Source organism: Paenibacillus sp. J5C2022, from assembly GCF_025567625.1.
GTDB lineage: Bacteria > Bacillota > Bacilli > Paenibacillales > Paenibacillaceae > Pristimantibacillus.
In genome coordinates, this window is the sequence record NZ_JAOQJC010000009.1 from 115,344 (window position 1) to 173,014 (window position 57,671).

A 57,671-nucleotide genomic window follows, 5' to 3' on the forward strand; every position below is an offset into this window, starting at 1 on the left:
AGACACGCCTCCTTCTGCCTGATGGACTGGAACTGCCGCATAAGAACCGGCAACCGACATGCATCCACCCTCTTTCCCTTTCTCGCTTCCTACCTATCATAACATAGTGATACGTCATAGCGATAGCGTTTATATACGCTTGCCTCCCCCTGGCAAGACAAGCTTCATACCGGACCATTGCTCCGGCTGCAGCGCCACCGGCTCCCGACTTCCGCTATCTCTCAGCACGCCTACGACCTGCCACCCTTCCCGCTTCTCCTCCAGACGATGCGGGATAAAGCTTCTGACTTGCTCGTCCACCTGAAGCTCCACCGACGTCTTCAGCTGAATGGCATGCTCCAGCATCTCCTTGCGTGTTGACAAGTGATAGGTGCGGAACTGCTGCCACCACATTACCGGCAGCCGCTCTGTCCCGGGCAGCAGCCGCGGTGCATGCTGGGCGGCGGACGGAGCTGCCAGCCGGAAGTGGCGGATGGGATCGCGCTCGTGAAGAAAGATCATCTCGGCGTTCTCCGCAGAAGTCCGTTCCTCTTGCTCCGAAGCGAGGTTGCTTATCCCCCGGCGCGCAGGATAGCCCAGCTTCTTCAGACTTTGCCGGATCACGGCGATATCGGCTGTGCGAACCAAGAAGTCGCAAGGTCCGATCCGCTGCAAGAGCAGCGGGGCAATATCGGGATGCGCAGCCGCAAGCTCCGCCCTGTCCTCCGACTGGCACCGCAGCAGCATCACCTCAGCGAACGAATACTGGCAGGCGCGGCCGCTCCACTCGTTCACCATCGCATGGACAGACTGGGGAAGGCTCTCTCCGCCGTTGGCCGCCGTAAGAGCGGCAATGATGGAATCGCAAGTCATCCCCCGCTCGACTGCTCCCGCAATGGAAGTCGAAGTCAACCGGTAGACGGCAACATCCCCGTCGCTGGTGCGCTCCGCTATGCGCTCAAGCTCCCATCTGGCCCTGAAGCTGCAATCGGGATAAGCGATCGCCTCGCCATCGGGCTGAATAATGACTTCCCCCTCTTCATCCAGATCATTCAGCCACCGGAACAACAAGCCCTTCTCTTCCGCTTCATGATGCTCCATAAGCGCTAGCTCCATCCAGCCCATCGCATGGAATATGCGGCACCAGGCCTCCTCGGCCTGGGGCAGGCCATCGTATGCTCCTTCCGGATTGACCGCCGTCTGCCCCATGACCGGACTATCGCAATCGCTGGAATACCATATGTCTCGCGACAAAGCCATCAGCGCGGCGGCGGTATGCCCGCCCGTTCCCGCAGCGCCGAGCAGCAGCGCGCACAGCCATGCTCGCAGTTGCCCTTCACGCTCGACCGCCGGAAGTGCGAGCCATCGTTCTAACGCTTCGCCATTCACCTCCAGAGATTGGCCTCGTCGGCCGATAAGCCCCAGATGACTGCCTGCCTCCAGCAGCAGTGCGACGCCAAGCGGATAACGGTCTCCGGCGATGCGTTGCAATCCGAATGGCAACAGCAGCCTCTCCTCTGTTATCGCAACGGGCTTGAGCTTATCAATAACCTTCTTGGACAAGGCGCCGTCCGCCACCAGCAGCGTATCGCTCTTGGTTAATATCGACAATGTGTACAGCAGCTTCCGTCCCAGGCTGGAGGTTCGCTCTGCGGCATGACAAGCATGCCGGTCAGCATCATCAATCGACCGCGCATTGCGCGGGAACAACAGAGGCGACCACAGAAGGAACAGCTCCGGAGGCATGAACCAGATGCGTTCCCCCCATACTTTGCTTACAGTATAGAGCAATCCGGCCCGCTGAAGACTGTTCAGCCCCTCCTCGCATTCCGAGCCTGTCAGAGCGGCTGTCGTGCATATCTCCTTCACGAGCTTCTCCTCCGGCACCGGCTGTGCACCGAACTGTTGAAGCATATAGCGCAGCGCTTGATCGGCCAGCGGAGGAAGAACGTCTCTCAGCCTGCACACCGTCACCGGATCAAGCAGAGCCTTCTCCCAGCCCTGCTCTTCCGAGAGAGACAGGGCGGCTTCCCATAGCGGGGAAGAAGCATATTCCCGCTTGTGTTCATCGTCAAGCCCCTTCAATATCTCTGCCAGCCTCATGTCTTGACCACCTCCTGAAATGTCCACTGCTCGCCGCTTCCTTCCGCAGCTCGCCATTGCGTATAATCATAACCTTGCTCCAGCATGAAGAGCTGGCGCTTCAATGCGAACTCCGTCTCCTTCGTCTCCTCCGTCACAAGAGAATAGAACCTTGCCGTATTGCCCGATTGCTTGGGCCGAAGCAAGCGCCCGATTCGCTGCGCCTCCTCTTGCCTGGAACCGAAGCTCCCCGACAATTGAATCGCTACGGTGGCGTCAGGCAAGTCGACGGCAAGATTGGCGATCTTGGATACAACGAGAAGCTTGATCTCTCCATTGCGGAATCGTTCATAGATGTCGGCACGCTCCGTGTGCGGAACTTCTCCCGTCAGCAATGGGGCGTTCAACTTGTCCGCCGCTTCGTGCAGCTGGCTTAAGTACTGGCCGATTACAAGCGTCGGTTCCCCTTCATGCTGCTTTGCCAGTTGTTCTGCGACGTCAAGCTTGCCCGGATTTTCGGCTGCGATCCGCAGCCGTTCGTGCCCGCTTGCCGCATGGTAGACCGTTCGCCCCGTATAGAGCGGCAGCCGTATCTCTGTGCAATGAACGGTTGAGATATGTCCCTTGCCCTCAGCCGCCTTCCAATGCATATCGTACAGCTTGGGCCCGATTAAGGAATACACATCCTCCGCGCAGCCGTCCTCCCTGACAAGCGTAGCTGTCAGCCCGAGCCTCCTCGTAGCCTGAATAGTCGCGGTCATCCGGAAGACGGGCGCCGGCAGCAGCTGTACCTCGTCGTATATAATGAGACCCCAATTGCGGTCGGAGAAGAGCTTCATATGGCTGTATGTATCCGCCTTCGCCTTGCGATGGGTCAAAATATTGTAAGTGGCGATCGTGACGGGACGAACCTCCCGGTGCGAGCCGCAATACAGGCCTACTTCCTCATCCCCCAGCGTTGTCCGCTCCAACAGCTCGACCTTCCATTGACTTGCCGAGGTAACGCTGGAGGTCAAGATAAGCGTGGCCGCGCTCATCGCGGCCAGCGCTGCGATCCCCACAATCGTCTTCCCCGTACCGCAAGGCAATACGACGATGCCGCTTCCCCCGCCGAAGCCTTCCGTTGCCGTGAATCGCTCCACTGCCTCGTGCTGATAGTCGCGAAGACGGAACGGGACGCCGCCGCGCGTCAGTTCGCGGCATTGTACAGCTAACTCTTCGCCCCGCTTATAACCTGCCGTATCCAGAACAGGGTAGCCAAGCCTTGTAAGTTCCTGCTTCAATACACCACGGCTGGCGGGATCGATGTGCCAGCCCTCATCGCTTCGCTGCAATATCCATTCCGACAGCGAAGTATACGACTGCAGTTGTCCCATAATCTCTTGGTCGCCGGTTAGAACAAGCCGCCCGTTCCGGCTGGCAAGCTTCAATCTGCCGAACCTGACCGCCCATAGCCGGATGGACGCCTCCGCTGCGGCGGGAACTCCGAAACGGGCATGCGTCCGCAGCCCTTCCGCCATCTCTTCGTAGCGCATGCCGGAGGTCATCGCATTCCAGACCGACATCGCCGTTATCCGGTACGTATGCAGCATGCCCGCCTTTTTGACAACGTCCGCGAAGCGAAGCAGAAGCTCTCGCGCCGCTTCCGCTTCACCGTACCTCTGATCCAGCAGCACAATCAGATCGGATTGCACAATTAGCGCGCCTCCGCTCTTCATTTCAATTCCACCTTTCCACACCATCCTGTCACTCAGTATGAAAAAAATGCGTATCATTTATGCTTCAAGGGGCTAGATTTCCCTATTCTCGGCTTTCTTCCCGGCCGTCTGAACCCGCTGGCAGCCCTTGTACGCAAAGCGATGGGCGATTTTCGGCAAACTATGTTATAGTAGTTATGAAAAGATGAACTAATTTTAATCCTTACAGCCGGAGGCACAACTAACGATGATGAAATATTTGCGCTTTGCTCTTCTTCTGCTTGCCTCTGCAGCTATTGCAGGAGGCTGCTCGCTGACGGGCGGCCAGTCAAGCCAGGAAGCGAAACCGAATACATGGTACGAGGTAGCGGATTATATAGACGGGGATACATTCAAAGTCAAAGTCGGGGACGAGATGGAAGCGATTCGTCTGCTATATATCGATACGCCCGAAATTAATAAGTCCAACACGCCTGCGGAGCCGTATGGGCCAGAAGCGGCTGCCTATACCCAGAAGCTGCTCGAGGAATCCGGCGAAGTCCGATTAACGTTCGACAAGGAGCTGAAGGACCGATACGATCGGACGCTTGCCGTAGTGGAGCTGAGGGACGGACAAATCCTGAACGAACAGCTGCTCAGACAAGGACTCGCCAAAGTGCTCATTATCGAGCCCAATGTGAAGATGGAGAATATCTACAAGCAGCTTGAGCAAGAAGCGAAAGGGAACAAAGCGGGGCTGTGGAACTCCGGGAAGGAAGCCAGCATTCCCGAAGTTCATGTGAAGAAAGCGGCCGATACCGGCTTGCGGTTGGAAGTGGACAAACCAGCGGAGGTTGTCACGATTGCGAATACGACGTCGTCGCCGATCGATCTGGAAGGGTGGAAGCTCGTTAGCGTCAGGGGCAACCAGACTTACACCTTCGACTCCTTCGAGCTTCCTGCTGGCGGAAAAGTCATGATCAAGTCCGGCAAAAACAAGGCAACCAGCAGCGAGACGGCACAAGACGAATTGACGCATGTGCTCATCTGGGAAGTGGATAACGTATGGAACAATTACGAGGAAGATCCCGCAGAGCTATATAACGAAAAAAACGAGCTTGCAGCGATATGGGAGGATAAGTAGCGCCTCCCCGCTGCTAGCTCTTCTTTATCGGCCGAATACCGCGAAATCCTCCGCCATGGCAATCAGCAGGCGGGCGGATCGGACCATGGCGCGTTCATCGATATCGAATCGAGGATGATGGTGAGCATAATTCGCTCCGGTATCCGGGTTGCCGGCGCCAACGAACATAAAGCAGCCCGGAAGACGCTGCAAATAATAAGCGAAGTCTTCCGCCACCGTTATCGGCTCCGATGCGATCGCGCGATCGCGTCCGAACAATTCTGCAGCAACCTTGAAGAACCGCGCCGCTTCTGCTTGCTCATTCACGACAGGCGGATAGCCCAGGCGAAGATCCAATTGACAGGTCGCTCCGTACATCTCGCAGGTATGCTCCAGCAGCTTCTCGAGAAGCTTATGAATCCGCCTTCTCTCCTCTTCATCGAAGGAGCGGATCGTCCCTTTCAGCTGACAGGACTCTGCGATAACATTATTGGCCGTGCCGGCGTGGAAGGAACCTACCGTGACGACGGCGGGCTGCACGGGATTCACGCTGCGGCTGACGATTGACTGCACAGCTTGCACGAAGGCCGAGCCGATGAAGATGGCGTCAACAGCTTCATGGGGAAGGCCGCCGTGCCCCCCCTTGCCCCATATATCGATTGTGAATTCATCCGCGGCGCTCATGAAGGCACCCGCTCTGGAGGCAGCTTGGCCATAGGGCAGCGGCGTCCACAGATGTACGCCGTAAATCGCCTCCGCGCCGCCCAGAGCGCCGTCTTCAATCATGCCTATGGCTCCCCCGGGCGTAACTTCTTCGGCGGGCTGGAACAGCAGCCTGCGCTCACCGCGGAAGGCGTGTCTGTGCCGCGAGTAATGATCCGCTACCGCAAGCAGCGTCGCGGTATGGGCATCATGCCCGCACGCATGCATCACCCCCGCCACTTTGGAGGTATACTCGCATGTCTTCTCATCCTGGATGGGCAGCGCGTCGATATCGGCTCGAAGCGCCACGACCGGCCCCGGCTCCGTTCCCCTGATGACGGCGACGACGCCGTTCCCACCTACGTCGCGCACAACCTCGCAGCCCATCGCAACCAACCGCTCCGCAATCCACGCGGCTGTTGCCGATTCGTGGAAGGATAGTTCCGGGAATTGATGCAGATGTCTCCGCCATTGAACCATTTTGGGATACAACTGCTCCAGCGAATGCGCAATCTGCCCGTTCTGCATAAGGCGTAGCCTCCTTGTTCCAAGTTTAATGACACCGGTCTATTAATAGTGTAACAAATCTCCCGGCCTCCCAGCTACGTGCTGTGTACATTTCACGAACTTTCTGGTCCTCTCCACGTTCGGTGGAGAGTAAGGCTTGCGCTGGCTGGGGAAACATACTATCATGGGTAAAGAATGTACAACTATGTCTATTGTAATTGGGAGGAAATAGAATGATCATTGAGAACAGTGGCCTGATCGGCCTTCAAAGCGAGCTTCATCACTTGGACGATGCTGCGGACAAAGTCGGCTTTGTCCGTTGGCAATGGGAATATTATCGCGCTACATACGATCTGAAGCTGACTGACCGCACGACCAGCTCGGATTATTTCCTGAGACTGAACACCCGCGCAGTGGAAGGAAAGCTGGAATCCGCACATGCGGTACTGAACATCGAAGCCGTCTACATCGGCAGAGCGACGTTCCCTCACGGCCTCGATTACGAGTCGCCCATTCCGAAGCATATACTGGAAGCAGCTGAGCAGAAATTACAGCAACTGAAATCTCTGCTTGCGTAGAGGCTGCCTATGAAAGCTGCTCAGAAAGGCAGTCGTGGCAGACCGGATTTCCTGCTTCTCATTATGACCTTGCTGCTTGTCGGATTTGGCATCGTCATGGTGTTCAGCGCCAGCTCCGGCGTAGCTGTCGTCAATCCGAATTTCAATGAAGACCCGCTCTACTTCACCAAGCGCCAGCTCGTATTCGCTGCGCTTGGTTTGTTTTCCATGTTGTTCCTGATGAACTTGCGCTATCAAGTGTTCAAGCGTGGTTTCATTCTTCTGTTCATCCCTGTCATCCTGATGCTATTGATCGTCCCTTTCACGGCTGATGAGATTAATGGCGCCAGAAGCTGGTTCGGAATAGGCTCCTTCGGCATTCAGCCGACGGAATTCGCCAAGCTGGCGCTAATCCTGTACATGGGCGCGCTCATCACCAAGAAAGGCGAGAAGTTCCGCGACTTCAAGCGCGGCTTGCTGCCTGTCATGATCGTCGTCGGATTTGTATGCGGACTGATTATGCTCCAGCCCGATCTGGGCTCGAGCCTGGTGCTTGCCGCCAGCGCCGGTATTATGATACTGGCAGGGGGAGCCAATCTGAAGCAAGTATTTGTAGCCGGTACGGCATGCTTGCTCGTCATTACATCGCTCTTCAGCATCTCCATGGCGATTAAGCCGGAAGCTTGGGAATATCGGCTCGACCGGTTTCGGGCATTCATGGACCCCATAGCCAACAAGCAGGACAGCGCCTTCCAGCTCGTCTCCTCCCTGCAGGCTCTCGGTCATGGAGGCGTGACCGGCGCAGGCTTTGGCGAAGGCGTGCAGAAGCTGCACTATTTGCAATATCCGTACAATGACTTTATCTTTTCGGTTATTGCGGAAGAGTTCGGTTTCATCGGGAGCACTTTGTTTATTCTGTTCTACCTGATGTTTTTGTGGCGGGGACTGATCATCGCCGTTCGCTGTCCGGATCAATACGGGACAGTCGTGGGGGTAGGCATAGTAGGCCTGCTTGCGATACAGACCTTCATCAATATCGGCGGTGTAACCGGAGCGATTCCCGTCACGGGCGTGACGCTGCCATTCATCAGCTACGGCGGCTCTTCTCTCATCGTCACGCTGATGTGCATAGGTATCCTGCTTAGCATATCCCGCGAGTACGATCGCAGCATTCGCAGCAAGTCGACTTGAACGAAAGGCCCCGCGCATAAAAATACGGCGCATTTGCGATGACAGCAAATGCGCCGTATTGTCGTTATGTCTACTTTAATCTTTGCTGCGGCTCCTCAGGCTCCTCTTCTTTGAAAGCGACGCCTTCCACTTTCACATTCACCTCAACGACTTGCAGACCGGTCATATTTGCAACCGCTTCTCTAACGTTCCGTTGAAGCTGATGGGATACCTCCTGAATCGGAATGCCGTAATGTACGATAATGCGTAAATCTATTGCAGCTTCCAGCTGACCGACTTCAACAGAGACGCCCTTCTGCACGTTCTTCCCGCTCAGACGCTTGGCCAAGCCTTCCGATATGCCTCCTGACATCGCCGCAATTCCTGGCGTCTCGAGTGCCGCAAGTCCCGCAATTGTAGCTACTACATCATCTGAAATGCGAATAATGCCTGTTTGATTATCTTCGGTCATGTCATCCACTCCTCACTTTGCCATATGTCTTATTGTAATAGATCACACGGCATGAAGCAAGACAACCGCACGGCATGACGGCGATATGTAAATTAACCCCGGAACTTATAAAATGCTAACATGTAAAAAAGGCAAGCTGCTGAGAGCTTACCTTTTGCGGTCCAACGCTTCGTACAATGTAGCCAGGTTGCGTTCAAGCCGGCTAAGAATTTCTTTGCCGTCCGTTTCCGAGATCAGTCCGGCGCGTATCGCAAAATCCACTTCGCGCGAGAAGCCGTACATTTGGGTGTCCAAAACCTCTTCGTACAGCGGGCAATGGCGTGTCGTCAAATTTTCCATTTGAACTTCGATTAACTTTTCTATTTTACCAGCGTCATCTTGTAGCAGACGAATCGCTCTCTCATGCATAAATTCGGTCATTTCCGGTGCAGACAAAAGTTTCCCCCCCTGTGCATCTATCAGCCGACTGCTATATCTTTTATATTAGACGAAATAGTCCCAATACACAAGGACAAAACGAAAAAGTGCGCACTCGGATGAACGAGCGCGCACCAATGAAGCCTTCGTATAGTTAGTCGGTAATCACATTGACGTTCAAATTGTGCTTGGCAAACACTTCGGCCATCGTTTTCTTCGCTTCCTCAGCGTCCGGGCCGTGTACATGCAGCTCGTATTGATGACCTCCCACCAACGTTGTGAACAGACCAAGAATACTCTTCACGTCGATGTATTTGCTGTCAGCCTGTAGCACGATGGATGAAGTAAATTTGCTGGCCGCTTGAGAAATTTCTACAATCGCTGCATTATTGGACATGGGAGATCCCTCCAGTTTATTTTGTAAAGCTTACCTTAGACACCATAATACCCCGAAAACCGGCATCCATCAAGTAGAATTGAGAAAAATGGCTTATTGCCGCGGTATATCCGGCTAATCGGACAGAGCAACGGCCATTATTTCAACTTATCCGGATTCAATGCTTCCAGCTCTGGGATCACGAACAAGCCATTCTTCCGGATAAGCACGTCATCGAAATAGATTTCTCCGCCGCCGTAATCCGGCCGCTGAATCAGCACCAGATCCCAATGGACGGAAGAGCGATTGCCATTGTCCGTCTCTTCATAAGCCTGCCCCGGAGTGAAATGCAGGCTGCCCGCAATTTTCTCGTCGAACAAAATATCGTTCATCGGATGCAGAATATGCGGATTGAAGCCGATCGCGAACTCTCCGATATGACGCGAGCCTTCGTCCATATCCAGTATTTCATTCAGCCTTGCCGTATTATTGCTTTCCGCTTGCACGATTTTGCCGTCCTGGAACGTGAAGGAGATGTCCTGGAAAGTGACTCCTGCATATACGCTAGGCGCATTGTATGTAATTTTGCCATTCACGGAATTCCGGACCGGCGCTGTGAACACTTCTCCATCCGGTATATTGCGGTGTCCCGCACATTTTTTGGCTCCGATTCCCTTGATGGAGAAGGTCAGATCCGTACCCGGCGACACGATGCGCACTTTGTCCGTCCGGTTCATCAGATCCTCCAGCGGCTGCATAGCCTTCTCCATCTTGGCATAATCCAGATTGCACACATCGAAGTAGAAGTTCTCGAACGCTTCCGTGCTCATGTTGGCGAGCTGCGCCATAGAGGCATTCGGATAGCGAAGGACGACCCACTTCGTCCCTTTTACCCGCTGTTCGGTATGTACGGGATTGCGGTACAGCTGCTCATACAGGCGCATATTCGGCTCAGGCACATCGGACAATGCGTTGACGTTCTCGCCGGAGCGGACCGCAATATATCCCTGCATCCGCTTCATCCGCTCCAGATCAAGCTCGGACCAGATTTCAATGCCTTCCTTCGTCGCATTTTGCAGCAGCGTGCGTAGCACGGAACGGTCGCTCGTTTCGACGAACGGTCTCCCACCACGTTTCGCCACTTCTTCAATCAGACATTTGGCCAGCTCGCGTTCTGAGCCGATCATATCGATTAATACATTTTCTCCTGGCTGCACATCAATGGAATATTGCACTAGATTTTGCGCCAGCTTTTGCAATCTCGGATCTCTCACTTGCCATTCACTCCTTCGATCTCATTCATTACCCATCCTACCACGAAAAGGCGTTCATTGCACCGTCTGCTGATACGTTCCATCGAATGCATCCAAGCGTACCGAAGTGTGCCGCGACTCGACAGCGGGCTTGCCTCTCATTACGTAATGGAACTTTGTTGTTTCCTCCATTTTTAACGGAAGCATGCTCCGCTTGTCGATGACGAGCATGTATTGCGCCTGCGCTTTAAGAGATGAGAGCATCGCCTCCAGCTCGTGCCGGGATCGTTCCAGCTCCTTCTCCAACAGCCGCTGCTGCTCCGCCGTTGCCCCCGCAGCATCGGTCCCTTTCAGCGCCAGCTGCTCCATCTCGCCTTTCAAGTGCTGCTCCCACCTTGCTTTCGTGGCTTCCGGCATTTCTTCCACCAACAGAGTAACCGTAGCGGTGTCTTCTGGCTGCCCTTCCCGCTCAGGAACGAATTGCACGGACGCATTGGATTCGTTCAACCGCTTCATCACCTGAAGCGGCTCCCAATCATAGGATACTCCCCCCTGCTGCTCGGATTGGATGGTCATATTCTGATGATTGACCACTTTCCCCTGGAACGTATGAGGTTCCAGCAAGACACCGCTTGCCACTTCCATACTCATGGAGCCGGTAAAATTATATTGATCGGTAGCTGCCAAGCCCGAATAAGCAAGCGACAGCCATTCATCCGCTGTACGCTTGCCGCCAAATGTCGAACAGCCGCTTGCGAAGATGATGAATGCCAAACCCACTACGGCCGTCGTTATTCTATGTAACCGCTTGTTCCTCAACAGGATGCCTCCCTTAATTATCTCAAGCTTATCATGGATAGTCTTGCCCGCACTTCCCTGCGGGATGCAAAAAACTGCAAAAAAAATAGGCGCCGCAAGGCGCCGCTCAGGTATGAACGAATAATCGTCGATTATGCCGTTCCTCCTACAATAATGCAATTTCTCCCCTTATTCTTCGCTTCATATAGCGCCATATCCGCACAGTAAAACAAAGACTCCACACTGATCTTTTCATTCTCGGTCGACCATTCCGCCACGCCGCACGATACGGTCACTTGAGGATCGGTCTCCAGCGCCACATGGGTCCGGATGCGCTCTGCAATGCGTAATGCCTGCTCCGCCCGCACACCTGGCAAGTATACGGCCAGTTCCTCCCCCCCCCACCTGGCTGCGATGTCGCCCGCCCGAATGGAGGAGTGAATAACATTGCTTACTTGAACAAGTATGCGGTCTCCGATCTGATGGCCGAACGTGTCGTTGACCTGCTTGAAGAAGTCAATATCGACCAGAACAAGCGACCCGAAGTCGTCCTTGCGCTGTCGACGCTGTATCTGTTCGTTCAGGTAGTGTCTGGCATGCAGGCCTGTCAAATTATCGGTTATGACCAGCCTCCGCATCTCGGCATGCAGTGAAGCGTTCGTAACGGCAAGTCCGATATGGGTACTCATTACCTGAAGCAGCTTGTAATTGTCGTATGAGAAAAAATTAGGAAGCTTGTGCGTCACCAGAATAACGCCGACGACTTCATTCTTGACGATGATAGGCGCAGCAATAAGCGAGCGTGAGCCGGTATTGTCCATCAGTCTGGAGGTAACGACGCGCGAATTCCAGTAATCCGATATGATAAGCGGCTCTCTTGTCCGGTATACGATGCCGCAGAACCCGTAATCCGGTGTGAACTTCTCGCTTGTCATGGTAGGAATATTGCTCGACTTCACGATAAATTCCTTACTGTCGTTCAATTGCAGCACACAGCAATAATCGGCTTCGAATATGCTGAGCAATTCTCCCGTGGCGAACTTGAATATCTCCGTAAGCTGCAGCGACTGGTTAAGCCTCTTGGTCATCTCGTTAATGAGCCGCAGCTCGTTAATGAGCAGATTGGACTGCTCGTACAGCTTGGCATTCTCGAAGGCGCTCCCCGCCGTGTCGGCCAGCAGCAGAAAAGCCGGCAACTCCGACTCGTCCCATTCCCCGCTCCTGACGCACATGCACAGCACACCGTAAGCCGCTTGCTTGCCCGCCAAGGGGACAGCCAGCCGGATCTTCCCGTCTCGTTCGGTCTCCTTCGTCAGCTTACCCTCCAGGAACGCCTGAGCGACAATATCATGAGCCGTATTCTTGAACAAGAGCGGACGCACGCGATCGTCGCCGTCCACATAGTCCTGGGAGAGATACAGATGAGCTTCCGACCCCGGATACAGCTTCTCGAGGCTGTGCAGCATCTCCGTCAATACGGATGTGGCCTCTATCTCGTTGTACAATCGCTTGACTGCCAAGAACAGCTTGTCCCGATGCTCAGCCTCCTTGCTCCTCATTCGCTGCTGGTACATCATATCCTTCACGAACATTCCTTCGAACGCTCGGTAGAAGCAACTTCTATAATGCAGCGCATAGGCTTGAAGCTCTGCTTCGCTGCGCGCTTCGGACAATTCCATTATGAATACAATATTGGCAAATACGGATCGCTCGCTTCTCCGCTTCAACGGAATGCCAATTGCCAGCAGAGAGCCGAATTCGCTACGGACCGGATTCACAGACTGCATGCCGGCTTGAGCTGCCAGCTCCGCCGCTTGCTCAGCATCGCGTTCCGTACCCGCAGGCGGAACCGCGCCCGCCTTGCATAACAGATCTCCTTCTTTGCCGTAAAAGCGAATTTGGGCCGATTGCAAGAAAGGGTGGATCTCCGCCTCATCAGACCACAGCTCGAGACTCTCGGTCAGTAGAGAAGCAAGATAGGGCTCATCCGCATCAGTGATATCCGCAGTGGAGAACCAGAGATCGCAATCCGCTATATGGTTTTCTCTTTCCATCATCTATCACTCATCCCTTTCCCTTCTCGCAGGAAAATGAGCTATCATCTATCAATCATACTTCATTTTTAAGAAATTTGCACTAGCATTGCTATTTTTTATAGGACTTTCGACTCTTTTTCCGCTAGTGCCTTTCTCAAATTTGATCAAGCTCGTTCTTGACTTCCAGAACGCATTTCATATAGAATATACTAATGAAAATATGGGCGTAGGGTTTTGTGTCACCCTCAGGATATGTTCCGGCTGTCGAACCAGCGGCTGAACTGTCCGGCAGAGCTGGCGAGTGTTGCCAGCAACAATCGGAATATATCCGCGAAACACAACCCCATTCACAAAATTTTATTTGATGAAGGAGTTAACTTGACACATGGCACGTTATACAGGACCTAAATTTAAACTGAGCCGCCGCCTCGGCATTTCCTTGAGCGGAACAGGCAAAGATCTGAAAAGACCATTCCCTCCGGGCCAGCATGGACCGAACCAACGCAGAAAAATCAGCGGATACGGCCTGCAATTGATGGAGAAGCAGAAGCTTCGCCACATGTACGGCTTGAACGAGAAGCAATTCCGCAACCTGTACAACAAAGCGACAAAAATGAAAGGTAAAGCCGGTGAAAACTTCATGGCTCTTCTGGAGAGCCGTCTGGACAACCTGGTTTACCGTCTGGCTTTCGCTAATTCCCGCGCAGGAGCGCGCCAGCTGGTTGCTCACGGTCATGTGACTGTGAACGGCAAGAAGGTTGACATTGCTTCCTACACGGTATCCATTGGCGACGTTATCGGTCTTCGTGAGCGCAGCCGCGGCATGAAATCCATTAAAGAGGCAGTGGAAGGCCGCAATCACCTGCCAAATTATCTCGAGTTCGATGAGCAAGGAATGGAAGGCAAGTATGTTCGCCTGCCTGACCGCTCCGAGCTGACACAAGAAATTGACGAGAAGCAAATCGTCGAATTCTACAGCCGTTAATAACTGGAACAGGGCTTTCCCATTGCAGCGCGCAGCTGCAGTCGAGAAAGCCCTGTTTTTTGTAAGTGCATTATTTAAATGAGCCTTGCTTGATACCTACTCCGGTTTCTTCACATCGATGATTTCCGGTGCCTCAGCTTCCGAATGCAATCCATCCACTTGCTTCAGCAATGCCTGAATCCCCTTGCCCGAACCTTCGCCCTTTTCCGCCGATCCGCCAACCGCCTTGGAAGTAAAGCCTTGAATCAGCTTGTTCACGTCTATGCCAGATACGCTCTTGAGCATCTCCGGAGCGGTGGACATCAGCTCTGTCACATAGTTGCTGACGCGAGCTGCGCCTTCTCCTTTGCCCGTATCGACAACTGTCAGCTTATCGATGGAACTGATCGGCTGAGCAACTTTGCCTGCCAGCTCAGGCAGCATTTTGACGATGATATCCAATACGGCCGCTTCTCCGAACTTCTCGAACGCCTCAGCCAGCTTCTCCTTCGCCTCCGCTTCCGCAAGACCCCGCAGCCGGATAACGTCCGCTTCCGCTGTACCTTTCGCTCTCTCCGCTTCCGCAACGGCAAGACCGTCAAGACGCTTCTTGTTCGCTTCCGCCTTCGCTTCCGCTTCTATCCGGTATTGATGCGCATCGGCTTCACGCATACGCTTCGCCTTATCCGCTTCTGCCGACTGCTCTACGGCATAACGATCGGCATCCGCTTTCTTCTTCACTTCCGCGTCATACTGCTTCTCGCGGCGCAGAATTTCCTTCGCTTCCAGATCGATCTCGCGTTCCTTGCGAACGAGCTCTACTTTCATCTGTTCCTCAACCACGCTTTGCTTGGCGCGCGCTTCCTGAATGGAGTAAGCCTGGTCGGCTTCCGCCTTCGCCGTATCCTGATCCCGCTTGAAGGAAGCGACCTTCATCTCCTTATCGCGCTCCGCCTCCGCAACATTCGTGTCACGCAGCAATTCCGCCTTCTGTCCAGTTTCCTCCGCATGCGCTTTCTGCACGCGTGCATCCCGTACCGCTTCCGCTTCGGCAATCTCCGCGTCGCGCTTCACTGCCGCGATGCGCGGCTTGCCGAGCGCATCCAGATAGCCGTGCTTGTCGCGCACATCCTTAATCGTGAAGGAGACGATCTGCAAGCCCATCTTCTTCAAGTCCTTCGCCGCCACACCTTGCACTTCCTGGGCGAATTTGTCTCTGTTGCGATAGACCTCTTCCACGGTCATTGTACCCAATATTGCCCTTAAATGACCTTCCAGCACTTCTTGCGCCTCGCCCTTCAACGCTTCTGTAGGTTTGCCCAGGAATTGCTCCGCAGCTGTAGCGACATCTTCCACCGATCCGCCGATTTTAATAATCGCCACGCCTTCCGCCAGTACGGGCACCCCTTGCTCCGTATACACCTCAGGCGTAGATACATCCAGCTTGTGCGAGAGCAGCGAGAGGAATTCAGCGTTCTGGAATATAGGGAGAATGAACGCTCCCCCGCCCCGTATTATCTTCACCTTCCGGCCGGATTCGTCGACAAGCGTATTGCGATTGCCGAGGAATGAACCGGTTACAAGCATGGCCTCGTCAGGGCTGACCGTCTTGTAACGCGCCCAGAATGCCAGACCGAGAACAACCAGCACACCTACAACGATAATGGGGATAAGTAATGCGTCTTGCACTTGAACATCTCCTCTCAGGAATTAAGATGCAGGTCCACTTCAGAAACATAGAGGGTGTCATCCTTCACCTCGACGACTACGACTGTCGCGCCCGATGCAATCGGTTTCCCTTCGAAGCTGGCAGCAATCTGGTTGGTTACGCCGGCTCCCACCTTCACCAGCACCTCGCCGTATCCCTTCTCCGGCACCGGCGTGATCACTTCGGCCAACGCTCCAGATAGCGACTTCACGGAGAACGCAATGGAATTCTCGCTGTTCTCCATCGGACGCACATAGAGGAAGAAGACGAGCGCTCCCGCCACAATCGCAATCAGCACAGCAAGAAGTGCGATCACGAATGCGCCAAGCGGGCTGTAGCGTTCCAGCAGAATGCCTGCGCCTCCGAATACGGTAATGCCTCCTATTAGCGTCATCGGCTGCAGGAAGGGCAGACCATCCGCGGACAGAAAGTCCAGCACGCCATCCAGCGCCTGACCGAGCCAATCTCCGAAAACAATGCTAACGAGCGCGAACAGAATTCCGCCAATCAGGCAAGCCATATACAAGGTTTCCAAACTCATCACCCTCTTTCTTCATCCATAACCTGTAATCATTGCCGTCTTTTAATACGCCGAAAACCGACATACGTTTCTCTTTTATCGGATATCGTATGGAATTGTTCGATTGCTGTCATGGTCAGTCGTGTACCTGGTGGAGATTATTTGCTATAATAGTAATGTTATTTTGGAGGAGGAAGGGAACTCATGCAGGAAGAGCAACAGCAATCACGTGGCAAACCAAGATACAGCAAATGGCGTTTGTTCGGTTTAGTAAGCTTTATGACAGTGAAGTGGCTTGTCTACTTCGGCATATTCATAGGTCTGCTTGCCGGCGGTGCGGTAACCGGCTACGTGGCCGCACTTGTTAAGAGTGATGAAGTTCGCCCAAGAACCGTTATCGAGAACAAAGTGGATGAATATGCCATGACGGGATACGTGTACTTCAACGACGCGACGCTGGTCGGTCAGCTGCGTACGGACGAGGACCGCATTGTAGTCAGCTATGAAGAGATTCCGGAAAGCGTGAAGGATGCCTTGCTGGCAACGGAAGACAACAACTTCATGGAGCATATCGGCATCGATATTACCGGTCTCGGCCGCGCTGTGAAGGAAAGGCTGTTCAACGAAGACGTTCAGACGGGAGGAAGCACCATTACCCAGCAGCTGGCCCGCCACGTCTTCCTGAGCTTGGACCAGACGGACGGCCGCAAGGCGAAGGAAATCTTCCTGTCCATGCGCATGGAGCGCTATCTGACCAAGGAAGAAATTCTGACCGCTTACTTGAACAAGATGCCGTTCGGCAACGGCTCCAACGGCTATCAGGTACACGGCATTAAAGCCGCCGCCAAAGGCATCTTCGGCGTGAAGGATCTGAACGATCTGCATATCGCCCAAGCCGCCTATCTGGCAGGCTTGCCGCAATTGCCTTCCCGCTACTCCGCTTTCACCGGCGCCGGCAAATTCAATGAAACCGGCTTCGAGAGAGCGATGAAGCGCCAGCAGTTCGTTCTGAAGCGAATGCTGGAGACGGGCCGAATTACACAGCAAGTATACGATGATGCCGTTAACTTCGACATTCGTGCAACGATCGCCCCGCCAAGCGAGAAGGGCTATACGACTTATCCGTACTTAATGCTGGAAGCAGAGCGCAAAGCGGCGGAAGTATTGCTGATGAAGGAAGATCCCAGCTTGACGACAGAGGACTTGCGCAAGCCGGAGAATGCGGAACGAATCGAAGAAGCCAGACAGCATCTGCTGCGGGCAGGCTATCATATCCATACGACGATTGATAAAGAGATTTACCAGATTATGAGGGAAATCGGCAGCGATGAGAACAACTTCACCCCTTACAGCGAGACGAAAGGTCTGGAGCAAATCGCAGGCATGATGATCGATCATCGCACCGGTGCGATTCTCGGTATGCTGGAGGGACGGGACTTCTATGAAGAGCAAATGAACTTTTCGACGCAAATGGTCCGTCAGCCGGGTTCAACCATGAAGACGATCGCAGCCTATCTTCCCGGTATTCACCTTGGCATCGTGCAGCCCGCCAGCATCATTGACGATGCTCCCATGGTCATGAAAGACGGCCAGAAGGGCTTTCATATTCCGATGAATGTGACGCGGAAGTTCAGAGGATTGGTTACGGCCAGAGATGCGCTCAACCGCTCGTTGAATTTGCCGGCACTCAAGATTTACAACGAGCAGGTTACGATTCCGGTGGCGCTGGAGTTCGTACGTGAGCTTGGGATCACCACGCTGGACCCTGCCGACGAGCATTCCCAGACGGGTGTAATCGGCGGCTTGCAGTACGGCACGACGGTAGAGGAATTGACGAACGCTTACGGCTCGATTCCGAACAATGGCGTATTCAACGACGCTTATCTGATTGAGAAGATAACGGATTCCAACGGCAAAACCGTCTACGAGCACGAAGCCAAGCCGAAAACCGTATTTTCGGAGCAAACGGCTTTTCTGATGAGAGATATGCTTAGAACGGTTATATCCAGCCCTTCAGGCAGCGGCTACAATCTCACAAGAGAATTTGACAAGTACGGGGACATTCCGATAGCCGGTAAGACTGGCTCGACGCAAGGGTACGGCGACGTATGGTTCATGGGCTTTACGCCGGATGTGACGCTGGGCGTATGGGCAGGCTACGAGAAGCAAGCCAACTCGCTTACGTATGAGGGCAGATGGCGCGCACGGAAAATTTGGGCCAAAATATTGAACGAAGTGTCGGACGCCAAGCCGGAGATGTTCAAAACGGAAGAGTTCGAAAGACCGGAAGGCGTTACAAAAGCAACGGTGTCCAGTGCAAGCGGACTGCTCCCAACCGCTCTAACCAGATCGGCGGGCATGCTGGTAACGGATTGGTTCGACAAGAAGCATATCCCGAAGAAGAAAGACGAATCTCTTGTAGAGATGGAGTATATCACCTATGAAGGCATCAACTATGTGCCGAATGAGAAGACGCCTTCGGAGTTCCTTAAGAAGAAGGTCGTCATTAAACGGAAGAAACCGCTGGATGAATTGATGGATGAGATCAAAGCGGCGCAAGCCAGACTCCCCGGAAGCAAAAGGCTGCCGCTTGAGAGGTACTTGCCTGCTGATGCGGAGAACAACGCTCCATCCAAGACGGACCCTCGCAATGACGACGGTGCACCGCCTACTCCGCCTCAAAATGTCAAGATGGAAGCATCTGATAGCGGCGAGGTGAAAATTACGTTCACAGACAGTCCGTCTAAGGATGTCGTGGGATATCGCGTGTACCGCTCCTTCAATGACGAGGAGTTCAAGAAACTGGGAGACTCCTTCCATCTCGGCGATAACTATATTATGCCGACAATGGCGAAGAAAGATGCCCTCACCAAATATTATGTAACTGCAGTCGATGTCGTCGGCAAGGAATCCGCACCAAGCGTCATTCTGCAGTTCGGCTCATTGCCTGTCGATCCGGAGAACCCGGATGGCAACGGAGAGGGCGGCGACAACGGCAACGGAGGCAGCAATTCCGGGGGCGACAACGGCAACGGAGGCAGCAATTCCGGCGGCAACAACGGCAACGGGGGCAGCAACTCCGGCGACAACAGCGGCAACGGAGGCAGCAATTCCGGCGACAACAACGGCAACGGAAGCAGTAATTCCGGCGACAACAGCGGCAATGGGGACAACCAGTCTGGAAGCACTCCTGTTCCTGCAGCCCCTACCGGCGTTAAAGCTGTACAATCGGATCTGAGCGTCACTATCAGCTGGTCGGCCAATTCCGTATCGGATCAGGTCGTCCAGTATAACGTCTACTATAAGGAAGACGGCGGAAGCAAGTATACACGTATCGCCGCAACCTCCCAGACCAGCTTTGAACATTTGGGCACGTTAACCGCTGGCACCTATTACATTACAGCAGAAAATGATGAGGGTGTCTCCGAACGTTCCGCTATAGTCAGCATCAAGTAAAACTAGGAATTACTGCATACGAAACGAATAACTAAAGCAAGCAAGGACACCCGGCATGGGTGTCCTTGCTTGCTTTAGCTATGGAACTTCATACGTCTCGGCCATGTCGTGAGGGGCACTACTCTCGGCTATTGAATCGATTATTAGCCTCCTGGTAAATACCTATGGCTTCATCAATATCCATGTTACGCATCGACAGACGGGAGTTCCATCGTTTTCGGCAGCTATAGACCAGAAATGGCGATGCGGGGATGAACTCCCTAAGCATCGCCATTTCATTATTTTCCATTTTTTCCTGGGTGGCGGGCTATCTCATCAAGCGAGCAAACCTGCTTATGAGTCAACCCTTCCGAATAACTGATTAATCTTCAATTGTAGACAAGTCGCCGGTTGGCAAATTAAGCTCCCAAGCTTTCAGCACACGTCTCATAATTTTGCCGCTGCGCGTCTTCGGCAGCTTGTCTTTGAATTCAATCTCTCTCGGCGCCGCATGCGCGGACAGACCTACCTTCACGAATTGGGAAATATCCTTCTTCAGCTCATCCGACGGCTCGTAGCCCTCACGCAGAGCGATGAACGCCTTAATGATCTCGCCGCGCATCGGATCTGGCTTGCCGATTACGCCGGCCTCGGCAACTGCAGGATGCTCAACCAGCTTGCTCTCCACTTCGAACGGTCCTACACGCTCGCCTGCCGTATTGATTACATCGTCAATTCTGCCCTGGAACCAGAAGTAGCCGTCTTCATCCATATAAGCGGAGTCTCCTGAGACGTACCAGCCTTCCAGACGGAAGTACTCTTCATACTTGGCCGGATTGTTCCATACTTTCCGCATCATCGACGGCCATGGCGTGCGTACGGCCAGATTGCCCATCCGGTACGGAGGAACTTCATTGCCGCTGTCGTCGATAATGGCCGCTTGAACGCCCGGCAGCGGCTTGCCCATGGAGCCCGGCTTAATGTCCATGCTTGGATAGTTGCAGATGAGCTGGCCGCCTGTCTCCGTCATCCACCATGTATCGTGGATGCGCTGACCATACACCTTCATGCCCCAGCGGACAACCTCAGGATTAAGCGGCTCGCCTACGCTCAATACATGACGGAGGCTGGACAAGTCGAACTGCTGCGACAAGTCGTCCCCTGCTCCCATCAGCATTCGGAATGCGGTAGGCGCGCTGTACCATACCGTTACGCCGTATTTCTGAATGACGCTGTACCAGTCGCTCGGACTGAAGCGTCCGCCGCGCACAACGTTCGATGCGCCGTTCAGCCAAGGCGCGAAGATGCCGTAAGAAGTCCCCGTAACCCAGCCCGGGTCGGCCGTGCACCAGTAAATATCGTCTTCCTTCAGATCCAGCACGACCTGACCGGTATACATATGCTGAATCATTGCGTTCTGAACATGCAGTATGCCCTTCGGCCTGCCAGTGGAACCGGAAGTATAATGGAGAATCAGTCCGTCTTCCCGTCCCAGCCATTCAATCTCGGCTTGATCGGAAGCCTTATCCATCTCCGCTTGATAATTGATAATGCCTTCCTCTTGCGGAATATCCTCTCCGAAGACGATAATATGCTTTAAGTTCGGCAGCTCATCCCGCTTGATGCGAGGCAATAATGAAGGCGTTGTCACGATGGCAGTCGCTTCGCTATCCTGCAGCCGGTCCTTCACCGCCGTCTCCATGAACGCTTCGAACAACGGTCCTACGACGGCACCGATCTTCACGGCGCCCAGAATGCTGAAGTAAAGCTCAGGCGTACGGGGCATGAAGATGAATACGCGCTCGCCCTTGCCGATGCCAAGACTGCGAAGCACATTGGCGAACCGGTTGGATTGCTCGCTGAGCTGGCGGTACGTATAGGATTCATCGCGAACGCTGTCGCTATAATATAGCGCGGTCTTGTCTCCCAGACCGCGCTCCAGATGGCGATCAATCGCTTCATAAGCCATGTTGACCTTCCCGGTCGTGTGCCAGCTGAATTGTTTCTCTACTTCTTCCCAGTTGAAAGAAGCCGCCGCTTCTTCATAGTTTCTCAGATTCGGATTAGTCGCTGTTGCCGGTACGCGCTCTTGATGTAAGTTGATCATCCTATCACTCTCCCATCAAATCTATATACCCCCTCCAAAGAGAAGGCGCTTTCAAAAACATTCCTTGTTATTATAGCATATAAAGTTTATTTTCGACTATGCTTTTCATTTGATTGATTGTTTGTTATAACCATATAGAGGCATAATACGACGAATCTTATTGATTACATACAAGGGAGCTTGAGGCCATGGAGCATCGAAAACGGTTTCAAACCGAGAAGATAACTGTAGATAATGAACGTGAGTTCATCCTTGAAGGCCCGATTCCGCCCCACCGTCTCAAAGATTACACGATGCACCCTCAATTGGATGCGTTCCGCCGCCCCATGGAGCAGCACGAGGCGCTGGTCGACATTGCCGGTCTGGAGGAAGGACGCATTATCGCAGCGGTGGAGAATGGAGTCATCGTCGGCTATGTAACCTTCCACTATCCCGACGAATTGGAGCGCTGGTCGGAGGGCGGCATGTCCGACTTGATCGAGCTCGGTGCGATTGAAGTATCCAACGATTATCGGGGCTACGGTCTCGGGAAGAAGCTGATTCGGCTTGCCTTCGCCGAGGAGCAGCTGGAGAATGCGATCGTATACACGACGGAGTATTATTGGCACTGGGACTTGGAGAGCACCAAGCTCAGCGTATGGGACTACCGCAATATGATGGAGAATTTGATGAAGTCCGTTGATATGGTCTGGTTCGCGACGGACGATCCAGAGATATGCTCGCATCCGGCGAACTGCTTAATGGTGCGGATCGGCAAGGAAGTGCCGCTCAGCTCCGTAGAGCAGTTCGACCGCGTAAGATTCCGAGGAAGATTCATGTATTGATATGCCTATCTTGGCAGAAAGGATATGAGCCTGAACATGTCGTCTAATGCATTGTTCTTTCATCACCCGCAAGCAGCCCGATATAAATTTTACGATGACCATCCCTTCGACCCGATCCGTTATGAGCTGACGCTGGACTTGCTCAAGGATTCAGGTGCGCTGAAGGATGAGAACATTGAGATGCCCGCGATCGAGGTGACGGATCAGCTTCTGCAGCTCGTCCATCGCCCCGATTATGTGGAAGCGGTTAAGCAGCTGAGCAATGCCGCCAATTGGACCAGTGATGAATCTCTCGCCAATCAATACGGGATGCATACCGAAGATACCCCCTACTTCGAAGGCATTCATGAAGCGGCGGCTGCCATCGTATCCGGCTCCGTCGCAGCCGCAGATGCAGTTATGAGCGGACGGACGCTCCATGCCTATCATATGGCGGGCGGTCTGCACCACGCCTTTCCAGACCGCGCTGCGGGCTTCTGCGTATACAATGATGCTGCAATCGCCATTCAGCGCATTCGCGATATGTATGGCGCCCGCGTCCTGTATATCGATACGGATGTGCATCACGGTGACGGCGTACAATGGAGCTTCTACGACAACCCGGATATTTGCACGTATTCCATTCACGAGACGGGCAAGTTCCTGTTCCCGGGGACGGGCTTCGCCTATGAGAAAGGGCTGGACAAGGGCTTCGGAGCATGCTTCAACGTGCCGATGGAGCCGTATACCGAAGACGATTCCTGGCTGGAGAGCTTCAATACAACGATCAGGAAGGTTATCCGGCATTTCAAGCCGGATGTCATTGTGAGCCAGCACGGCTGCGATGCGCACGCTTACGACCCGCTCTCCCATATCCACTGCTCGATGCGCATCTATAAGGAGATGCCCGCGATCATTCATGAGCTGGCGCACAGCTTCACGGAAGGCAGATGGATCGCGCTTGGCGGAGGAGGCTACGACTTGTGGCGCGTCGTTCCTCGCGCATGGTCGCTTGTATGGCTGGAGATGACTGATCATCCCTTGCTGTCGTCACTGGACGGGAAGGCTTTGCCGGCGCCATGGGTGCACAGGTGGCAAGACAGCAGTCCGTTCCTCTTGCCCCGCCGTTGGCTGGATGACACTTCCGCCTTTCCCGCCATGCCCCGCCGGGAGCAGATTCGGGCGCAAAATCGCCATGTGCAGGAGATTGTTATTCAAGACTTGTAGCTTCCGGCACGGACAATACGAAAAAAGCAGTCGTTCCGACTTATCTGAACGACTGCTATTAGGGATAATAGCGATTAGGACATGCGTCTCAGCATCTCTTCGATCATACGCATGGAGTGATCGGATGCCTTCACGGTAAATTCTTCAAAATTCACATGAGCCGAGCCGTCGGCTTTGTCCGACATGGAGCGGATGACGACGAACGGAGTGCCGTTCATCTGGCATACCTGCGCCACTGCTGCCCCTTCCATCTCCGCGCAAGCGCCTTGCAGCCCTTCGTGGAGCTCGTTCACTTTATCGCGGCTGGCAATGAACTGGTCGCCGGACAGCACTTTGCCTGCAAGGCTTCGCCCCGGGAAGAGAAGCTCGCTCGCTTCGCTGGCCAGCTTCACCAATTCCGGATCGGCGACGAATTCGGATACTTCCTGGAACGGAATAACGCCCTGCGGGAAGCCGAGCGGCGTACAATCCATATCATGCTGGATACAGCTCGTGGAGACGACGATATCACCGATGTCCAGCCTGGGATCAAGCGCACCGGCAACCCCGGTGAACAGAATGCAATCTACCCCTTCTCCGATCAGCAGCTGCGTGCATACCGCAGCGTTCACTTTGCCCACACCCGACTTGCAATAGATGACGGACCGCCCATGAAGCGTGCCCTTATAATAAGTAATGCCTGCTTGAGTAAATTGCGACGCCACGTCTGCATGCTCATGAAGCTGCTTGATCTCTTCTTCCATGGCACCGATAATTCCGATTGTATTCCAGGACATGTACGTTATACTCCCCCTACCGATTGACGCATGACGATCTCATGAGGAAGCGTCACCTTGTATTGCTCTACATGCTCCTTCTTCATCAGCTTCGTCAGAAGTCTCATGGACACCGCCCCGATATCGTACATCGGCTGTGCCACCGCCGTCAGCTGCGGTCTTACCATAGAAGCCATACGGCTGTTGTCTACGCTGATAACGGAGATATCGCCCGGCACTTGCAGTCCGGAATCCTGAATGCAGTGAATGGCCCCGATCGCCATCTCGTCGGTAGCGGAGAATACTGCGGTAGGCCGCTCATTCAGCTCGATGAAGTACTTCATCGCTTCGACTCCTGATTCGTAGCGATAATTGCCGATTCGAACCAGAGACTCGTCATAGGATAAGCCGCTCTCTTGAAGCGCCCGCTTGTACCCCTGGAATCTGGCATAGCCGCTGGCAGGGTCCTGAAGCGTACCGCTAATCATTCCAATTCGCTTATGTCCGTTCTGAATAAGCTTCATGACAGCGTCATAAGCCGCTTCCTCGTGATTGATGTCAACGGAAGGGATCTGTTCGCTCTCGTCGGATGTGGCACACAGCACGACCGGAACATTCGCCGTCTTGAACGCTTGCAGGTGATCTTCCGTCACCGCACCTCCCATGAAGAGCAGACCGTCGACCTGCTTCTCCAGCAGTGTATTGACTACACGAATTTCCTTGTCCTTCTTCTTGTCGGCGTTACACAGAATAATATTGTAGTGGTACATGTTGGCGATATCCTCGATACCGCGAGCGACTTCTGCGAAGATCGAATTGGAGATGTCGGGAATAACGACGCCCACAGTCGTCGTCCGCTTGCTTGCCAATCCTCTTGCAACAGCGTTCGGGCGATAGCCCAATCTCTCAATCGCTTCATATACCTTCTTGCGAGTAGCTGGCTTTACATTCGGGTTGTTGTTGACAACCCGCGATACTGTAGCCATGGATACGCCTGCTTCTCTTGCTACATCATAAATGGTTACCGTCACGGATTCTCTCTCCATTTGTTCAAATTTTTAATTCTATTCATACGTGATTCATACGTGCTCCGCATATTAACGTAATGATACGACAAAATATTACTTTTCGCAATGTTGACCCCAACTATGTATGCAATGGCCGTCTGCTCAGCTGCTCCAGCCGTTTCTTCACATCTTCAAGCCACTCCTTGTCGTCCAAAGACTGGGCAAGCAAATACATGTCAAGCAGCGCATTGATTCGCCCTTTCATTAGCTCTTGCATCGTGGCATCGCTGGGAAGCTGCTTCGTCACTTTGGCCTCTACTAACAAATCTGCCCATTCATTGCACTCGTTAAACAGGAATGTCTGTTTATTTGGCTCGGAGCCCAGTTGAGAAATCAGTCCCGTCAAGTCCGATTTCACTTCAGGGATCACTTCACTTTTGCTGCAGCTGTCGCAGCTGAAAATCGGGACATTGTCGATTTCCACTTTACCGGAGTATATAACAGTTCTTAACTTCATGGTCATCGTATCGCCGCATTGGCATGGCTTCTGCATGGTGGTCAGCTCCCCCTAGGCACGACTATCAATCCAGTCTATTTCGCACATAAGTTCAGTCGCTTACCCATTCGACCTTTTTTGCTAAAAATCCTGCTTTTGGCCGCTATGCAATTTTTACTACGGTAGCCAATTCTGCCTATTGATCGGGCGGCGATTCCTTGTTCGTTCCGGCGATTCTCCGCCAAATATTCCGTATGGCCGGAATGGATGCGAACGCTACCCAAACGGCAGCGCCAATGCCGTCGTTCCGCAGATCCTTCATGTCCATCATTCGGCCGCCGACGAAGGACTGATGGTATTCATCGGTCACGCCGTACAGCACGCACAGCGCAACAATCAGCAGCTTCATAGAGAGTCGCTCCGCACGCCTGCCGAACCCGTAGTCCAGCGCGGCCGCCAACAGGAAGTAAGCGACGAAATGTCCCCAGTTGAAATCGTTCATGAATGGGAACCACTTCTGGAAAAGAGGCAAAACTTGATTCATTTCGTCGCCGGTGCGCGAAGACAGAATAAAGATGACGGTCATCCAACCTATTGCCGGCACGAATTTTATTGTTTTTTTGTAAATATCCCGGGATCTCTTCTTCATTTGCTTCGTCCATGCTCCTTCGATACAATAGGAATGAAATCATATTAGTACGTATTGGAGGGTATTGGCATGTCCTTGCAGAACAAAACCGTGATTTGCTTGCTTGACGATGAGTTCGAGGATTTGGAATTATGGTATCCCGTGTACCGTGCCCGCGAAGCCGGAGCCACCGTGCTCTTCGCCGGTCCTGAGAAAGGCGGGAAGCACATTGGAAAATACGGCGTGCCGGCGGTTGCCGACGTATCGTTCCAGGAAGTCAGCAGTCATGACATTATCGGACTGCTTGTGCCGGGAGGTTGGGCGCCGGACAAGCTTAGACGTTACCCCGAGGTGCTCCGCCTCGTGCAAGAGCTGAATGAACAAGACAAGCCGATCGGCCAGATCTGTCATGCGGGCTGGGTGCTCGTCTCCGCGAAAATATTGGCGGGACGCAAAGTAACGTCAACGCCAGGCATCAGAGACGATATGGAGAATGCAGGCGCCATCTGGTACGATGAACCCGTCATCGTCGACGGCAATCTCATCTCCGCGAGAAGACCTCCGGACTTGCCGCCATATGCCAAAGCTTTCGTAGACGCGCTGGAGCAGCGAATGGGTTAGCCATTCGCTGCTTTCTCTTCCTGCTTCTCCAGGAACGACTCAAGACGAGCGATAATCTCCTTACTCGTCCGGCAATGCTGGAGCTGCCCGAAGATGGCCAGACTCTCTTGCTGGCGCGTCTTGAGCAGACGCTCCTTCAACGGCAGAATGGAATGGGCCGACATGCTGAGTTCCTCTACGTCCAGGCTGAGCCAGATCGGCAATGCCCGCAAGTCGCCCGCCATCTCTCCGCATACCCCTACCTTGATGCCGTGCCGCTTGGCCGCATCCACTGTAGATTGCAGCATGCGCAGCAGCGCAGGATGGAACGGCTCGTACAGATAGGATATCTCCTCGTTCATTCGGTCGACCGCAAGCGTGAATTGCAGCAAGTCATTCGTCCCGATGCTGAAGAAATCCACCTCTTGCGCCAACAAATCCGCAATCATAACGGCTGCAGGCACTTCGATCATTACTCCGATCGGCATGTCGGCCGCGAACGCTACGCCTTCACGGAGAAGCTCCTGCTTCGCTTCCTCCAATATCGCATTGGCCGCCCGCACTTCTTCTACCGACGTAATGAGTGGATACAGCAGTTTGACGTTTCCATGTATGCCGGCTCGCAGTATCGCCCTCAGCTGCGTTTTGAACAGCTCCTTCTGCACCAGCGAGATGCGAATCGCTCTGTATCCCAAGAACGGATTGTCTTCTTCCGGCAGCTCGAAATAATCCAGCTGCTTGTCTCCGCCGATGTCCAGCGTGCGAATAACGAGCGGCTCGCTTCCCAAGCGCTTCGCAACGCTCGCATACACCTCATATTGCTCTTCTTCCTTCGGGAAGCGATTCCTGTCCATGTACAGAAATTCCGTTCGGAACAAGCCTACGCCCGTAGCTCCGCTGGCCAGCGCAATCTCCAGTTCCTTCAAGGAACTGATATTGGCTTCGAGCCGCACCTGCTTACCGTCGGGCGTGACGGACTGATGAGACGCAATCGTATGGAGCTTCTCCTTCGCCTTGTCCATCCGGTACTGAAGCTCCCGGTACATCTCGATCTCCTCTCCCGAGGGACCGATATAGACGGTACCTTCCCCGCCATCAATGATAATGAACTGTCCCGTTATAATCGGCTCCGCCAGCTTATGCTCGATGCCGACAACAAGGGGGATACCGAGCGCACGCGCCATAATGGCGGAGTGTGAAGTCGTACTGCCCGCCAGAGTGACAATGCCGAGCACATGATCCGGGTTCAAGTTCGCCAGTTGGGACGGTGAGAGTTCCTTCGCCACGAGAATAAACGGCTGCGTGTCAGAAGGCAGCGTAATCTCCGGAGCGCCGAGCAGATGCTTGAGCAACCGGTTGCCGACATCCTTGATGTCAAGCGCCCGTTCCTTCATGTAGTCATCGTCCAGCAGGTCGAACATCGTCACAAAGTGATCGATGGCCTCCTTAACCGCCACTTCCGCCGCCGTATACTGACGCTGAATGATGCCCTGGATCTCGTTCATAAATACAGGATCATCCAGAATGGCAAGATGGGCATCGAATATTTGCGACTGCTCCGTGCCTACGACTTCCCTGAGCTCATCTTTTATTTGTTCGATTTCATGCTTGGAGGTGCGTATGCCCTCATAGACCCTTTCGAACTCCCGGGCGAAATCGGCTACATCTATTTTTTGATCGGGAACTTCCCACTCCCAATTAGGCAGCACAAATGCCTTTCCTATGGCAATGCCCGTTGAAGCACCTATTCCCTGAATCATTGTGTTTCCCCTCCACCATTGCTCTCATTGAGTACGACTGACATCACTGAGGATTGCCCCTTCTTCACTTGCTTGAATGGCGCGAAACGCCAGGAACGTACCGCTTCCACATTGGTAATGACCATCGGAGTGGCAAGCGACTTGCTCTCCTTGCGCACACGCTGCAGATTGAAGCGAATAAGCAGATCACCCGGCAGAACCTCGTCCCCTTCTTTAACGACCGCTTGAAAGTACGACTTCCCGGCCAGGCCCGACGTATCGATGCCGATATGCATAAGCACTTCCAGCCCTTCGGCCGTCCGGATGCCGATCGCATGCATCGTCGGATAAATATGAATTACGGTTCCCTTCACCGGCGATACCAGCTCGCCCCGGTCCGGCAAGAACGCGACACCGTCGCCTACAAGCCTGCCTGCGAAGATGGGGTCCGGCACTTCGTCCAGCGGGATCATCTTGCCTTGCATTGGCGAATGGAACAGCACCTGGTCTTGATCGCGCTGAATCGCCTTGAGCATTTCCTCGCGTATCAGCTCAGAATAAGTGCCGAATACGACCTGTACATGCCCGCCGCCGAGCCGGATAACGCCGGCAGCCCCCAAGCTGCGAAGCGCATTGATGTCCAATTCCTTCTCGCTGGCCAGCTTCAGCCGAAGCCGCGTAATGCAGGATTCCATCTGCAATATATTCTCTTTCCCGCCGATCGCCTGCAGAATGAGCGGCGCACGATATGGAATATCCCCCGCCCAATCATCCAGAGGCGAGCCCTCTTCGCGTCCGGGAGTCGGAATGCGGAACCTTCTGATCGCCCAGCGGAACAGGAAGTAATACACGATCCAGACGACGATGCCGATCGGAATGATCAGCCAGCCCTTCGTAGCCAGATGCTCGTTGATCGCGAAGTCGATCGCACCCGCAGAGAATGAGAATCCGTGCCTTACCCCCAGCTCGTAAGTAATCCACATAATGATGCCCGACAGAACCGCATGCACGACGTACAGGTATGGAGCGACAAACAGAAAGGCAAATTCTACCGGCTCAGTCACACCCGTCAAAAAAGAGGCGAGCGCCGCGGAAAGGAACGTTTTGCGAATTTTCGGCTTCAAATCCTCACGCGCTTCATGAATAATCGCGAAGGCAATCGCGGGCAAGGCGAACATCATCGTCGGGTAAAGCCCAGCCATAAACGCGCCTGCTGTAGGATCGCCTGCGAAGAAGCGCGGCAAGTCGCCGTACACCATATTGCCGTATTCGTTCTCGTAGCCCCCGATCTGAAACCAGAATACATGACTGACGAGATGATGCAGGCCGAATACGACGAGTATGCGGTGCACGAAGCCGTAAAGGAAAACCCCGAAGCCGCCGGCTGACGCCACAACATCGCCTAGCTTAACAAGTTGATCTTGCAGGAACGGCGCAATATTGACCATGCCGATAGAGAACAATAGCGCCAAAAAACTGACAAATAACGGAACAAAGCGCGGGCCCCCAAAAAACTGTATGTATTCCGGCAGCCGGAGATCCTTGAATCGCTCATAGCTCTTCCCTGCTGTCAGTCCGATCAGAACGCCTATAAAAACCGTCGGATGTATGGCAGGATTGGCAGACTCCGTAATGCCGGAATAGATGAAAATAGCGGCGAGTGAAGCGACTCCTGCCGCCATCGCATTGCCTGTCAGCCCCAAAGCTACCCCAATCGCGAACAAATGAGGCAAATAGTGAAATATAATTTCGCTGGCTGCGCGCAGATGCTCAGGCATCGCGGGCAATCCGATATATGACCATGGCAGCTGGCTCAAGCTTAAAAATACGGCAGCTCCCGGAAGCACAATCATAGGCAGCATTAATGCTCGTCCCAGCTGCTGCAAGCTTCCTATAAACGTCATCTTTCTCCTCCTAATACAACCTAACTGTCATCTTATACGATGTTACGCCCAAGCGGCGAATTTGTCAAAATGAATAAGCGGACCTTATAAAGGCCCGCCCTGTTGATGATTCTTTTCCTTCATGTCGCCAGCCGGCAGCTTAACGCATGTTTCCTCCGTGCTGAGTCTGCTGACCGGCTTGCCAGCCAAGCTTAGAGATGACCGGACCGGCTTGCTGATAGGCGTTCGTCGCTTGATATACAGGGTTTTGTCCCGTATGCGACTGGGTATAGCTCATGCCGTATTGAGAAGCCGCCTGCGAACCTGCTTGCATGCCTTGGGCTTGTGTGCCTTGTGCTTGCATACCTTGAGACATGCCTTGGGCTTGCATGTTCGAAGCCGCTTGATACGACATGGATTGAGATTGCGGTTGATAAAGCGATTGGGATTGCTGTTGTTGCGCATGAGCTTGTTGTTGTCCGCCAGCTTGATAGCCGCCGGTATGCGCGATGACAGGTCCCACATTGCCGAACGCCGCAGCTGGCGAGCTGGCGTGGCTTTGTACAGGAGCATGAGATTGATACGATGCAGCGTGCTGCTGTCCCATTGCCTGTTGATTCGAGCTTTGATTGCTCATATTGCCCGCTTGCTGGAACGAGGACATTCCGGCTTGTCCTTGTGCCTGTCCGAAGTTAGGCTGGCTCAGTTGTCCTTGATAATGGGATTGAACAAAGCCGCTTGGCTTATATTGCTGTTGCTGACCTTGATTGCCGCTTTGATAACCCTGTGCTCCAAAACCCGACGGTTGCTGAGACATATAATTCACGTTGCGCCCTCCTTGGAATGTAAGCTTAAGTCTTCATGCGAGCGATCATTGCCCGTTGAAGCCTTTCTTATTGTGGAGTGTCGCGCTTTGAATTATAACCGTTATGTTTTGGGAGTGGATGACTTGCCCTCCGGCAGCAGAATGGAATCCTCCACCTTGATGCAACGATCTTCGATGTAAGTTAATCCGCCTGCAATGGCAATCCGGGCTGTCTCTTCATTCGTAATGCCCAACTGCAGCCATAACGTTCCCGCTCCAATGGCGACAGCCTCCTCGGCAATTGGGGGAGTGAATTCGCTCCGGCGGAACACATTGACAATGTCGACAGGTACGGGAATATCCGCAAGGCTGGCATAGCATGTCTCTCCCAGAATCGACTCGCTATTGGGATTGACGGGAATGATCTTGTATCCTTTGGCCTACATAGCCTCCGACACCATATAAGAGACACGGTCCTTCTTGTCCGACAAGCCGACTACCGCAATCGTCATACTCTTCTCCAGAATGCTCTTGATCTCGTCTCGGCCTGGATTGGTATAAGCCATCCTAATCACCTCACTCCAGCTAGATTATACGCCTTCAATCCATTCCACATTGGCGCCGAGCGCCTTTAAATGGTCGAAATAATTGGGGTATGACTTGGCTACATGATGCGCGTCCTTGATGACGAGGGGCTTGGCGGCACGGAGACCGATGATGGAAAGCGCCATAATGACACGGTGGTCATAATGCGCATTGATCTCCACTCCCCCTTCGACGCCCTCAGGACGTCCGTGAACGATAATTTCGCTTTGGCGCTCTTCCACGTTGGCGCCCGCCTTGCGCAGCTCATTCAAATAATCGGTAATCCGGTCGCACTCCTTGTAGCGCAAATTCTCTACATTATAGAAGCGGGAAGTCCCTTCCGCGAACACGGCTGCGGCAACCATGGCCAGTACGGCATCCGTGGCGTGATCGCCGTCGAATTCCACAGCCTTCAGCTTGCCGTTGCCTTGCACATGCACGATATCGTTGTCGTGCGTCAACGGACATTCCATCATGCGCAGCACATCGACTACAGCCCGCTCGCCTTGCTTGCTGTCCACCGGCAGCCGATGCAGCTTCACATCAGATCGAGTTACCGCCGCTGCCGCCAGAACGGCTGCCGATCCCGGATAGTCGCCTTGAACGGTGTACGTTTTCGCTTGGTAGCGCTGGCGTCCAGGCACGCGGAAGCGCATATAGTCTTCGTCCGCATGGATGACGATGCCGGCTTGCTGCAGCACCTCGAGCGTCTGGCCGACGACGACTTTCGACTTCAAGTCATGAAGCACTTCAATCTCGCTATCCTCATCCAGAAGCGGCGTGAGGAAGAGCAGTGCGCTTAGAAACTGGGAACTGATGTTGCCCGACACCTGAATATGACCGCCCTTCGGATTGCCGCCCTTGATCGTAATCGGCAGCTTCCCGTCCTGATGAGAGATGTCGACTCCCATGGAAGTCAAGGAATGAATCAGATCCAGATGCGGACGCTTGCCCAAGGAATCCGGGTATCGGTTAATGAATGTCACATCGGGACAGAGCGAAGCAATCGCCATCAGGAAGCGGAGCACCGCACCCGCATTCCCGACGTCCAGCTTATCGACCGGCTTCGGATGACGTCCAAATCCGGTAATGACAATCTTCTCCTCGTCTTCCTCTACGATCGCTCCCAGATCGCGTATGCAGCGCCTCATGGCGTCGCTGTCCTCGCTATGGGCCGGATAATAGATCGTGCTGGTGCCGTCGGCAAGCGCCGCTACCAGCAAATAACGCGTCGTATAGTTTTTGGAGGAGAGCGCGCCAAGCTCGCCTTGCAGTGTAGCCGTTGGTGTTACGAGTACATCCATTCTAAGTATTCTCCTTCGCCACATGATTAGTCATTGATAATATTGCTGCCGCTACGTCGTCCACGCTCATCTCCGTCGTATCCAGCGTAAAGTGAGCGAAATCGTATGCATGCTTCCGCTCCTCTATCAGCCGGTATACTCTTCCTCGAACATCGCCATCAAGCAATGGCCGAGATTCGTCTTGAAGGACGCGGGAGACGATCCTCTCGGGACTTGCCTTCAATGCAACAACTATCCCCGTCTTCCGCATTAGCTTGCGGTTCTCCTCCTTCAGGACGGCTCCTCCGCCCGTTGAGACGACGGCACAATCCGGCGTCTTAAGCAGGGAGGCCAGCACGCGTGACTCAATTTCTCTGAATGCGGTTTCTCCATCCGTTGCGAATATTGAGGATATATCCCGATTTTGATCCCTTACAATCGCCGCATCGGAATCGATAAGTGGCCAGCCCAGCCGCTCTGCCAGCCTGCTGCCGACACTTGACTTGCCCGTTCCCATGAAGCCGACAAGAATCAATTTGCCCTGTTGCCGAAGCTGCATGACTAGTTCCATCCTTTGCCTTATGTTATCCAACCAATCATATCATTTTTTTATTGGACAGGGGTATAAAAAAGCGGCATATGCCGTATGGTTGATAATAATGCCATTTATAATAAAGAGGAGTGAGCCGCAATGATGTGCCAACCCCACTCGCCGGTAGCGCATTCCACGGACGTGAGAGTTCGTCGAATCTTGGACCCCGCCCATCCTCTCTGCCGCGATGATGTCATATGGATGCTCGGTTATATTAAAAAAAAGGTGGCCGACGGAGATCCGCTACTTTCGGATCTCTCGCAGCCACGTCTGATGCATAATTTCCTCAGCTTCGCCGAAGCGGCGATGGCGCTCCTCCAGCGCAAGCATTATTGCGACCAGGAAGCGGATCGCATTCGCCATTGGTTAAGAGAAGCGGCATTCGGCCTAATGGGCGACGATTCCTCACCCTTATGATTGCAGCCAATTGAAGTGGAACGTGCCTTCCTTGTCAATCCGCTTGAATGTATGCGCACCGAAGTAATCCCGCTGCGCTTGCAGCAGATTGGCAGGAAGACGCTCTGTGCGATAGCTGTCGAAGTAAGCAAGGGCGCTGGAGAACGCCGGTACCGGCACGCCGTTGGCCACCGCTGCGGATACGACTTCGCGCCAAGCGCCTTGGTAGGATTCCACGATGCCTTTGAAGTACTCGTCCAACAGCAGATTGCGGAGAGCAGGATCGCGATCGTAAGCGTCTTTAATATTTTGCAGGAAGCGCGCACGGATAATGCAGCCGCCGCGGAAGATCATGGCGATATCCCCGTAGCGCAGGTCCCAGTTGTATTCTTCGGATGCCGCACGCATTTGGGCAAAGCCTTGGGCATAGGAGCAAATTTTGCTGGCGAACAGCGCTTTGCGAACGGATTCGATGAATGCCGCTTTGTCTCCCTGGAACGGAGCCGCTTGCGGGCCGCTAAGCACTTTGCTTGCCGCTACGCGCTCTTCCTTCATGGCAGACAAGAAGCGGGTGAACACGGATTCCGTAATGATGGACAGCGGTACGCCAAGATCCAGGGAGCTTTGGCTTGTCCACTTGCCTGTGCCCTTCTGTCCTGCGGAATCAAGAATAACGTCCACCATCGGCTTGCCTGTCTCCGAATCGTACTTGGAGAAGATGTCGCGGGTGATCTCGATCAGATAACTGTCCAGTTCCCCTTTGTTCCACTCCGCAAAAATCTCGTGCAACTCCTCCGTAGTCACGCCCAGCACGTTCTTCAACAGATCGTAAGCTTCGCAGATCAGCTGCATGTCACCGTATTCGATGCCGTTATGCACCATCTTCACATAGTGGCCGGCGCCATCTGGACCGATGTACGTGCAGCATGCATCTTCTCCTACTTTCGCAGAGATAGCTGTCAGAATCGGCTCGACAAGCTCATATGCCGACTTCTGTCCGCCTGGCATGATGGACGGGCCCTTCAGCGCGCCTTCCTCCCCGCCGGATACGCCTGTGCCGATGAAGCGGAAGCCCTTCGCCTCCAGTTCCTTGCTGCGGCGCTGTGTATCAGGGAAGTATGCATTACCTCCATCGATAATGATGTCGCCTTGATCCAGATGAGGCAGCAGAGACTCGATTGTCGCGTCCGTTCCGGCGCCCGCTTGCACCATGATCAGAATTCTGCGCGGTACTTCAAGGGATTGCACGAACTCCTCTACCGAATAAGTCGGCACCAGATTTTTCCCCGTTGCCTCTTTCATCAGGTCGTCCGTCTTTTCGCGCGAACGATTATACACCGATACGGTGAATCCTTTGCTCTCAATATTAAGGGCCAGATTTCTGCCCATTACTGCCATTCCGATAACGCCGATTTGTTGTTTTGACATCCCGTGCCTCCACCCTTTTTCCTCTATTTTGAATCACAATAGCTATATTCTACTCTTTTTGCGCGAAGATGAAAACCATTTGTGTGCAAAAACATCTTTTCAAACTATTCAAAAACGGTCAAATAAACAGTGTGTCCACTGATTATTTGACCGTTTAATGGCCGAACGCGACATAACCATTCATACTAAAGCTCCAGTTGCAGCATTTCTGTGCGAAGCACGCCAAGCTTTTCCTTCGAATTTGTAATCGCTTCCTTATCTTTCGCCTCTAATGCCTCATGCAGCACAGACAACTCATAATCCAGCTCGTAGCGCAACACAACGGCTCTCTCTTCTGCGCGCTTCGATTGAAAGGCTTTGATCATTTCCTCTATCGTGACGAACGGTTTCTTCTGGTAAATTATGCGATGCTCCATGCCAGACACCTCCACAAGTCGTATAATCTCACCGAACATAATGCTTTCAATGACGATTTGACGGTCCTTGATCCGCTTTACCACAGCATGACCACGCGTATCGTTAATCAGCTTCTCCAACAGCTCCGACAGCTTTTCATCCTTAATCACATAATCGCCCACGATTTTGTATCGGTTGTGCATGCGCTGAAATTGCAGCTTGACGAGCTTACGGCCAGTTCGAATGGATACGAGGAACTGTCCCTCTGTCTCGCTCCAATACAAGGAGTACCCTTCCTGAATGAGATCACGGATGAGATTTTGGATTTGCCGGCGTTCGAATCGCAGCTCCAGATTGCAGTATTCCACTTCATAGCTCCTGTTCACGGCAATCCCTCCTTACTCCGGGTTATTGACGAAATGTTCTGATAATTTGATCTTACTAATATCTTATACTTCATCTTATGTTCTGGCAACTTGGTTTATTGACTATTTTTACGCAGCTGCGATGTTAAATAGATAAGCGGAACAATGAAAATCTGATGAAATCACGGACTAGTCCTTTTTGGCTGTGCTATAATTTTCAATTATGCCTGTAAAGGAGATTGTCATCATGCTTACGTCCACTGCTACTCCATATACCGGATTTACTTCAGATGACTTCGCCGTATTCCAGCTGCCCGGACTGGATGAGCGAATGACGGCGATTCAAAATCAGATTCAACCGAAATTCCGCAGCATTGGCGGAAGACTGGCGGAGGAGCTCACCTTGCTGAGCGGGCGGGAAATGCACTTGCATATCGCCAGACATGCCCGGCGCAAGGTCAATCCTCCCAAAGACACATGGCTGTCCATATGCAGCAACAAGCGCGGTTACAAAGCGCATCCCCACTTCCAGCTCGGCTTGTTCGACGACCACCTGTTCCTGTGGCTGGCGTTGATCTATGAGGTGCCGAACAAGAAGAACATCGCATCCGCTTACTTGAACAGGCTGGATGACGTCACCGAAGCCGTGCCCGACAGCTTCGTCGTCTCTCAGGATCACATGAAGAAGGAAGCCGTCGCGGCGGGAGATATGAGCGAAGAGGACTGGAGGACGGCGCTTGTCCGCTTCAGGGATGTCGGCAAAGCGGAGCTTCTTATAGGAAGACATCTGGCTGCCGATGACGAAGTGCTGCGCGACGAAGATGAATTGGCGACGTTCGCGCTCTCGACCTACGAGACGCTTCTGCCTCTGTATCGTATCGCAACAGATGTGCAATAACAGCAAGAGCCTCCTTTCCCGCTACTCCTGGTGAGGGGAAAGGAGACTCCAGACTCTGTATCCGTATGGCTACCCGGCAGTTCTGCGCTGTCTGCGCGCTTTGCGGAAGAAGAGCAGCTCATACATGCAAGGCACAATGACCAGCGTAAGCAGCGTCGCTACAGCCAAGCCGCCAATGACGACAATCGCCAGACTTTGGGATACGATATTGGTCGAGGCATGCTCGCCGAATACAAGCGGCAGCATCGCGCATATCGTCGCCAATGCGGTCATCACGATGGGGCGCATACGCGTCGCGGCAGCTTCCACCAGCGCTTCGCGTATCGGCATATCCGCTTCGTTCTGCTTCACCCGGTCGATGAGTACGATCGCATTCGTCACGACGATGCCGATCAGCATCAACGCGCCGAACATCGCCGTGAAGTCGGGAGTCACGCCTGTAGCGAGCAAGCCGGTAACCGCCCCGATCGCCGCCAGCGGCAAGGTCACCATAATGGCCAGCGGCGCACGCAGCGTCTTGAAGGTGAGCACCATGATCAGATAGACAAGTGCGATGGAAATCAAGGCGGTCAATCCCAGATCTGCGAAATCCTCATTCAAGTCAGCCGAAGCTCCGCCCACAGCCACATGAACGCCTTCCGGCAGCGTTAGCCCGTCAACCAGCTTCCCTATATCGTCTCCTGCCACGGACAACTGCTCCGGATCGGCCGTAGCCGTAATCCGAATGTACGGCTTGCCTTCCTTATGGTAGAACAGACTTGGTTCCTCCGTCCGGACGAACTCCCCCAGTTGGGACAGTGCGGTTGGGCCGTCTGCAGTCATAATAGACAACTCTTTCAGCTCCCGCTCGGATACCGGGTCCGCGCTTGGCTGTATGACAACCGGCACGTCTGCACCGTCCAGCGTTACCGCGCCTATCGGGAGTGGGTTCAACAGGCTGTTCAGCTGAATAACCACCTCCTCGCCCCTGGCCTTCTCGGGATCGAGCTTGAAGGAATAGACTGGCTTCAGCGATTGCTGATTGCTTTCAACGGTACGGATGGACTTCAGCTTCCCGATCTGTTCGGTCAGCGTCGAAGCGGTATCCGCCAGAAGCTCCGGATCGTCCCCGGTAACGTCTAACAACAGACTCGTTCCGCCGCCGCCCATCATAATGTCAATTGCGCTTGCTTGCAATTCCGCTCCGTCGTACTTGTCCCGATCCGCCTTCAAATCTTTCATGAATGTCTCTGCATTCACGTCCTCCTTCAAATCAACCAGCATAGTGACAAGTGTCGGAGAAGTAACCGAGCCATAGCGCGCCATATCGGAGCTGTTGCCCATAGTCAGCAGAGCCCACTCCACTCTGTCGTCGCCAAGCATGTAGCGCTCCAGCTCTTCGCCGCCCGCCCTTACGCGCTCAAGCGGCATGTCGCTCGGGTATTGCAAGGTGACGTTGACATGATGCGCGCTGCTGGCATCCATTGCGCCTTTCGGCATGGCGATATAAGCGCCTACGGATGCTGCAAGCAGAATGATGGACAGCGTCAGTGGCAGCCACTTCCGCTCCAGATTCCATCTAACGAACGACGCGAATGCGGCATGCCTCGCATGCTCACGTTCCTTCGTCCCCTTAAGCAGCCACGCACTGAGCACCGGCACGACAGTCAAGGCTACGATCAGCGAAGCTAGCAGAGAATAAGACACGGTCAGCGCGAACGGCAGCAGGAAATCCTGCAGCGAGCCTCTTAGCAGACCCATCGGCAAAAATACGGCCACTGTCACGACCGTGGAAGAAGTAATCGCAGCCGCCACTTCCTTCGTGGCATCCGTCACGAGCCGGATCGAGAACGCTTCCCGCTGCAGCCTTCGGTATATATTCTCGATTACGACGATGCTGTCGTCCACTAGCCGCCCTACCGCAACGGCAACGCCGCCAAGCGTTATCACATTCAGAGAGATGCCGGATAACTGCAGCAGATACAATGTTATGCCAAGCGACAACGGAATAGAGATGATTGTAATGAATGTCGCTTTCAAATTGCGCATAAAGAGCAAGATGACTACAGTCGCAAACAACGCTCCCAGCAGCACCTCGCGCAGCATGCTGTTAACCGACCCCGTAATGGAGTCCGCTGTGCTGATCAGTTGAACGACGTCCACATCGGACCGTTCGCTCTGAAGCTGCCGAATGACCTGCTCGATCTCGCCTCCTACCGCGACAGCATTCGCTTCCGCCGTCTTGGAGACCGTCAGCAGCACTGCGTCCTTCCCGTTCATTCTGCTGGTGCCCTCCTGACCGTTCGACCATTCGACTGCGGCCACATCCGCCAATTCCACCCCCGCGGCAACAGGAAGCTTCCGTAACATTTCCAGGCTTGTCAATTGATCCGTAAGCTTGAAGTGGACCGTCTGTCCGTCGATATTCCGCTCTCCCAATGCGGCGGATACGTCTCTTCCCTGCAGCACGCCAAGCAGCGACTGAAGGGGGATGCCCTTCTCGGCAAGCTTGGCCGAATCCGGAGCGATCGAGAGGATTGGCTTAACAGCGCCGGTTACATTGATCTCGCCCGCCCCATCCACCTCCTTCAATTCACCGGTCACCCGTTCCGTCCACGATGACCGCTCCCCTTCGCTTAAGTCCGGGTCGAACGCCAGCGTAATCCATGAGATCGGAATCATGGTCGTATTCAACTGCAAGACGAACGGCTTCATGACATGCTGGGGCAGCTCGATGCCGGATAACGCCTGTTCAATTTCATTTGTCGCTTCCTTCATATTCGTGCCGGAGCCGAAGTTGACGGTCACTTGCGAGTAGCCGTCGCCGGATGCAGACAGCATCGACGTTTTGCCCGGCATATACATGACAGCCTGCTCCACCCGCTCCGTCACTTGCTGCTCCATCATCTTCGCACTGCTTCCGGGACCGATTGTCGTAATCATCACCTGCGGATTGTCCGCCGGAGGCATAAATTCCATCGGCAGCCTCAAGTAGCTCATCAGTCCCATGGCCAGTGCCATGACGATCATCAGACTTAGAGCCGCCTTGTTTCGAAATGACCATTCCGTAATTTTCCTCATTCGATCTCTCTCCCTGATATCCATCTATTGGTTACACTCAACACTATTCATCTTAAGGGAGATGAGGGAAGGCCATAATCGTCTGAGGACGGTTATTCTCCCCCTTCATTGGGCCGAGGGGAGAATGGGTCTGGGGACGGAGAAGGCTGCTGTGCAGCCGGCAACTGAAAGGAATGCGCATGTTAGCCTTATTTGAGACGAATAAGCATTGTGGCAAATCGATACATATAAAAAAGACCGGCGCTGCAAGTGCAGCGTCGGTTCCGTCCTATCTAATATTTACTGTCGTGCAGCCAACTGCTGTTCGTCCGAATCCACACTGTCCAGCTGGCGGAATCGCATGACCAGCAGCAGCGCCAGCATGCATAGAATGCCGCCCAGCAGGTAAGGCAAGCCCATCTCAACTGTGAACAGCATGGAGCCGAGCAACGGCCCCGCAACCCTTCCCAGGCTGTCCATAGCGGAGCTGAGTCCGGAAGCGGCACCTTGACCCACCTGCGTCTTCTGCGTAATAAGCGATGTGACGCAAGGGCGGATAAGTGCATTCCCGATGCCGAATACGACGAGCGACAGAATGGTCCACGAGAGGGAATGCGCGAACAAGAGCAAGAAAAAACCGCCGGCGGACAAGACCAAGCCAAGCGCAATGTAGCGTGGCTCTTCGCCCTTCTTGATTTTGCGTCGCACGAAGCCCCCTTGCACAAGCGCACCGACTATGCCTACGACGAAGAATAGCAAGCCCACTTGCCGCGGCGTTACGTCGAAGCGGTTCATACCGAAAAATTGCAAGGTCGCTTCCATGCCAGCCAGTGTAAACGTAACGAAAAAGGCCAGCACATACAAATACTTGAGCGGTCCCTGGAATGCCTTCCACCGGGATACCTTCTTCCCCGTTCCCGCCTTCCGCTGATGCGGCTCCAGCGATTCCTTCAGCTTGACCACAGCGAACAGGAACGTGATGAACGACAACACTGCCGCCGTAAAGAACGGCGTCTCATTGGATACATCACTGAGCAAGCCGCCGAAGCCCGGTCCGAACGTGAAGCCCAGCCCGATCGACATCCCGACAAGCCCCATGCCCTTCGTCCGCTTCTCCGGAGGCGTAATATCCGCCACATACGCAACGATGACGGATGCGACGGCTCCCGAGAAAAGTCCGCCCATCGCTCTGGACAAGTACATAAGCAGCAGGCTTTCACCCGCCAGCCCGAACAGCAGGAAACTGACGGAGAAGCCTACCAGCCCGACCAGCAGGATCGGTCTGCGGCCGATGCGGTCGGACCATCTCCCCCATAGAGGAGACATAATAAAGCCGACTGCCGAATATAAAGCAAGCATTAGCCCGGTATGTATTTCCGCTCCATTCGGGTCCACCGCATGGATAATTTCCGGCATGACCGGGATGATAATTCCGAAGCCTATGAACGTAATCATTAATATGGCCATTACAATTGCCATACGGTTATCTTTCATGCTGCAACCCCTCCACGAAACCTATCGTAACATATTGACGGACCGGCGATGTATGAACAATTATAGAACAAATTCGATGCCGGAATAAAGCCTGTTGCACGCTGACTTCCAAGCGTCAAAAAGTTTCTTGCATTCCCTCGCGTTTTTGTTATACTCTACTTTGTTTGCATATCTAAGAAGGGCAGGGATGACAGAAGATGGACCATAACAAAACTCCGCTGTTTACAGCACTGCGCAAGCATGCGGACCAAAATCCCTTACAGTTCCATATTCCCGGACACAAAAAAGGCAAGGGCAGCGATTCCGAATTCCGCGAATTCATCGGAGACAACGCGCTGTCCATCGATCTCATTAATATAGCGCCGCTGGACGATCTTCACCAGCCTACCGGCGTCATCGAAGAGGCCCAGAAGCTCGCCGCCGATGCGTTCGGTGCCGACTTCACTTACTTCTCCGTTCAAGGGACAAGCGGGGCAATCATGACGATGGTCATGTCGGTCTGCTCTCCGGGCGAGAAGATCATCGTGCCCCGCAACGTGCACAAATCGATCATGTCCGCCATCATATTCGCCGGAGCCCGACCCGTATTCATCTCGCCTGCGCGGGACAGCAACCTGGGCATCGACCACGGCATTACGACCCGCTCCGTGCGAAGAGCGCTGGAGCGGCATCCCGACGCCAAGGCCGTGCTCGTCATCAATCCGACTTATTACGGTATCTGCGCGAACTTGAAGGAAATCGTGGATCTAGTCCACAGCTACGATATTCCCGTGCTGGTCGATGAGGCGCACGGCGTGCTCATCCACTTCCACGACAAGCTTCCGATGTCGGCGATGCAAGCCGGTGCCGATATGGCGGCGACGAGCGTGCACAAGCTGGGCGGCTCCATGACGCAGAGCTCCGTGCTGAATATTCGCAAGGGCAGAATCAACCCGCAGCGCGTACAGACGATTATCAGCATGCTGACGACGACGTCCACCTCGTACATCCTGCTGGCATCGCTGGACACGTCCAGACGCAATCTGGCCATGAACGGATATGCGCTTGCGGAAGAGACGATCACACTGGCGCAGCAAGTGCGCGAGCAGGTGAACCTTATTCCCGGCCTGTACTGCTTCGGAGAAGATATTCTTGGCGGCGAAGCCACTTTCGACTACGATCCGACCAAAATTACGATTCATGTGCGCCATCTCGGCATTACGGGCTACGAGACCGAGAACTGGCTGCGCGACAACTACAATCTGGAAATCGAACTAAGCGACATGTATAACATTCTTTGCTTAGTAACCCCCGGAGATACATCGGATACAACGACAAAATTGGTCGAAGCGCTCAAAGCGCTGTCCGAGCGGTATTATGCAGGCGCAGAATCAAAGGAACTGATTGTGAAAATTCCGGACATTCCCCAGCTCTCCTTGACGCCGCGCGATGCCTTCTACGCCGAGACAGAAGTGATCCCGTTCAAGGAATCAGCAGGACGAATCATTGCCGAATTCATTTACGTCTACCCGCCTGGCATCCCGATTCTACTGCCCGGCGAGGTGATCTCGCAGAGAAACATCGATTATATCGTCGACCATGTCGAAGTTGGCTTGCCGGTGAAGGGTCCTGAAGATCGCAGCATTCAATTCGTGAAAGTCATCGTGGAGGAGACTGCCATCTTCTAACCAATGCCGAAAACCCTTTATTGTCTCGCCTGGAAACTCATGCTAAGATGAGGGTGAGGTGATGGGAGATGAGTCAAAGCGCTTATATCAAGCTCGTACCGGAATCGGCAGCCGAACAGCTGACGCTGGAAGACGTAGAGAAGCAGTTGGAGCAATACCGGCAGCAGACGGCTCTCACGGGGAGGCAGCTAGGTTGGAATTACTCGGAGGCGGCATTTCCCTACGAGGTGAAATCCTCTGGCGATGATCGCTGGTTTTACCTTCAAGGCATCAACTCGCATTACCGACATATTATAATCGGCCTTGGCGATTACGCCAGCGCGGCGGGAGATAACGTTCCATGCATTCAGATGGTGCTGCCGGATGAAGCGACGCACGGCGACAAGGCGAAAGGCAATGAACTAAGCAAATATTTGGCCAAAGCGTGGAAGGCGGAGCTGACGATGTTCAACGGCAGAACCGTCTACTACTACCCCAGGAAATAACGAAAACGGTTTGTAATAACGAAAAGGCTGCCCCGCCAAGATCCCCTTGACGGCAAGCAGCCTTTTTAATCTGGTCTTATTGTTCGTTCTCCGTACGCGCAATCTCCTCGTAAATCGCCGTTACGCGATCCCATTCCGCATCATCCTCGATGCCAACAAGGAATGCTTCGTCGTTCTCTTCTTCAATACGGAAAATAACGCCGTCTTGCTCCGGATCTTGACGATCCAGCAGCACAGCGTACACATTACTTTCCGATTCAAATGTATACACCATAACCATCTCGCGCTCTTCGCCTTCGTCGTTGGTTACGATGAACACATGCTCTTCATGTTCATGATCATGGTCATGCCCGCAGCCGCAATCCGCTCCATGCTGATGCTCGCTCATGAAATCTTACCCCATTTCGCAGTTTTAATCACACTCACACATGTTACCATGTCGCATGCGGGCGGTCAAACGGAGCTCGACAAGTCTGTTACTTCGAATGGATTCTCTTCTCCGAGACTATATGCCACTTGTCATCGCTTGCCGTTCTCATCTGGAATTGAATCGTATAATTGCCTGCCTGATCGAACTTGTATTCGCTTTCCTCCGTTACGAACCAGAAGTTGTCATTGAACGACTTGTCATCCTGGCTCTGCAACAGCTTTTCCTGACCGGACGGATCTTTGATCGTCACTTTAATGGCATTAATCTCCGTCTGCAAATTGTCGACCTGGGCGAAAACTTTTATATTGCCGGGAAATCCTTTGTTGACTGCGCCGAACGGCTTGTCGCCTTCTTTGTTAATATGGTAAACAAACATATGCACATTGGGTTTATGCAGCGAAGCTTCATTCCTCTCGCCGTCCCATTCGACAATCGCGTTCATTGCCGTCGCGAGCTGTCGCAGGGGCAGGTACGTCTTGCCATCCATCAGAACTCCGCCTTCGCCTTGCTTGATGCCGTTCACGAATACCGTTACCTTCTGGGAAGCGGCTTCGGCCGCGAGCATCGTTCCTCCCCAGAGAGTAAGAAGCACGAGCCAGATGGCAACCTTGCGTAATTTCATCCCCATGAATACCCCCCTTCCGCTACTTGTCAGATGTATGGTTATACTCCGACTTAAGCCGAAAGTTGCGATGATTCATTTATGGAATTAATGATTGGCTCCGCTTGCGCCAAGCTTGTCAAACACTGTAGCTTTTTGCGCTTGCCCGGGAAATTAGATTATTGTAAATTTCCCTTCGACCTTGGTAAAGCGCCGTGTAATTTGATAAAGTGAAGGAAGAGAAGCTGCGTATGCAGATATAAGCGACAGGGGGAACACTTATCATGCAAATTACAATGTTAGGGACAGGCAGCGCGTTCGCCAAAAAGTATTACAACAACAATGCGCTGATTGAGGCGGGCGGCTGCCGCTTGCTTGTCGATTGCGGCATTACTCTGCCCACCGCACTGCACAAGGCGGGAATCGAGTTCGGCGACTTGGACGGCGCACTAATCAGCCATATGCACGGCGATCATGTAGGCGGTCTGGAGGAATATGCCTTTCAGATGCTGTTCAAGCATGGCCGCAAGCCGCTCCTCTATATTGCCGACACGTTAGTCGAGCCGTTGTGGGAGCAGACGCTGAGAGGCGGGCTGACGCAAGGCGATCTCACTTCGCTTGAAGACTTCTTCGTGGTGAAGCCGCTTGTGCCGGGGCAAGATTATACGATTGCTCCAGACTTGAAGGTGAAGCTCATACAGACCAAGCACATTCCGAACAAAGACAGCTACTCCTTCCTATTCAACGACTGCTTCTTCTATTCCGCCGATATGAGGTTCAACAAGGAACTGATTATGCAGCTCGTCGAGGAAGGCGTAACAACCATCTATCACGATTGTCAGCTGGAGCCTCCGGGCGTGGTGCATGCTACGCTCGATGAGCTGCTGACGCTCCCCAAAGACATTCAGGACAAAGTGTGGCTCATGCATTACGGCGATGCGATGGAGAATTATCGCGGTCGTACCGGACCAATGCGCATAGTGGAGCAGGGAAAGTCTTATTCCGTTTAAGCCGCATGCCGTGATATGAGAAAGGGCCGCCCCTCAAGCTCCAATTACCGGAGTAAGGGACGGCCTTTTTGTCTGGCCATTATGCAATGCAATCGTCTGAAGGATTAAAAAAGCGGCAGCTGATCCAGATTGTTCGTTGGGTCGCCATCGGCGTCGCCACGTATATACGTTTCGCCGTCTCTTCCTTTAAAAGCGTTCACTCCCGAAATTTGTCCAGCTTGCACTTCCTGCAGCGCCGACTGATAATCCAGCACCCTGCCGGACGAAGTCTTGAATGCCGTCAAGTCGCCGTCGCCGTTTTTTTGCACTGCTACGAACTGTTCTCTCATGTCTTGCATGCCATTCGTCGTATCCACTATTGTGATCCTCCTCATGGATGATGTGATATCTTCGCATATAGCATGCCCCCTGCTTGCGACCCGTTATTCCTTTACTTTTCGCAGCCACACGTTCCGCTCGTCGTAATCCCGGGAATCGCTCTTCACAAATGCGTATATCGATGTGATCAATAGACCAAGCAGTCCGAATAGGCCGGTAAGCCAGATGGCCAGCTCGGCATAAAAGGTTCCCATAAGCAATGCCCTCCCCTTCGCTTTGTACCAACGTATGCGTAAAGGAATAAAAATAGTAGGTCTGAGCGGGCATATAATCGATGATAATGAACAAAAATAGAACGGTTCCCAAAATTCGCATCTCGATCAAGGAGGAATGAAAGATGAACCAATCATTGGACAGCAGCTACGATTGCGCCAACGCCTCAACGGATTTGCCGCAACTGATGGCCCGGCTGGAACTGCTGCAAGCAAGCGGCGGACAAGAACAGAGCGCAAAAGACGAAATCAATCATCTGAACAATCAGATCCGCTTCATTCAAAACAAGTGCGATATCCCAAAAGAAACATAAAATGCAGCATACACAAAAGCCGCGGACTCAGGCCAGTTACGCCCTTCTTCGCGGCTTTTTCTTCTTATGACGGCTGATGGAGGCAGCCTCCGGTGCCACATCTGCATTTTCATTCCTCGCTGCGATGACCGCCCAAAGTGCGACAAGGTCGCCAATGACAACCAAGATCGCTGCGATCAGCGCCAAATCTTCCGCGTTCAATCCTTCCTTGTTGTCAGTGTTGTTTTTGGACATAATCCGTGCAACCTGCCCATCCATAAGTTATGATAGTAGTCTATGCACAACCGCGGATATGGTATGGGCGAAGTGACCGCTATTTTCCGCTCATGCCCGATGCTTCTGCAGCAGGTCCTGCTTCAGCTGCCATACTTCCTCGCTCAAGTCTATGGGATATTTCTCCGGATTCAGCTTTCGCATATATTCCGGCCAGAACAACTCCAGCTGTTCGCGATGATTGGCTCGGATCTCATCCAGCGAAGGGAGCGTATACGCAAGCTCGCCATCCTGGAAGACAGGCTGCAGCAGCGGGTACGCTTTATAATTCTCCACAATCTTCCGCAGATAAGGATGTACGGGATCGAATAGCTTCAGGGGGGTTCCGTCAATAGCTCGCTCATTCTTCAACATCATGTAATCGGCTTCCGCTTTTCCTGTGCTTTTATTAATGATCCGGTACACTTCCTTGACCCCCGGGGTCGTCACCTTCTCCGGATTGGAAGAAATCTTGATGACGGGCTCATACGCTCCATTCTTCTCCCTTGCTGCCAGCTTGTACACACCGCCGAGAGCCGGATGATCCGCAGCCGTAATCAGCTGAGTTCCGACGCCCCAAATATCGATGGCCGCGCCTTGCGCCTTCAAATTGAAAATGATATTCTCGTCAAGATCGTTGGACGCCACGATCTTCACATCGTGCAGACCTGCTTCATCCAGCATCCTGCGCGCCTGCTTCGACAGATAGGCCAGATCGCCGCTATCGAGCCGAATGCCCTTCATCTCCTTGCCGCGATCGCGAAGCGCCAGCCCCGTCGCTATAGCATGCGGTATGCCCTTCCTTAATGTATCGTATGTGTCCACCAGCAAAGTGACGCCGTCCGGCAGACTGTCCGCATATCGATCGAACGCCTCCTGTTCGTCGTCGTGGAACTGTACCCAGGCGTGTGCATGCGTGCCTTTGACCGGAATATCGAATAACATGCCCGCTCTCAGATTCGATGTAGCGTCGAATCCGGCCACATATGCAGCCCGAGCTCCCCATATTGCCGCATCGCCCTCCTGCGCCCGTCTCGTTCCGAACTCCAGAAGCGAGTCATTCCCCGCTACACCTTTAATGCGTGCTGCTTTCGTCGCGATCAACGTCTGGTAATTCACGAAGTTCAGAACGGCCGTCTCGATCAGATGCGCTTGAAATACCGGTGCCTCTACTCGCATGATGGGCTCGCCCGGGAAGACCAGCGTCCCTTCCGGCACTGCGAACAAGTCGCCACTGAACTTGAAAGTTCTCAGCTCCTCCAGGAAGGCCTGCTCGTAAGCTTCCTCTTGTCCGGCCAGATAGGCAAGCTCTTCCTCGCCGAACGACAAGCCTTGTATATAACGGACGACCCTCTCCAGTCCTGCGAACACCGCGAATCCGTTGCCGAACGGCAGCTTGCGGAAGTAGACGTCGAATACGGCGCGATGACCGCCGGTCCCTTGCTTCCAATGTGCATACATCATATTAATCTGGTATTTATCGGTATGTAGCGTCAGATTGTCATAGGTCATTATGTCCACTCCTCGAAGTCTGTCTCCTTATTCTGGCTGCTGCAAGCTCCCATTGCGCCATAAGCGGGCTCCCAGTGTATGCCGGAAATGTCCAAGCGCCCAAACATGTCCCGCCTCGTTGAAGCTTGCCACCGCATCTTCATGAATATGAAGCGAGTACCCATTGTTATAGCCGTCTACTGCAGTATGCAATACGCATATATCGGTGCATACACCGACAAGATGCAGCTCCGTTATCCCTCTTGCCCTGAACCGGATGTCGAGATCCGTGCCGCAAAAAGCGCTGTACCTCGTTTTATCCATCCAATAAATCTCTTCCTCATGGTGCTTGTAAAGGGAATGCAAATCGCCGTACAAGCGCCTTCCCTCTGTCCCCTCGATGTTATGGGGCGGGAACAGCTTCGTCTCAGGGTGATAGGGATCTTCCTCCCGATGCAGATCGACAGCCATCACGACTTCGTCCCCACTTGCCAGGAATTGTTCCACAAGCCGAACGATCGGCTTCTCAATCGCAATCGCCGGATCTCCGCAAGGCAGCTTGCCCGTTACGAAATCATTGGTGTAATCGATGACGATAAGTGCTTTCATAGCTGTCAGCCTCCTTCTTTTCGTATGGATTTCAGCTGTAGATAGAAAGACGGGGAGCATAATCGGTGAACGCATATAGCTGCGCCGCACGCTGTGAGTAGCGATTGGAATGCTTTCGCTCCCCTCTTTCATCGTATACTTCTTCAATAATGCCCTTTCTGCTCTTCGTCGATGTAATTTTTCGAATAAAATTCTGCTCCTGAAAATCCGGCACGACGGTTTGAATGACCTGGTACAGCTCGCTAATGGCAAACTCCTGCGGCAGGAACTGCTTCGCAATTGTTGTGGTCAGCATATTCTCCCTTACTTTGCCCAGCGCATCCCGCAGAATGACGGAATGATCGAATGCAAGCTCCATGCTTAACGCCGCTTCAACCGGGAATAATCGTACATCCGCCGCATCATCTGCGGCTTTCCTGCCCAACAGCTGCTGCTCCTCTACCAGTGCGACAAAGGCGTGGGAGATCATCCACCCTCGGGGATCGCGGCCCGGCTTGCTGTACACATTGAAGTACTCCATATGCACATCCTGCACGCCTGTCTCCTCCAGCAGCTCGCGTCGCGCGCACGACTCCATGCTCTCATCCTCATGACAGAAGCCTCCCGGCAATGCCCAACAGCCTTCGAATGGCCAACTCTTCCTCTGGATTAGCAATACTTGAAGCTCGCGCGCTGGGAGAGCTTTCTTGCCCTGCTCCTTCGATTTGGAGACAATTGTGAATATCACGATATCGCTGGGAGCTCCGTCCGGCGTCCGATAGTTGCTTGCGTCGTACGTGCTCCGGGAAGATGCATCATTCACCCTATCACCCCTTTCAAATCTATCACGTCTATATTATCAATTTGATATTATCATTATGACATAATAAGAGAGATTGTCAACCCTTTCCCGGCCTAACGCTTCAACAAGCGCAGCCCGTTCAGTATAACCAATAAGGTGCTGCCTTCATGACCGATTACACCGAGAGGAAGCGATATGCCCGATGTGAAGTTGGTTATGATCAGAATCGCAATAACGACTGCTGAGAAAATCATATTCTGCCTAATAATGCGACGCGCCCGCTTGCTTAACCGGATCGCATATGCGATTTTGTCAATGCCGTCGTTCATGAGCACCAGATCGGCCGTCTCGAGTGCGGCATCGCTTCCCGCCCCTCCCATGGCAATCCCCACTGTTGCCGTAGCAAGCGCAGGTGTATCATTAACACCGTCGCCGACCATTGCAACATGCCCATAACGCTCCTTCAGTTGTTTGATCAGTTGCAGCTTATGTTCCGGCAGCAGCTCGGCGAACACCTTGTCAATCCCCGCTTCTCGGGCAATCGCATCTGCAGTCCGTTGCTGGTCGCCGGTCAGCATGGCCGCCTTTATGCCCAGCTCCCGTAGAGCGGCTATCGTCCCGGTTGCCTCTGCCCGGATCGTATCCTGCAGCGCAATGATCCCGATGACGGTAACTTCTCGAGCGATGACGATAACCGTCTTTCCTTCTTGTCCCAATCGGTGAATGGCTGACTCTTGCTTCTCTGTCAGGCTATTCCTGTCGAGCAGGGATGGCTTCCCGATCCGCCATAGACAGCCTTGCCATTGCGCCTCCACGCCCCACCCCGTTACCGCTTGCAGAGACTGGGCGCGGTCAGGCTCAATACCCCGTTCCTGAGCGCAGCGGACGATCGCTTTCGCCAAGGGATGCTCCGACAGACTCTCGATGGACGCGGCGGCGTGCAGAACCTCTTTCTCTTCGTAGCCGCCATAACCGATAAGATCTGTTACGGCCGGTCTTCCTTGCGTCAATGTTCCCGTCTTGTCGAAGGCGACCAGCTTGACGTCTGCCAGATGCTCCAGATGGGCTCCGCCCTTGAATAACACCCCTTGTCTCGCACTTCGCGCAATGGCGGACAACATCGCCGGCATGATAGATGCCACGAGGGCGCAAGGAGAGGCTACGACAAGAAACACCATACCTTTATAAAGCGAGTCCAGCCAAGTCCAATCCAGCAGCCAGGGAGGAACGACGATAATGGCCGCGGTGACGATTAGGATGGTTCTGGCATAAATCCGCTCGAACCGTTCCATGAACCGTTGAGATGCCGGCTTCTCGCTCTGAGCCTCTTGCACGAGCGATATAATCTTGGAGAACAGCGTTGACTCGCTTGACCTCGTTACGGTTACGAACAGAGCGCCTTGTCCGTTCATCGTACCTGCGAATACACTGTCTCCGACCTCTTTGTCCACCGGTATCGACTCGCCTGTAATGGTCGCCTCATTGACGGAGGAACTCCCTGTCGTGACGATGCCGTCTGCAGCTATACGCTCGCCGGGTTTGATAACGATAATGTCCCCCTCCACAAGCTGTTCGATCGGCACTGTTTGTTCCTGACCATCCGTATAGCGCACGGCAGATTCCGGCTTCAGTTCCATCAGACGGGATATATCCCGACGGCTGCGTTCCATCGTGTAGCTTTCCAATGCTCCACTCAATGAGAATATAAAGATCAATATGGCCCCTTCCATCCAGTAACCAATACTTGCCGCTCCTACAGCAGCTACCAGCATGAGCATATTAACGTCAAGATCCCGCTCCTGAACTAAGGTACGCAGACCTTCCCTGGCTTTGTAGAAGCCTCCAATTGCGAAGGCAAGCAGATACAGTACGATCGATAGCTCCTCCATGCTCGCTTCCATTCTCCAAGCAAGTACGATGAGTACTCCGCTCGCCAACGCCGCGACACCTTCCAAATTTCTCTTGATCAGCTTGCTGACATGCGATGCCGTCATGATGTCCCACTCCTCTTCATTGATAATGATTCACACTTTTAATGCCCCAAAAATGACACATGCTGCTTCCGTTTCCGGAAGCAGCACGTACTGCGAGACTAGTCTCGCCTTTATTCTTTTGTCCCGCCTCTTGCATTGAGGCAACTTTATAATAATCATTCTAAAACAGAAATAATTAAAAGTAAATGAGAAAAATCACACTTAGCCGTCTATAAGCGTCAACACATCCAAAGGACTGTCCAGCACATGCCGTTCATGAATACCCTCTCTGGTCTTGGCACCCCATAATGCCAGTCCGAAGGCTACCCCCGCGTCACGCGCACACTGGTAATCATAAATTGTATCCCCTATATAAATGGATGTTCGCGGATCGGCTCCCGACAGCTCCAGAAACTTCTGCAGAGGCTCCGGATGGGGCTTGTGAAGCAATGTATCGCTGGCGCATACGACAACGGACAGGTATTCCATCAATCCGAACGGAATGAAGTCGTCCCTTAGCTCCGACTTTGTCTTGGACGTCACGATCCCCGTCCGCACATCACGCCGGTACAGCTGGCCCAGCAGCTCCGGAACGCCTTCGAATATTCGCATGGTGTGTTTGAAGTCCTTCATATGTTCATTCCAGCGCTCGATAGCCGCTTCCACATTATGCGCGCCAAGTCTCGGCAGGACGCTCGCGCCCGGCACTCCTAACACGAAGGCAAGCTCGGCCTGTTCGTAAGATAGCCCGTATTCCAGCTTCAGCATCCGTTGCAACGATCCAAGCACCGCCTTTTCTGTATCGATCAGCGTCCCATCGACATCGAAAATAATCGTCTTGTACATCGTTTCACACCCTTTCAAGGTTTTCCATGATTGTACAACCGATGCGTACAGTGAGAAAGTCCGCATGCTACATTTTACTCTTGCAGTGTGCCCGTCATGATGCGGAAGAAGAAGAATTACGAGTACGCCCGGCACGCATGTGCACAACTCGCATGACCATCTAAATGAAGATGATGCCCACAATAATGCCGATTACGATCATTGCGATTCCGAATATGAGCAGCATTTTTCCCAAGTCCTGCTTGTCGGGGTCGTCGCTAAATGCGAATATCCCTCCTACGATTAATCCTACCAGCGGTATCAGAAAAGTCGCAATGAAGAGCAGAATCATGGAGCAGCCGCAGCCTGTATTGCTCTCCTGCGGATAATAGGCTTTGCCAGTCGTCGGCTTTACGTTCACATTGCCGCAATACTTGCATTTCAACGATTGTGCATCTATCGTTTCACCGCAATGCGAGCAGATTGAGTTTCGAGGCTTGTTTGTTCCGAACAATCTTCTTTTCTCTTCGTTGCTTATTCCCTCCAGCTTGGCATCCTTGAGCGAATAATTGCACACTGTACATTGAAACGCATTTTCCCTGTTAGCTTCGCCGCAGTTACTGCATACTTTTACTGCCATTCAGATCTCCTCCCCGATGAAAAAATCGATCGTTCTATTGGGTGTATGCTGCGAAATCTCACCCTAGTATACCAAAATATTACTGATATGGCTTCTCTACATTTTTTCGCCAAAGATCGATTAACGATTTTTATACAGCCTGCCGATATTGGAAGTAGGGAGGTGTTATTGTGGATATCGCTGCACTATCCGTCGCAATGAATCAGGCTGCCCTGTCGCAAGCTGCCAGCCTGAAGGTAATGAATATGGCGAAAGGCCAAGCGGAACAGCAAGGGCAGAATCTTGTACAGATGATGAACGCCAGTCTCAATCCCAATGTCGGAAAAAACCTCGACATTCGCGTTTAATCGCTCCTCTCCGACAAGCATAAAACCCGCCATTGGCGGGTTTTATTTATAGCTTTGGCGAGTGTGCCGGCTTTATTATGTTCTTGTATGCCGTTCATCTTGTTTTCAAATGGATTCCCACAATTGCTTTACATAGTTAAAGCCGAGCTGAGTGCCCTTGCGACACTCTTCCATCCCTTCAAACTCGATAGAGATGTAGCCATCATCACCGCTCTCCTTTACAATGTTCCGTGATTCTCAACGCTGCTTGTAATGCCGAACGATTTCGCATAATCTGCAATTCGCCGGCAAGCTTCTGCAAGTGTTGGCAGCTGCGCCAGGAAGCTCATGATTGACACATCATTTTGAGAATTGTCTACATCATGACGCATCTGTCTAATCCCAAGCGCCGCACATACGTCAACTTCTGTCTTCACTCTCGCAATTTCTTTCTCCCATTCATCCTCATTCAAGTTAGCGAAGTTCGCGGCAATAGTATAATTGGAGAGTTCGATGCCAACCTCAATAGCCGTACGGCATTCAGGCTATAAGTGCTAACTCCCAGCTTCATTGAATAAATCCCTCTCCTTAACTGCTTCCTTATTCATAAATAAATGTTGCCGTAGCGCTGCAGCTTTGATCGACCGTCACTCGAACCCAATGGGCGTTATATTCATCAGGAAAACGATGTGACTTCGTTACTCCAGCCGCAACCGTCCATGTACCGTAAAGGAGCCAATTGCCACTGGCATGAATATCCACTTCAATTGAAAATTCAACTTCTTGTTCCAGGTTGTGGGAGAACTCGACTGACTTATGCACGTAGCCCAACATCAAGTATGCATCAGAAGGCTCTCCTGCTTGAACAGATGTCTGTTTGAAAGGTCCGCCTACTCCCCGAGGAGTCCCAAAACGTCTGATATCGTCAACATTGCCGAGCCACAACCCGGCTTTGCCATCCTCCGATTTCAAATAGTGGCTGTCTTCTTCGGCATCCAATCGGCAGCCGCTCAGGACGAGCATGCCTCTCCACGATGCAAAATCATAAATTTGGAAGGCATGTGAGCTAATCGGCTGAATCTTCGCCAGGCCACCTGATTCGTCCCGGGGGAGCTCGTAGAACGTTCCATCAATATGCATCAGGCTTCTCTCGGTTACAACTTCTCTAATACAGCGATTCGCGCCTAATTCGCCAAATGAATCTAACCTGTTATCGCATTTCGGCAAGCGAAACCGCCGGCCCGTCTTATCCATCATAATGAAAGAAGCATCATCAACTGTATATTCGGCAACAGGAGCGAATTCATTGCGAAGCCTGCTTTCTTCGATCGCTTTATCGGCTTTTCTTAATACCATATCCTGACCGATTTCATAGTAGCCTTGCTCCTTGATCCGTCCTTCGTTGTCTAACAGGCTTGCGGCTAGCTGCAGGGTTAACTTATCATCTTCAGCAAGACGGATAATGCCGGCCGTTGTATACCCACTATCACCAATCCGTGACAAGCTTTGCACCATTTCCTGCTCTGGACCACTACTGCATGCCGAGGTGTAGTAGAAAAATGCAGTCGCAGCTTGCACATCCTGTTCGACTCGTATACGAACCCATTCTCCCTCTATCTCTTCCGGAATCACATAATACTTATAACCGTTATCACTAACCTTCACGTTGTCAAAGTATTCCCACTCGCCATTGCCCTCTCTATCCATTTCCAATTGGAAAGCAACCTCATGCTTCTCTGTGTGACTCAGATGGAGTACTCTTTTCTTATAACCTGCCAGCAGGAACGGCTCCGAAGAAGCGTTTGCCTTTACCGCCTCCTCCATCCATACGCCTCCCCAGCCAAATGGTTGATGACCATGCTTCAAATTCTCATATTTTTCAAACATTAAATTGGATTGTTGACGGCCCACAATGGCATTGTCAAATCTGGAAGCATCATTGCAAGCCATCACGATACGATCATTCCAAGCGGCGAAATCGACAATCATTTTATGATGCACCGAGAGCGGACGAATACCTGCTGTAGTCATTCTCGAAAATGTAGGCGGAAAAGAAAATGTCTGTCCGAACATATCCATTAACCACTTACCGGCACCAATCTCGCGAATTCGTGGCCATTCTGTAAAATGACCATGATCAGCTTCATGTGTATAGCTGGCTTTCGGCAAGCGGAAGCGCGTCCATTTACCTTCTTCACACAAATTAAGCAATACCGATTTATGATCCCATCCTAGCGCCCACAGGGGCGTTGTATCATCAGGCGATCCATATATATCTCCCGGACCCGTTACATCCGTATATTTATTACGGTCTACCGTTGTCCAATTGTCCCGATTTCCCATATCACCGTTGCCTGTCCATTCGACAAGTCCTCCGCCGTCCCCATTGTTCGTAATTACAAATCTGCCTTGACCGGTATAAGCTCCCTTCGCATGCTTGCCATCCAGCAAGTGAATCGTATCCTCTTGAATGGGCATTGGATCAGGCGCATGTGTTGTAACTTCCAGCGAATGCACATTGACCTCATAAATGCCGCCTTCCATCGTAAAAAAGTAAACTCTATTAACCGGATCTGTAAGATGGCGCGCCACTGCTGTCAATCTGCCCTGCATTTGCTCCGGCGGGACAGTTCTTACAGTACCTGCTGCATTAATGAAATAAAGGCCAATGATGAGCTGATCGGACTCACGGTGAATCATACGATTGGCATGCGTTCCGCCTACACTTTCTGTGTTTATTTCAACTTGCAGGTCCTGATTAAGCGAATACAGCTTGTCCCCGTCACTTCCTTTCCATGAAGAAGCGGGGTAAGTAAGGTACCACAGCTTCCCTGCCCATGGAACGACAGCGCCGATGCCGCTTTCCATTTGTTCCGGCCCGTTCGTTACGGCCAGATGCGGATAAATGCCGCTATAGGAATTCAAGGTACTTCTCTTCAACTGCGTCAATGTTAAGCCCTCCTATTGTTGCTCTATTTTCCAATACCTAAATCTTTAAGCTGCTGCTCTACGGAATCCATCAACGTTTGATAGCCAAATGTTGTCCCGAGTGTTTGCAGAAAATCATCATATTCACTAATAGATCGCTTGCCGTAAACGAATTTTGCCATTTCCTCTTCGATAAATCGCGTAGCGTCTGCCCGGTTGAAATGGTCAGGCGTAAGCGTAAAGGCATCATAGGTCTCTATTCGCGGCGTGGATGCTGCAAATTTGACAACATCTTCTTCATATCCAATGCTTGCAAGATGGGATAAATCGTTCCGGCCGAGGAATTGATAAATAAAAGTCAGTTCAGTCGAATGATCACCCGGCGTCCTCTTCTTGACACCTTCGTCATTTTGTTCCCAGTGCTTTCCTTCCTCGCCTAATGTGACGA

At 52.9% G+C, this 57,671-nt stretch carries 55 protein-coding genes and 1 pseudogene (2 of these 56 cut by a window edge); 15 read left to right on the plus strand and 41 right to left on the minus strand.

The features are described from left to right. The 3 genes from M6D81_RS09500 to M6D81_RS09510 form a co-directional block, all read right to left on the minus strand. Positions 1-60: the beginning of a YlbF/YmcA family competence regulator gene (locus M6D81_RS09500; RefSeq protein WP_262676631.1), read on the minus strand. The gene continues 429 nt to the left of window position 1, outside the view; only the first 60 of its 489 coding nucleotides appear in the window; the start codon lies at positions 58-60; the stop codon falls past the left edge of the window. A gap of 69 nt (positions 61-129) precedes the next feature. Then, entirely contained in the window at positions 130-2,082 is a 1,953-nt protein-coding gene (locus tag M6D81_RS09505) for a helicase-associated domain-containing protein (protein WP_262676632.1), read from the minus strand. Next, positions 2,079-3,779 carry a DNA repair helicase XPB gene (locus M6D81_RS09510; protein WP_262676633.1) on the minus strand — a complete coding sequence of 567 codons (1,701 nt, stop codon included), beginning with the start codon at positions 3,777-3,779 and terminating at the stop codon, positions 2,079-2,081. Before M6D81_RS09510 ends, M6D81_RS09505 begins: the two co-directional genes overlap by 4 nt. A gap of 226 nt (positions 3,780-4,005) precedes the next feature. Between M6D81_RS09510 and M6D81_RS09515 the strand changes: the two genes are divergently transcribed. After that, complete coding sequence (locus M6D81_RS09515) at positions 4,006-4,881, plus strand: thermonuclease family protein (RefSeq protein WP_262676634.1); 876 nt, start codon at positions 4,006-4,008, stop codon at positions 4,879-4,881. A 24-nt stretch (positions 4,882-4,905) separates the two neighbouring features. Here M6D81_RS09515 and M6D81_RS09520 read toward each other — a convergent pair whose 3' ends face one another. After that, on the minus strand, positions 4,906-6,090 hold the full coding sequence (locus M6D81_RS09520; RefSeq protein ID WP_262676635.1) for an amidohydrolase: 1,185 nt from the start codon (positions 6,088-6,090) through the stop codon (positions 4,906-4,908). 212 nt (positions 6,091-6,302) lie between these two features. Between M6D81_RS09520 and M6D81_RS09525 the strand changes: the two genes are divergently transcribed. Together M6D81_RS09525 and ftsW are read left to right on the plus strand one after the other, a co-directional pair. Next, positions 6,303-6,647, plus strand: a complete 345-nt coding sequence (locus M6D81_RS09525; RefSeq protein WP_262676636.1) for a YugN family protein — start codon at positions 6,303-6,305, stop codon at positions 6,645-6,647. 9 nt (positions 6,648-6,656) lie between these two features. Continuing rightward, positions 6,657-7,817, plus strand: a complete 1,161-nt coding sequence (ftsW, locus tag M6D81_RS09530; RefSeq protein WP_262676637.1) for a putative lipid II flippase FtsW — start codon at positions 6,657-6,659, stop codon at positions 7,815-7,817. A gap of 70 nt (positions 7,818-7,887) precedes the next feature. On the opposite strand, the gene M6D81_RS09535 is transcribed toward ftsW, so the two are convergent. The 6 genes from M6D81_RS09535 to M6D81_RS09560 form a co-directional block, all read right to left on the minus strand. Then, positions 7,888-8,268 carry an Asp23/Gls24 family envelope stress response protein gene (locus M6D81_RS09535; RefSeq protein ID WP_262676638.1) on the minus strand — a complete coding sequence of 127 codons (381 nt, stop codon included), beginning with the start codon at positions 8,266-8,268 and terminating at the stop codon, positions 7,888-7,890. Between the two features lie 147 nt (positions 8,269-8,415). Next, the gene (locus M6D81_RS09540) at positions 8,416-8,688 is read right to left on the minus strand and encodes an Fpa/YlaN family protein (protein ID WP_410795715.1); all 273 of its coding nucleotides are present in this window, start codon (positions 8,686-8,688) and stop codon (positions 8,416-8,418) included. Between the two features lie 151 nt (positions 8,689-8,839). Next, complete coding sequence (locus M6D81_RS09545) at positions 8,840-9,082, minus strand: HPr family phosphocarrier protein (protein ID WP_262676640.1); 243 nt, start codon at positions 9,080-9,082, stop codon at positions 8,840-8,842. Positions 9,083-9,219: 137 nt separating this feature from the next. Next, positions 9,220-10,335: an aminopeptidase gene (locus M6D81_RS09550; protein ID WP_262676641.1), complete on the minus strand. Its 1,116-nt coding sequence runs from the start codon at positions 10,333-10,335 to the stop codon at positions 9,220-9,222. 54 nt (positions 10,336-10,389) lie between these two features. After that, complete coding sequence (locus M6D81_RS09555) at positions 10,390-11,133, minus strand: hypothetical protein (protein ID WP_262676642.1); 744 nt, start codon at positions 11,131-11,133, stop codon at positions 10,390-10,392. Between the two features lie 131 nt (positions 11,134-11,264). Next, on the minus strand, positions 11,265-13,169 hold the full coding sequence (locus M6D81_RS09560) for a sensor domain-containing diguanylate cyclase (protein WP_262676643.1): 1,905 nt from the start codon (positions 13,167-13,169) through the stop codon (positions 11,265-11,267). Between the two features lie 364 nt (positions 13,170-13,533). Between M6D81_RS09560 and rpsD the strand changes: the two genes are divergently transcribed. Continuing rightward, positions 13,534-14,133: a 30S ribosomal protein S4 gene (gene rpsD, locus M6D81_RS09565; RefSeq protein WP_262676644.1), complete on the plus strand. Its 600-nt coding sequence runs from the start codon at positions 13,534-13,536 to the stop codon at positions 14,131-14,133. Positions 14,134-14,229: 96 nt separating this feature from the next. Here rpsD and floT read toward each other — a convergent pair whose 3' ends face one another. Both floT and M6D81_RS09575 read right to left on the minus strand, forming a co-directional pair. Beyond that, on the minus strand, positions 14,230-15,801 hold the full coding sequence (gene floT / locus M6D81_RS09570; protein WP_262676645.1) for a flotillin lipid rafts scaffold protein FloT: 1,572 nt from the start codon (positions 15,799-15,801) through the stop codon (positions 14,230-14,232). Between the two features lie 14 nt (positions 15,802-15,815). Continuing rightward, entirely contained in the window at positions 15,816-16,355 is a 540-nt protein-coding gene (locus tag M6D81_RS09575) for an NfeD family membrane protein (RefSeq protein ID WP_262676715.1), read from the minus strand. A gap of 189 nt (positions 16,356-16,544) precedes the next feature. On the opposite strand from M6D81_RS09575, the gene M6D81_RS09580 reads away from it, so the two are divergent. Continuing rightward, positions 16,545-19,796 carry a transglycosylase domain-containing protein gene (locus tag M6D81_RS09580; RefSeq protein ID WP_262676646.1) on the plus strand — a complete coding sequence of 1,084 codons (3,252 nt, stop codon included), beginning with the start codon at positions 16,545-16,547 and terminating at the stop codon, positions 19,794-19,796. Positions 19,797-20,157: 361 nt separating this feature from the next. Here M6D81_RS09580 and acsA read toward each other — a convergent pair whose 3' ends face one another. Beyond that, entirely contained in the window at positions 20,158-21,882 is a 1,725-nt protein-coding gene (acsA, locus tag M6D81_RS09585) for an acetate--CoA ligase (protein ID WP_262676647.1), read from the minus strand. Between the two features lie 188 nt (positions 21,883-22,070). On the opposite strand from acsA, the gene M6D81_RS09590 reads away from it, so the two are divergent. Further along, positions 22,071-22,706, plus strand: coding sequence for a GNAT family N-acetyltransferase (locus M6D81_RS09590; RefSeq protein ID WP_262676648.1), 636 nt, complete (start codon positions 22,071-22,073; stop codon positions 22,704-22,706). 36 nt (positions 22,707-22,742) lie between these two features. Then, positions 22,743-23,912, plus strand: coding sequence for an acetoin utilization protein AcuC (locus M6D81_RS09595; RefSeq protein ID WP_262676649.1), 1,170 nt, complete (start codon positions 22,743-22,745; stop codon positions 23,910-23,912). 74 nt (positions 23,913-23,986) lie between these two features. Here the strand turns inward: M6D81_RS09595 and M6D81_RS09600 are convergent, their stop codons facing one another. From M6D81_RS09600 to M6D81_RS09615, 4 genes are all read right to left on the minus strand, one after another. After that, complete coding sequence (locus tag M6D81_RS09600) at positions 23,987-24,688, minus strand: 5'-methylthioadenosine/adenosylhomocysteine nucleosidase (RefSeq protein ID WP_262676650.1); 702 nt, start codon at positions 24,686-24,688, stop codon at positions 23,987-23,989. Between the two features lie 5 nt (positions 24,689-24,693). Next, positions 24,694-25,698 carry a catabolite control protein A gene (gene ccpA, locus M6D81_RS09605; protein ID WP_262676652.1) on the minus strand — a complete coding sequence of 335 codons (1,005 nt, stop codon included), beginning with the start codon at positions 25,696-25,698 and terminating at the stop codon, positions 24,694-24,696. Between the two features lie 115 nt (positions 25,699-25,813). Beyond that, a complete protein-coding gene (locus M6D81_RS09610) occupies positions 25,814-26,227 on the minus strand; it encodes a hypothetical protein (RefSeq protein WP_262676654.1) in 414 nt (137 codons plus the stop codon). A gap of 139 nt (positions 26,228-26,366) precedes the next feature. Beyond that, a complete protein-coding gene (locus tag M6D81_RS09615; RefSeq protein WP_262676655.1) occupies positions 26,367-26,819 on the minus strand; it encodes a VanZ family protein in 453 nt (150 codons plus the stop codon). A 69-nt stretch (positions 26,820-26,888) separates the two neighbouring features. Between M6D81_RS09615 and M6D81_RS09620 the strand changes: the two genes are divergently transcribed. Further along, on the plus strand, positions 26,889-27,419 hold the full coding sequence (locus tag M6D81_RS09620) for a type 1 glutamine amidotransferase domain-containing protein (protein WP_262676656.1): 531 nt from the start codon (positions 26,889-26,891) through the stop codon (positions 27,417-27,419). Here the strand turns inward: M6D81_RS09620 and ptsP are convergent. The 6 genes and pseudogenes from ptsP to M6D81_RS09650 all read right to left on the minus strand — a co-directional run bounded on the left by ptsP (position 27,416) and on the right by M6D81_RS09650 (position 34,252). After that, the gene (ptsP, locus tag M6D81_RS09625) at positions 27,416-29,158 is read right to left on the minus strand and encodes a phosphoenolpyruvate--protein phosphotransferase (RefSeq protein WP_262676657.1); all 1,743 of its coding nucleotides are present in this window, start codon (positions 29,156-29,158) and stop codon (positions 27,416-27,418) included. The genes M6D81_RS09620 and ptsP overlap by 4 nt on opposite strands. Beyond that, complete coding sequence (locus M6D81_RS09630) at positions 29,155-31,041, minus strand: glucose PTS transporter subunit IIA (protein ID WP_262676658.1); 1,887 nt, start codon at positions 31,039-31,041, stop codon at positions 29,155-29,157. The genes ptsP and M6D81_RS09630 overlap by 4 nt, the downstream gene beginning before the upstream one ends. 139 nt (positions 31,042-31,180) lie before the next feature. Beyond that, positions 31,181-31,846, minus strand: coding sequence for a hypothetical protein (locus M6D81_RS09635; RefSeq protein ID WP_262676659.1), 666 nt, complete (start codon positions 31,844-31,846; stop codon positions 31,181-31,183). Positions 31,847-31,947: 101 nt separating this feature from the next. Beyond that, positions 31,948-32,391, minus strand: a pseudogene (locus M6D81_RS09640) (CoA-binding protein). Positions 32,392-32,415: 24 nt separating this feature from the next. Next, on the minus strand, positions 32,416-33,714 hold the full coding sequence (gene aroA, locus M6D81_RS09645) for a 3-phosphoshikimate 1-carboxyvinyltransferase (protein WP_262676660.1): 1,299 nt from the start codon (positions 33,712-33,714) through the stop codon (positions 32,416-32,418). Position 33,715: 1 nt separating this feature from the next. After that, the gene (locus M6D81_RS09650; protein WP_262676661.1) at positions 33,716-34,252 is read right to left on the minus strand and encodes a shikimate kinase; all 537 of its coding nucleotides are present in this window, start codon (positions 34,250-34,252) and stop codon (positions 33,716-33,718) included. A 132-nt stretch (positions 34,253-34,384) separates the two neighbouring features. Between M6D81_RS09650 and M6D81_RS09655 the strand changes: the two genes are divergently transcribed. Continuing rightward, a complete protein-coding gene (locus M6D81_RS09655) occupies positions 34,385-34,702 on the plus strand; it encodes a hypothetical protein (protein ID WP_262676662.1) in 318 nt (105 codons plus the stop codon). Here the strand turns inward: M6D81_RS09655 and gndA are convergent. Together gndA and M6D81_RS09665 are read right to left on the minus strand one after the other, a co-directional pair. Beyond that, entirely contained in the window at positions 34,697-36,109 is a 1,413-nt protein-coding gene (gene gndA, locus M6D81_RS09660; RefSeq protein WP_262676663.1) for an NADP-dependent phosphogluconate dehydrogenase, read from the minus strand. The genes M6D81_RS09655 and gndA overlap by 6 nt on opposite strands. Positions 36,110-36,294: 185 nt before the next feature. After that, a complete protein-coding gene (locus tag M6D81_RS09665) occupies positions 36,295-36,891 on the minus strand; it encodes a hypothetical protein (RefSeq protein ID WP_262676664.1) in 597 nt (198 codons plus the stop codon). A 226-nt stretch (positions 36,892-37,117) separates the two neighbouring features. Between M6D81_RS09665 and M6D81_RS09670 the strand changes: the two genes are divergently transcribed. Further along, the gene (locus tag M6D81_RS09670; RefSeq protein WP_262676665.1) at positions 37,118-37,768 is read left to right on the plus strand and encodes a YktB family protein; all 651 of its coding nucleotides are present in this window, start codon (positions 37,118-37,120) and stop codon (positions 37,766-37,768) included. 69 nt (positions 37,769-37,837) lie between these two features. On the opposite strand, the gene M6D81_RS09675 is transcribed toward M6D81_RS09670, so the two are convergent. Next, positions 37,838-40,828 carry an efflux RND transporter permease subunit gene (locus tag M6D81_RS09675; RefSeq protein WP_262676666.1) on the minus strand — a complete coding sequence of 997 codons (2,991 nt, stop codon included), beginning with the start codon at positions 40,826-40,828 and terminating at the stop codon, positions 37,838-37,840. Positions 40,829-41,107: 279 nt separating this feature from the next. Then, on the minus strand, positions 41,108-42,301 hold the full coding sequence (locus M6D81_RS09680; RefSeq protein WP_262676667.1) for an MFS transporter: 1,194 nt from the start codon (positions 42,299-42,301) through the stop codon (positions 41,108-41,110). A 197-nt stretch (positions 42,302-42,498) separates the two neighbouring features. Between M6D81_RS09680 and M6D81_RS09685 the strand changes: the two genes are divergently transcribed. Then, entirely contained in the window at positions 42,499-43,968 is a 1,470-nt protein-coding gene (locus M6D81_RS09685) for an aminotransferase class I/II-fold pyridoxal phosphate-dependent enzyme (protein WP_262676669.1), read from the plus strand. Positions 43,969-44,036: 68 nt separating this feature from the next. After that, positions 44,037-44,453 (plus strand): DUF1885 family protein, encoded by a 417-nt coding sequence (locus M6D81_RS09690; RefSeq protein ID WP_262676670.1) that lies wholly within the window; start codon positions 44,037-44,039, stop codon positions 44,451-44,453. A gap of 76 nt (positions 44,454-44,529) precedes the next feature. Here the strand turns inward: M6D81_RS09690 and M6D81_RS09695 are convergent, their stop codons facing one another. Together M6D81_RS09695 and M6D81_RS09700 are read right to left on the minus strand one after the other, a co-directional pair. After that, positions 44,530-44,841 carry a DUF1292 domain-containing protein gene (locus M6D81_RS09695; RefSeq protein WP_262676671.1) on the minus strand — a complete coding sequence of 104 codons (312 nt, stop codon included), beginning with the start codon at positions 44,839-44,841 and terminating at the stop codon, positions 44,530-44,532. A gap of 88 nt (positions 44,842-44,929) precedes the next feature. Further along, a complete protein-coding gene (locus M6D81_RS09700) occupies positions 44,930-45,511 on the minus strand; it encodes a stalk domain-containing protein (protein WP_262676672.1) in 582 nt (193 codons plus the stop codon). A 257-nt stretch (positions 45,512-45,768) separates the two neighbouring features. On the opposite strand from M6D81_RS09700, the gene M6D81_RS09705 reads away from it, so the two are divergent. After that, complete coding sequence (locus M6D81_RS09705) at positions 45,769-46,494, plus strand: MBL fold metallo-hydrolase (RefSeq protein WP_262676673.1); 726 nt, start codon at positions 45,769-45,771, stop codon at positions 46,492-46,494. Positions 46,495-46,598: 104 nt separating this feature from the next. On the opposite strand, the gene M6D81_RS09710 is transcribed toward M6D81_RS09705, so the two are convergent. Together M6D81_RS09710 and M6D81_RS09715 are read right to left on the minus strand one after the other, a co-directional pair. After that, on the minus strand, positions 46,599-46,832 hold the full coding sequence (locus M6D81_RS09710; protein ID WP_262676717.1) for a DUF3892 domain-containing protein: 234 nt from the start codon (positions 46,830-46,832) through the stop codon (positions 46,599-46,601). Between the two features lie 84 nt (positions 46,833-46,916). Continuing rightward, the gene (locus M6D81_RS09715) at positions 46,917-47,066 is read right to left on the minus strand and encodes a hypothetical protein (RefSeq protein WP_262676674.1); all 150 of its coding nucleotides are present in this window, start codon (positions 47,064-47,066) and stop codon (positions 46,917-46,919) included. A gap of 143 nt (positions 47,067-47,209) precedes the next feature. Here M6D81_RS09715 and M6D81_RS09720 point away from each other — a divergent pair, with 143 nt between their 5' ends. Further along, a complete protein-coding gene (locus M6D81_RS09720) occupies positions 47,210-47,398 on the plus strand; it encodes a DUF2524 domain-containing protein (protein WP_262676675.1) in 189 nt (62 codons plus the stop codon). A 36-nt stretch (positions 47,399-47,434) separates the two neighbouring features. Here M6D81_RS09720 and M6D81_RS09725 read toward each other — a convergent pair whose 3' ends face one another. The 7 genes from M6D81_RS09725 to M6D81_RS09755 form a co-directional block, all read right to left on the minus strand. Then, the gene (locus tag M6D81_RS09725; protein WP_262676676.1) at positions 47,435-47,632 is read right to left on the minus strand and encodes a hypothetical protein; all 198 of its coding nucleotides are present in this window, start codon (positions 47,630-47,632) and stop codon (positions 47,435-47,437) included. A gap of 90 nt (positions 47,633-47,722) precedes the next feature. Beyond that, positions 47,723-49,162 (minus strand): nicotinate phosphoribosyltransferase, encoded by a 1,440-nt coding sequence (locus M6D81_RS09730; protein ID WP_262676677.1) that lies wholly within the window; start codon positions 49,160-49,162, stop codon positions 47,723-47,725. Positions 49,163-49,189: 27 nt separating this feature from the next. Continuing rightward, positions 49,190-49,750: a cysteine hydrolase family protein gene (locus tag M6D81_RS09735; RefSeq protein ID WP_262676678.1), complete on the minus strand. Its 561-nt coding sequence runs from the start codon at positions 49,748-49,750 to the stop codon at positions 49,190-49,192. Positions 49,751-49,781: 31 nt separating this feature from the next. Next, positions 49,782-50,552 (minus strand): NUDIX domain-containing protein, encoded by a 771-nt coding sequence (locus tag M6D81_RS09740; protein ID WP_262676679.1) that lies wholly within the window; start codon positions 50,550-50,552, stop codon positions 49,782-49,784. A 92-nt stretch (positions 50,553-50,644) separates the two neighbouring features. After that, complete coding sequence (locus tag M6D81_RS09745; protein ID WP_262676680.1) at positions 50,645-52,525, minus strand: heavy metal translocating P-type ATPase; 1,881 nt, start codon at positions 52,523-52,525, stop codon at positions 50,645-50,647. Positions 52,526-52,726: 201 nt separating this feature from the next. Further along, positions 52,727-53,350 (minus strand): HAD family hydrolase, encoded by a 624-nt coding sequence (locus M6D81_RS09750; RefSeq protein WP_262676681.1) that lies wholly within the window; start codon positions 53,348-53,350, stop codon positions 52,727-52,729. 160 nt (positions 53,351-53,510) lie between these two features. After that, positions 53,511-53,969 carry a double zinc ribbon domain-containing protein gene (locus M6D81_RS09755; protein WP_262676682.1) on the minus strand — a complete coding sequence of 153 codons (459 nt, stop codon included), beginning with the start codon at positions 53,967-53,969 and terminating at the stop codon, positions 53,511-53,513. A gap of 170 nt (positions 53,970-54,139) precedes the next feature. On the opposite strand from M6D81_RS09755, the gene M6D81_RS09760 reads away from it, so the two are divergent. Beyond that, positions 54,140-54,316 (plus strand): YjfB family protein, encoded by a 177-nt coding sequence (locus M6D81_RS09760; protein ID WP_262676683.1) that lies wholly within the window; start codon positions 54,140-54,142, stop codon positions 54,314-54,316. 218 nt (positions 54,317-54,534) lie between these two features. Here M6D81_RS09760 and M6D81_RS31680 read toward each other — a convergent pair whose 3' ends face one another. The 3 genes from M6D81_RS31680 to M6D81_RS09775 form a co-directional block, all read right to left on the minus strand. Then, positions 54,535-54,768, minus strand: a complete 234-nt coding sequence (locus M6D81_RS31680; protein ID WP_410795713.1) for a TIM barrel protein — start codon at positions 54,766-54,768, stop codon at positions 54,535-54,537. Positions 54,769-54,895: 127 nt separating this feature from the next. Then, positions 54,896-57,244 carry a hypothetical protein gene (locus M6D81_RS09770; RefSeq protein WP_262676684.1) on the minus strand — a complete coding sequence of 783 codons (2,349 nt, stop codon included), beginning with the start codon at positions 57,242-57,244 and terminating at the stop codon, positions 54,896-54,898. Between the two features lie 23 nt (positions 57,245-57,267). After that, a protein-coding gene (locus tag M6D81_RS09775; protein ID WP_262676685.1) for an extracellular solute-binding protein crosses the window boundary here: on the minus strand, positions 57,268-57,671 show its final stretch. The gene runs 1,126 nt beyond the window's last position; the window shows 404 of its 1,530 coding nt (coding positions 1,127-1,530); its start codon lies beyond the right edge, outside the window; the stop codon is at positions 57,268-57,270.

Excerpts from the sequence above, each read along its gene's own strand:
- M6D81_RS09505 (WP_262676632.1), bottom strand. The coding sequence starts at position 2,082 with ATGAGGCTGGCAGAGATATTGAAGGGGCTTGACGATGAACACAAGCGG.
- M6D81_RS09510 (WP_262676633.1), bottom strand. The coding sequence starts at position 3,779 with ATGAAGAGCGGAGGCGCGCTAATTGTGCAATCCGATCTGATTGTGCTG.
- M6D81_RS09515 (WP_262676634.1), top strand. The coding sequence starts at position 4,006 with ATGATGAAATATTTGCGCTTTGCTCTTCTTCTGCTTGCCTCTGCAGCT.
- M6D81_RS09520 (WP_262676635.1), bottom strand. The coding sequence starts at position 6,090 with ATGCAGAACGGGCAGATTGCGCATTCGCTGGAGCAGTTGTATCCCAAA.
- M6D81_RS09525 (WP_262676636.1), top strand. The coding sequence starts at position 6,303 with ATGATCATTGAGAACAGTGGCCTGATCGGCCTTCAAAGCGAGCTTCAT.
- ftsW (WP_262676637.1), top strand. The coding sequence starts at position 6,657 with ATGAAAGCTGCTCAGAAAGGCAGTCGTGGCAGACCGGATTTCCTGCTT.
- M6D81_RS09535 (WP_262676638.1), bottom strand. The coding sequence starts at position 8,268 with ATGACCGAAGATAATCAAACAGGCATTATTCGCATTTCAGATGATGTA.
- M6D81_RS09540 (WP_410795715.1), bottom strand. The coding sequence starts at position 8,688 with ATGACCGAATTTATGCATGAGAGAGCGATTCGTCTGCTACAAGATGAC.
- M6D81_RS09545 (WP_262676640.1), bottom strand. The coding sequence starts at position 9,082 with ATGTCCAATAATGCAGCGATTGTAGAAATTTCTCAAGCGGCCAGCAAA.
- M6D81_RS09560 (WP_262676643.1), bottom strand. The coding sequence starts at position 13,169 with ATGATGGAAAGAGAAAACCATATAGCGGATTGCGATCTCTGGTTCTCC.
- rpsD (WP_262676644.1), top strand. The coding sequence starts at position 13,534 with ATGGCACGTTATACAGGACCTAAATTTAAACTGAGCCGCCGCCTCGGC.
- M6D81_RS09580 (WP_262676646.1), top strand. The coding sequence starts at position 16,545 with ATGCAGGAAGAGCAACAGCAATCACGTGGCAAACCAAGATACAGCAAA.
- acsA (WP_262676647.1), bottom strand. The coding sequence starts at position 21,882 with ATGATCAACTTACATCAAGAGCGCGTACCGGCAACAGCGACTAATCCG.
- M6D81_RS09590 (WP_262676648.1), top strand. The coding sequence starts at position 22,071 with ATGGAGCATCGAAAACGGTTTCAAACCGAGAAGATAACTGTAGATAAT.
- M6D81_RS09595 (WP_262676649.1), top strand. The coding sequence starts at position 22,743 with ATGTCGTCTAATGCATTGTTCTTTCATCACCCGCAAGCAGCCCGATAT.
- M6D81_RS09600 (WP_262676650.1), bottom strand. The coding sequence starts at position 24,688 with ATGTCCTGGAATACAATCGGAATTATCGGTGCCATGGAAGAAGAGATC.
- M6D81_RS09610 (WP_262676654.1), bottom strand. The coding sequence starts at position 26,227 with ATGCAGAAGCCATGCCAATGCGGCGATACGATGACCATGAAGTTAAGA.
- M6D81_RS09615 (WP_262676655.1), bottom strand. The coding sequence starts at position 26,819 with ATGAAGAAGAGATCCCGGGATATTTACAAAAAAACAATAAAATTCGTG.
- M6D81_RS09620 (WP_262676656.1), top strand. The coding sequence starts at position 26,889 with ATGTCCTTGCAGAACAAAACCGTGATTTGCTTGCTTGACGATGAGTTC.
- ptsP (WP_262676657.1), bottom strand. The coding sequence starts at position 29,158 with ATGATTCAGGGAATAGGTGCTTCAACGGGCATTGCCATAGGAAAGGCA.
- M6D81_RS09630 (WP_262676658.1), bottom strand. The coding sequence starts at position 31,041 with ATGACGTTTATAGGAAGCTTGCAGCAGCTGGGACGAGCATTAATGCTG.
- aroA (WP_262676660.1), bottom strand. The coding sequence starts at position 33,714 with ATGGATGTACTCGTAACACCAACGGCTACACTGCAAGGCGAGCTTGGC.
- M6D81_RS09650 (WP_262676661.1), bottom strand. The coding sequence starts at position 34,252 with ATGCAGCTTCGGCAACAGGGCAAATTGATTCTTGTCGGCTTCATGGGA.
- M6D81_RS09655 (WP_262676662.1), top strand. The coding sequence starts at position 34,385 with ATGATGTGCCAACCCCACTCGCCGGTAGCGCATTCCACGGACGTGAGA.
- gndA (WP_262676663.1), bottom strand. The coding sequence starts at position 36,109 with ATGTCAAAACAACAAATCGGCGTTATCGGAATGGCAGTAATGGGCAGA.
- M6D81_RS09670 (WP_262676665.1), top strand. The coding sequence starts at position 37,118 with ATGCTTACGTCCACTGCTACTCCATATACCGGATTTACTTCAGATGAC.
- M6D81_RS09675 (WP_262676666.1), bottom strand. The coding sequence starts at position 40,828 with ATGAGGAAAATTACGGAATGGTCATTTCGAAACAAGGCGGCTCTAAGT.
- M6D81_RS09680 (WP_262676667.1), bottom strand. The coding sequence starts at position 42,301 with ATGAAAGATAACCGTATGGCAATTGTAATGGCCATATTAATGATTACG.
- M6D81_RS09685 (WP_262676669.1), top strand. The coding sequence starts at position 42,499 with ATGGACCATAACAAAACTCCGCTGTTTACAGCACTGCGCAAGCATGCG.
- M6D81_RS09690 (WP_262676670.1), top strand. The coding sequence starts at position 44,037 with ATGAGTCAAAGCGCTTATATCAAGCTCGTACCGGAATCGGCAGCCGAA.
- M6D81_RS09695 (WP_262676671.1), bottom strand. The coding sequence starts at position 44,841 with ATGAGCGAGCATCAGCATGGAGCGGATTGCGGCTGCGGGCATGACCAT.
- M6D81_RS09700 (WP_262676672.1), bottom strand. The coding sequence starts at position 45,511 with ATGGGGATGAAATTACGCAAGGTTGCCATCTGGCTCGTGCTTCTTACT.
- M6D81_RS09705 (WP_262676673.1), top strand. The coding sequence starts at position 45,769 with ATGCAAATTACAATGTTAGGGACAGGCAGCGCGTTCGCCAAAAAGTAT.
- M6D81_RS09710 (WP_262676717.1), bottom strand. The coding sequence starts at position 46,832 with ATGCAAGACATGAGAGAACAGTTCGTAGCAGTGCAAAAAAACGGCGAC.
- M6D81_RS09715 (WP_262676674.1), bottom strand. The coding sequence starts at position 47,066 with ATGGGAACCTTTTATGCCGAGCTGGCCATCTGGCTTACCGGCCTATTC.
- M6D81_RS09720 (WP_262676675.1), top strand. The coding sequence starts at position 47,210 with ATGAACCAATCATTGGACAGCAGCTACGATTGCGCCAACGCCTCAACG.
- M6D81_RS09725 (WP_262676676.1), bottom strand. The coding sequence starts at position 47,632 with ATGTCCAAAAACAACACTGACAACAAGGAAGGATTGAACGCGGAAGAT.
- M6D81_RS09730 (WP_262676677.1), bottom strand. The coding sequence starts at position 49,162 with ATGACCTATGACAATCTGACGCTACATACCGATAAATACCAGATTAAT.
- M6D81_RS09735 (WP_262676678.1), bottom strand. The coding sequence starts at position 49,750 with ATGAAAGCACTTATCGTCATCGATTACACCAATGATTTCGTAACGGGC.
- M6D81_RS09745 (WP_262676680.1), bottom strand. The coding sequence starts at position 52,525 with ATGACGGCATCGCATGTCAGCAAGCTGATCAAGAGAAATTTGGAAGGT.
- M6D81_RS09750 (WP_262676681.1), bottom strand. The coding sequence starts at position 53,350 with ATGTACAAGACGATTATTTTCGATGTCGATGGGACGCTGATCGATACA.
- M6D81_RS09755 (WP_262676682.1), bottom strand. The coding sequence starts at position 53,969 with ATGGCAGTAAAAGTATGCAGTAACTGCGGCGAAGCTAACAGGGAAAAT.